This window comes from Nonomuraea sp. NPDC049141 (assembly GCF_040648415.1).
Classification (GTDB): Bacteria; Actinomycetota; Actinomycetes; order Streptosporangiales; family Streptosporangiaceae; genus Nonomuraea.
In genome coordinates this window covers 1-54,887 of record NZ_JBEZDR010000034.1, presented here as the reverse complement: position 1 = coordinate 54,887, position 54,887 = coordinate 1, and the positions used below count along the sequence as shown (strand labels likewise).

The following is a 54,887-nucleotide window of genomic DNA, read 5'->3' as shown; positions in this document are numbered from 1 at the left end:
GCAGTGAAAGACATAGCGGCCGCGATAACCGGTGAACCGGGTGATGATCTCGACGGTCTGGGCGTCGCGCAGCTCAATCGTGTCCTTCCACTCCGGCGGCCCGGCGGGGCGCTCACCGTTGACCGACAGCACCTGGAACTGCGCCAGGTGCAGGTGTACGGGGTGGGCGACGTCGCTGGTCAGCCGCCAGATCTCGATGTCACCGAGCTTGGGCCTGGCCTCGATCCTCTCGGGGTCGAAGGGCTTTCCGTTGATCAGCCATGCGCCGCCGCCGTGCATGGTGCCGCTGTTGAAGTCGAAGTCCCTGGTCACGGCGGCTTTCGACGGGTCGAGGCGGTCCACGTTCGACAGCACTTGCGGGATCGTCGACTCGTCGGCCTCGTCGCGGTCCACGACGAACCGCATCACCTTGGACTGCGGGCCCTGTCCATCCAGGTTCCGCAGCTCGATCTGGTCGCCGATCCGGTAGGCGCCGAAGTCGACGACCACGTCGGCGCGTTCGGCCGGTGCCAGCCGTACCTGCTTGGCGGCTCTGGGGGCGGCGAGCAGGCCGCCGTCGCTCGCGATGCGTACCATCGGGCCGCCCGACGACAGCGCCAGCTCGTACGTCCGCGCGTTGGAGGCGTTGAGCAGCCGCAGCCGGTAGCGGGCCCTGGCCACCCGGAGCTGCGGCCAGGGGGCGCCGTTGACCAGGATGACATCGCCCAGCACCCCGCCCATGTACGCCTCGCGCACGCCCGGCTTGCCCGGCAGGCCCGGGTACGGCATCGAGCCATCCTCGGCGAACGACCTGTCGCAGATCATCAGCGGGAGGTCGCGGTCACCGGCGGGCAACCCCAGAGCCTCCTCCGCCGGGTCCCGTACCAGGAAGAACCCGGCCAGTCCCCGCCACACCTGCGGCCCGGTGTAGTCCATCCGGTGGTCGTGGTACCAGAGCGTGGCCGCCCGCTGCCGCAACGGGAAGGTGTAGTCGCGCCGCGCGCCGGGCTGTACCAGGTCGGTGGGGTAACCGTCGGACTCCGGCGGAGTGTGCCCGCCGTGCAGGTGCAGCACGGTCGGCTGGGTGAGGCCGTTCGACAGGCGCACCACGGTCGTCTCCCCGCTGCGGGCCTCGATGGTCGGGCCGGGGAACTGCCCGCCATACCCCCAGATGGGAGTACGCAGGCCGGGCAGGATCTCCACCTCGGCGGCCTGTTCGACCAGGTCGTAGTGGCCGGGACTCGACGGCTTGGCCGGCGCGGGCACCGGCAGCGGCACCGCGAACGGCTGGGGCAGCGGCGCGCCGCTGGTCAGCAACTGGGGCTGGGGCGTGCGGGACAGCAGCGAACACCCGGGCGCCGCCGCCACCGCCGCCGCGCCCAGCCCGAGCAGCCGCAACGCCTGGCGCCTGGTGACCGTCATGCCGTGGCCGGCGCACGGCGCGGCATCACCCGGCTGATGTGCATGACGCTGCCGCCGAACAGCAGCACGCCGAGCGGCACGTGCAGCGCCTTCACGTGCGCCATGCCCAGGGCCGCCTGGGCGACCGTGATCGCGAGAGTGAACGCGGCCGACCCCACGAAGCGCGCCGAACCGCCACCCGGACGCCACACCAGGATCGCCGCGATCAGGTTGAGCACGCCGGCGGCCAGCGCGGCGATCGCCGTGGCGGCGTGCAGGGCGCGGCCTCCGGGTGAGGACAGCAACTGCCCGGCCGTAATCGCCTGTGTCAGGAACGCGGCGGCCTGCACGATGGCCATGACGCGTAGCAGGGGAAAGAACTTCGGTGTCATGACCGAGATGGTGTCGATTGTCCTCGCCCGGGGCGTCGTGCCTGGGAAGACACCTGTGACTACCACGTGGGGCGCGGGCCGGACGCGACTACCACACAGGGAGTAGCGCCGGTTCCGACCTGGTGCGGAGGAGGACGATCGGGAAACGCCGTACTGTGCAGGAATGAGCACTCGGTGGCGGCCGCTCGCGGCCGATGTGGCCGTCTCAGTGGCGCTGGGCGTCATGCTGCTGGTGGTCGCGCTGTCGACGCCGGGCACGGGCGTGCTGGAATATGTCGTCGTTGTAGCCGGTTCGCTGTCGCTCCTCCTCCTTCGCCGGGCGCCGGTGGTGGCGCTGGTGATTTGTACCGTCTGCATGCTCGTCTTCTCGGTCGAGGCGCATCCGGGCCCACCGGCGGCGTTTCCCGTCATTCTGAGTGTGTTCGCGGCCGTCCATGCCGGACATCGGCTGGTGGCCGCGGGCGCGGGGGCCGTGTTCCTCGGCGGCAGCCTGGTGGCGAGCCTGGCCACCGCCACCGACCAGCCCGCCCTGAACAGCCTCCAGAACACGAGCCTGCTGATCGGCTGGTTCGTCGCCGCGGGCGTGGCCGCCACGGTGAGCAGGCACCGGCAGGCGTACCTCCACCAGGTCGAGGAACGAGCCGCCGAGGCCGAGCGCACCCGCGAGGAGGTCGCCCTGCGGCGGGCGGGAGAAGAGCGGCTGCGCATCGCCAGGGAGCTGCACGATTCGCTCACCCACAGCATCTCGATCATCAAGGTGCAGGCGGGCGTGGCCGTGCATCTCGCGCGCAAGCGCGGCGAGGAGGTGCCCCCGGCGCTGCTGGCCATCCAGGAGGCGAGCGGTGACGCCATGCGCGAGCTGCGGGCGACGCTGGAGGTGCTGCGTGACTCCGATGCCGATGCCGGTGAGGCGCCGGGTAGCGGCTTGGACCGGCTCGACGACCTGCTGGACCGGGCGCGGTCCGCGGGCCTGCCCGCCACGGTGCTGATCACCGGTACGCGCGGGTCGCTGCCCGCCGAGGTCGACAGGGCCGCGTACCGGATCGTGCAGGAGGCGCTGACCAACGTCGCGCGGCACGCGGGCGGCGCGTCGGCGGCGGTACGCATCGACTACGGCCTGGACGAGCTGGTCGTGCAGATCGACGACGACGGCCGGGCCGGCGCGGACACGACCCACGTGCCCGGTGTGGGGCTGCTGGGCATGCGCGAGCGAGTCGCGGCCCTGGGCGGCCGGTTACGGGCCGAGGCCAGGCCGGAAGGCGGATTCACCGTCCGCGCCGAGCTCCCTGTGAACCTCTCCACCACACACCCCACGAGCGTCCCTGTCGGACTCCCTTCGGGAGGACGGTCGTGATCCGCGTACTGCTCGCCGACGACCAGGCGCTCATCCGGGCGGGCTTCCGTGCGCTGCTGAGCGCCGAGGACGACATCGAGGTGGTGGCCGAGGCCGCCAACGGCGAGCAGGCCGTCGCCCTGGCGCTGGAGCACCGGCCGGACGTCGCGCTCATGGACGTGCAGATGCCGGTGATGGACGGCATCGAGGCCACCCGGCGGATCGCCGCCGACGAGCGGCTCCACGGCGTACACGTGGTGATCCTTACCAACTACGGGCTGGACGAGTACGTCTACAACGCGCTGCGGGCGGGCGCGGGCGGCTTCCTGGTGAAGGACACCGAGCCGACCGACCTGCTCCAGGGCGTGCGGGTGGCGGCACGGGGCGACGCGCTGCTCTCGCCCGCGATCACCCGCCGCCTGATCGGCGAGTACGTCGGCCGCCGCCCGAATCCCGCGCCCACCAGGCTGGAGATCCTCACCAACCGGGAGCGTGAGGTGACGGCGCTGGTGGCCAAGGGGCTGTCGAACGACGAGATCGCCACCCAGATGGTGATCAGCCCGACCACCGCCAAGACCCACGTCAGCCGGGCCATGACCAAGCTGCACGCTCGGGATCGGGCCCAGCTCGTCGTCTTCGCGTACGAATCGGGCCTGGTCCTGCCAAGGGGATGACGCCCTACGCGACATACTGGGCATAAGCAGCGCCAGGCAAGTGTGAACGTGATCTGGCGCATCCCTGAAGGGAGTGCCGGTGAGTATCATTTCGCGCGGCTTCCGAGGCCGGCGCAGGGAGGACGACGACCGGTTGCCGCCCGGCCAGTACCTGGTCGACGACTTCCCGGTGCTGTCGGCGGGACCGACGCCGCGGGTCCCGCTGGACCGGTGGGAGTTCGCCATCGACACCGAGGCCGAACAGACCCACCGATGGTCCTGGGCGGAGCTGATGGCGCTGCCGCAGGAGACACCGACGGTCGACCTCCACTGCGTCACCAAGTGGTCCAAACTGGGCACCGGCTGGCAGGGCGTCTCGCTCGACACGCTGTTCGAGAACGTCGAGACCTCCGTCGAGTACGCGCTGGTCTACTCCTACGGCGGCTACACCACGAACCTGCCCCTGGAAGACCTGCTCGACGGCAAGGCCTGGATCGTCCACCGATTCGACGGCGAGGAGCTCGAACCCCGCCACGGCGGTCCGGCCCGGCTGCTGGTCCCGCACCTGTACCTCTGGAAGTCGGCCAAATGGGTACACGGCATCCGACTGCTCGAAGAGGACTGGCCGGGATTCTGGGAGACCGCCGGCTACCACAACTACGGCGACCCGTGGCGCGAGCAGCGCTACGAGGGCGACTAGGTGCGCGGCCGCCTGGCCTGGCGAGCCGCCAGGCTGACCGGGCTGCGCGAGGAGACCGACAGTGCCCGCACGCTGGTCTTCCAGGTGCCGGGCTGGCCGGGACATCTGGCCGGCCAGCACGTGGACGTGCGACTGACCGCCGAGGACGGCTACAGCACCCAGCGCAGCTACTCGGTGGCCGCGCCGGCCGACGGCGACACGATCGAGCTCACCGTCGAACGGGTGCCCGACGGGGAGGTCTCGCCGTACCTCACCGAGATCATCGAACCCGGTGACCAGGTGGAGGTCCGCGGGCCGGTCGGCGGCTGGTTCGTCTGGCGGCCCGAGAGCAAGTCGCCGGTGCTGCTGGTCGGCGGCGGCTCCGGCATCGTCCCGCTGATGGCCATGATCCGCGCGCGCCGCCAGGCGGGTAGCCGGGTGCCGTTCCGGCTGCTGTACTCGCTGCGCGATCCCGGCCGCCGCTACTACGCCGAGGAGCTGCGCCGCCCCGACAACGGGCTCGACGTCGGCTACCTCTACACGCGGGCCGTCCCGGACGGCTGGCCGCGTCCGGCCGGTCGCATCATGCTGGACGACCTGGCCGAAGGCGGCTGGCCCGCCAGTTTCGAGCCGGAGTGCTACGTCTGCGGGCCGACGGGGTTCGTGGAGGCGGCGGCCGACCTGCTGCTCGCACTCGGGCACGCGCCCGAACACATCAGGACCGAACGCTTCGGCCCGACCGGAGGCTGACATGACCACCGAACACCTGGACGGCAACGCCCTGGCCGGCCCGCTCGCCGAGATCTTCGCCGTGGACATCACCGCGGCCGTCGGCCGGTGCGCGAGCTGCGGGCTGACCGGTCCCATCGCCTCGCTCCGCGTCTACGGCCCCGAACCCGGGCTGGTCGCGCGCTGTCCCGGCTGCGACGAGGTCGTGCTGCGCCTGGTCCGCGGGCCCGGCGCGGCCTGGCTCGACCTGCGGGGCGCCGTGTCGCTGCGATTGGGACTGCCCGAATAACGAATCCCACCCGATCCGGCTTAGTACACTCGGCACGCCAACCGGCCGAGATCTGTACGGCGGAGGTCTTGGCCGTGGGCAGCGGCCCGCGGCCCTGTCCCATGGGAGTCACGTGAGCAACGGGCTGCTGGACGCGCCGCCGTCCCCCCATGCGCCACCCCGCGGCCGCAAGCGCTGGCTGCTGTGGGTGATCGCGATCGGGGTGACGGTCGTGCTGCTGATCGCGGGCGTCACGGTAGGCGTCATCGTCAAGCTGACCGGCAACCTGAAGCACGACGACGTGACGGCCGAGGACCTCGGCGCGACCCGCCCGCCCAAGGTCGCGGGCACCGCGATGAACGTGCTGATCGTCGGCTCCGACCAGCGCGACGGCAAGAACGCCAAGTACGGCCACCACGTCGCGGGCGAGCGCACCGACACGATCATGCTCGCGCACGTCTCGTCGAAGCGGGACAACGCGATGGTCGTCAGCTTCCCGCGCGACTCGCTGGTGCAGCTCCCCGCCTGCCGCGCCAAGGCGGGCCTGACCGGCCAGCAGCCGCATCTGGGCATGATCAACGAGTCGTTCAACTCCGGCGGCATCGCCTGCACCTGGAAGACGATCGAGACGCTCACCGGCATCCATATCGACCACTTCGTCAAGGTCGACTTCACCGGCTTCAAGAGCATGGTCGACGCGGTGGGCGGCGTGGAGATCTGCCTGCCCGAGGCGGTCGACGACAAGAAGGCGCTGCTCAAGCTGGCCGCCGGGCGGCAGACGGTCAACGGCGAGCAGGCGCTCGGCTACGTACGTGCCCGTTACAGCCTGGGCGACGGCTCCGACATCGGGCGTATCCAGCGTCAGCAGATGTTCATCGCGTCGATGGTGAAGAAGGTCATGAGCGGAGAGACGCTCACCAACCCAGCCAAGCTCTACGGATTCCTCGACGCCGGCACCAAGGCCGTCACCACCGACCCCGGCCTGACGACCGGCGTCATGAAGGACCTGGCGGTCAGCCTGCAGGGCCTCAACGCGGGACAGATCCGCTTCATCACCACGCCGTGGCACTACTCCCTCACCCAGCCGGGGCGGGTGGAGTGGGTCCAGCCGCAGGCCGGGAAGCTGTTCCAGATCGTGTCCAAGGACGAGAGCGTGCAGGGCGTCAAGGGCGGGCAGACCAAGGTGTCCAGGTCCAAGATGCAGATCGAGCTGCGCAACGGCACCTATCGCACCGGTCTCGGCACGCAGGTGGCCGCCGCGCTGGAGCAGCGTGGCTATCACATCACCAAGATCGGCGACACGCCCCGCAAGCCGCAGGCGAACACGACCGTCTTCTACGGACCGAACGGCGAGACGGGCGTCCCGACCCTGACGAAGGACCTGCTCGTCTCCAAGACGAAGCTGGTCGCGGCGGCGCAGACCAGCCGGTTGGTGCTGGTGCTCGGCAACGACTGGAAGGGCACCAAGCCCCTCGCCACCAACGACACCGAGTCGCTGAAGGGCTTCGACGCGACCCACGACACGTGCGCGGCCTCCTGATCAGGCGATCTCCTGATCAGGCGATGAAGGCCGACAGCGCGGCCAGCGCCTCCACCACCTGGTGGGCGTCCGGGGTGCTCTCCGGGTCCAGCAGCCACTGGATCATCAGGCCGTCCGAGATCGCGATCAGCACCGAGATCAGGGCCTCCGGGGCGAACGGCAGCTGCACCCCCAGCTCCGCCGCCGCCCTGTTGATCATGTCGATGCCGGCCTGCCTGGCCCTGGCGTAGACGGCGGCCAGTTTCTCTCTCAGCAGGTCCTCGCGCAGGGCGGGCGGGTAGGCCTCCACGGCCAGGACCAGTTGCGGGCGCATTTCGGCGAAAACGTCGACCAGGGCCACCATGGCGCGTTCGAGCATCTCCCTCGGGCCGGCCAGCGGGCCGCCGAAGACCGCCTCCTCCACGTGCACGATCCAGGCGTCGTAGGCGCTCACGATCGCCTCGTTGAGCAGCGCGTCCTTGCCGCCGAAGTGGTAGCCGATGGAGGCCAGGTTGGTGCCCGACGCGGCGACCAGGTCGCGGGCGGTCGTCCGGGCGTAGCCCTTCTCCTGCAGGCAGGCGACGGCCGCCGCCAGGAGTCTCTCCCGGTATCCACTGAGCTCTGTTCTCGACACGCGTCTTATGCTACTGATATATACGAGCGTATATGACGTACGTATATATACGGAGGTAGAGAGATGCTCCCCCCTGGACCGAAACTCCCCGCGCTGCTCCAGACCGCCTGGCTTCTGACCGACCCGGTAGGCGCGTTCGAGAAGTGTCGCCGCAGGTACGGGCCGATCTTCACACTGCGCTTCTTCGGCTTCCCGCCCGAGGTCTATGTCACCACCCCCGAGCTGGCCGAAAAGGTCTACCAGCTCGACCAGGGCGGCGGCCGGGCCGGCCGGGTCCGGCGCGACTTCCTCGAGCCGATGGTCGGCGCGCACTCGCTGCTCACCCTGGACGACGATCCGTGGTGGCGGCACCGGCGGCTGCTCACCCCGCCGCTGCGCGCCAAGCAGATCGCCGGGTACGAGGGCGAGATCGCCGCCATCGCCGCCGAGAAGATCGCGACCTGGCCGCTCGGCACGCCGTTCGGGCTGCGCGACCGCATGCAGGAGATCACGCTGGAGGTCATCATCCGGCTGATCTTCGGCATCCGCGACGCCCAGCGGCTCGACCGGCTGCGCGTGCTGCTCCCGAAGCTGATCGAGGTCGGCGGCTCGGCGTCCCTGATGCTGCTGCCGCCACGGCTGCGCGAGGCCACGCGGCGCCTGCCGTTCGCGCCGTACGGGCGGTTCCTGCGGTTACGCGCGGCGGTCGACGAGATCCTGTTCGACGAGATCGGCCGGCGACGCGCCGAACCGGGCGGCACCGACGTGCTGGGCAGGCTGCTGGAGACCGAGCTCGGCGACCAGGAGGTGCGCGACGAGCTGATCACCCTGCTCATCGCCGGCCACGAGACGACGGCCACCGGGCTGGCGTGGGCGTTCGAACGACTGCTCCGCACCCCGGACATCCTCGACCGGCTGCCGCACGACGAGGAGTATCTCGACGCCGTGGTCAAGGAGGCACTGCGCGTCAGGCCGGTCGTCTTCGAGGCGCCCCGGCTGGTCGACGCCCCGCTCCGGCTGGGCGACTATGAGGTGCCCGCCGGATGGTACGCGGCACCGCTCATCGCGCTCATCCACCAGGACCCGTCGGTCTGGCCCTCACCAGAGGAGTTCAGGCCTGAACGCTTCCTGGACGGCGCGGACGCCCACGGCAAGGCGTGGATGCCCTTCGGCGGCGGCCGACGCTTCTGCGTCGGGGCCCAGCTAGCCCTCCTGGAGATGCGTGTCATCCTCCGAGAGGTGCTGAACCGCCTGGAGCTCTCCGCACCAGATCCGGCGCCGGAGGCCAGGCGGCTCAAGCTCGTCACCCTTGCCCCTGCGAAGCTGACACGCGTCAGCGCGCGTGCTCGGACTCCTGCTCGGACGCCGTAGTCGGGTGCATCTCGTCATGCGGCGAGTCGGCGCCCAGCTCCTCGCGGAGCCGGTCGTAGTCGATGTTGTGATTGGTGTACTTAAGCTGGCGAGCGACCTTCGTCTGCTTCGCCTTGGCTCTTCCTCGGCCCATGGCTACTCCCTAGTCCCCGCTGTCATCCTAGCCAACAACGTTACGACTTGAAGAATTATGCAAGTGCGCTGGATTAGTCTGGCAGTATGCACGTGGAGGTCAACCAGGCCAAGGCCGATTTCTTCCGAACACTCGGCCACCCCGCTCGCATCAGAGTGTTGGAGCTACTTCAGGAAGGCCCGCTTCCCGTCCGGGAACTCCTGGCCCAGATCGACATCGAGCCGTCCAGCCTCTCACAGCAGCTGGCGGTGCTGCGAAGAGCCGGGATCGTGAGCGCGATCCGCGAGGGAAGCACCGTCGTCTACACGCTGGCCACTCCCGAGCTGGCCGACCTGCTCGGGGCCGCGCGCCGCATCCTCACCGACATGCTCGCCGACCAGGGCGAACTCCTCGCGGAACTACGCGCCGAGGTCCCCTGACCGAGGGGCGGCCGACCAGGCGTCTGGGAGCTCCGACAATGCCGTCAATCCGACAAAAGTAAGAGCACGAGCTGGTCTTTCGGCAGTGTCGGGCGCCTCAGGGCCCTTCCTACGCTGCTGCTCATGATCCGCACTCGCCGCAGCGCCGCGGCCGTCCTCCTCACTCTGACCCTGCCCCTGTCGGCCGCGACGGCCGCCTCGATGTCGTTCCCGGCCGTCGCGGCCTCCTCTGCGGGCCGTTCCGAGGTGCGCCTCGCGATCCCTCGCCCCACCGGTCAGTACGGCGTCGGGCGCGACACCCTGCATCTCGTCGACGGCGAGCGCCGAGACCCGTGGGTGCCGGCAGCGGGCGCGCGTGAGCTGATGGTGTCCGTGTACTACCCGGCCGGCACCAGCGGGGGTGCTGCTCCGTACATGACCATGGACGAGGCCCGGCTCCTTCTCAAGGGGCAGAAGCTCGACACCCTCGTCAAAGCCGAACTGCTCGCCGGCACGCGCACGAACGCACGCGTCGGCGCCCGCCCCGTCGGCGGCAGGCACCCCTTGGTGGTGCTCTCCCCGGGCTTCACCCTCAACCGCGCCACCCTGACCACGCTCGCCGAGGAGCTCGCCTCCCAGGGCTACGTCGTCGCACTCGTCGATCATGCCTACGAGTCGTACGGCACCACTTTCCCAGGTGGCCGCACCCTGACCTGCGTCGCATGCGAGACGGTGGAGAAGGCCCCCTCCGATGAGGAGGAGAAGAAGCTGCTGGGCAAGGCCGCCGTCGGCCGGGCAGCCGATATCTCCTTCGTCATCGACCAACTGACCCACACCGGCGGACACGCGCCCGTCTGGAAGCACTGGAAGATGATCGATCCGCAGCGGATCGGCGCCGCCGGTCACTCGCTCGGCGGCAATGCCGCGGCGAGCGTCATGGCAACCGACCGCCGGGTGCGCGCCGGGGTGAACATGGACGGTACGTTCTTCGCGCCGATTCCGGACGCCGGCCTCGGCAAACGGCCATTCCTCATGCTCGGCACCAAGGCCCAGCACTCGCCCGACTCCACCGACACGAGCTGGCCGCGAGACTGGCGACGTCTGGACGGCTGGAAGCGGTGGCTGACAGTGGCCGACTCCGGCCACTTCACCTTCATCGACCTGCCCATTCTGGGCGGGCAGGCAGGGATCACCGACCCCACCGCACCGCTCTCCGGAAAGCGGTCGGGCGAGATCACCACGGCGTACGTCGGCGCCTTCTTCGACCAGCACCTCCGTGGCGAACACCAGCAGCTGCTGGACGGCCCGTCCACCACCAACCCCGAAGTCCTTTTCCAGAACCCCTAGGAACCGCGTTGAGGCCATCGCCCGCCAGCGGCTACTTGTCGGAGGAGGCGTTGGCGCCGGCCTCGCGGTGGGCGCGAGCCCTGACGACCTTGGGGTAGCGGGCGGTGAAGACGGCCGGGACGACGAACGAGAGCGCCTTGATGGCGATGACCACGGAGGTCGCGTGCGGCGCGGCGGCCAGCACGAAGGTCAGCGAGACGGCGGCGACGGTGAACGCGATCGCCCAGGCGGTGGTGATCACCACGTTGACCCGGTAGAAGACCGGGGTCTCCCAGACCTCCTTGGGCGCCATGGTCCGCGCGATGCCGAGCGTGAACGGCTTGCGGATGGCCAGGGAGCCCCAGGCGGTGCCCGCGAGCCAGACGTTGACCAGTGCCGGTCCGTACGGGGTGAGGACCGAATGCGGATCGACCAGCGACAGGACCGTGAGGCAGGCGAAGAACACCGCGGCGCTCGACTCGATCACCATCTCGTCCCAGGCCCGCCCCGACCGGCGATCCACGAGGACGAGGACCAGCGCGATGACGAGACCGGTGATGGCGCCCCAGCGCCACTCGTCGCTGGTGGCGATGATCGCATAGAGGATCCAGGGGGAGAATCCCAGCAAGCCGCGCATCTAGAGCTCCTCGTGACGTTCCTATGTAGACATGTCGAAAGTAGAACCTGCGGCGTCGATATGTCAATATAGGAACATGAGTCTTCGACACGCCGTGCTCGGCCTGCTCTCCGAGGGACCGGCGAGCGGCTATGACCTGATGAAGATATTCGACGTCTCCCTCGCGAACGTCTGGCCGGCCACGCAGAGCCAGCTCTACGCCGAGCTCGGCAAGCTGGCCGACGCCGGTTTGGTGAGCGTGTCAGCCGAGGGACCGCGTGGCCGCAAGGAGTATGCGATCACCGACGCGGGCCTGGCCGAGCTACGTCATTGGATCACCGAGGTGGAGCCGGTCAGGGCCGCGCGCAGCGACATGCTCCTGCGGGTGTTCTTCCTGGCCCAGGTGGATCCGCAGCAGGCCAAGGAGTACCTGCGACAGCAGGCCGAGATCATGACCAAGCAACTGGAACATATCGAGAGCATCCGGGGCTTCGTGGAGAGCGGGAAGGACAACTTGTCGGTGTACGGGAGGATCGCGCTGGAGTACGGCCTGCGCCTGGCCACCACGCAGCGCCAGTGGGCCGAATGGGCGGAAGAGCAGATCCGTTAAGCTCGCCCCATGGTCTCCGAACTGTTCGACCCGAAGGCGTGGCAGGTGGTCGAGGGATTCGACTTCACCGACATCACTTATCACCGGGCGGTCGACCAGGGCACCGTGCGGATCGCCTTCAACCGCCCAGAGGTGCGCAACGCGTTCCGGCCGCAGACGGTCGACGAGCTCTATCGCGCGCTCGACCACGCCAGGCAGACCACGGACGTGGGGTGCGTGCTGCTCACCGGCAACGGCCCCTCGCCCAAGGACGGCGGCTGGGCCTTCTGCTCGGGCGGCGACCAGCGGATCAGGGGCAAGGACGGCTACCAGTACGCCGACGGCTCGGCGTCCACCGGCCGGCTGCACATCCTGGAGGTGCAGCGGCTGATCCGCTTCATGCCCAAGATCGTCATCTGCGTGGTGCCGGGCTGGGCCGCGGGCGGTGGGCACAGCCTGCACGTCGTGTCGGACCTCACGCTGGCCAGCGAGGAGCACGCCCGCTTCAAGCAGACGGACGCCGACGTGGCCAGCTTCGACGGCGGCTTCGGGTCGGCGTACCTGGCCCGGCAGGTCGGGCAGAAGTTCGCCCGCGAGATCTTCTTCCTCGGCGACACCTACTCCGCCGCCGACGCGCATCGGATGGGGATGGTGAACGCCGTCGTCCCCCATGCCGCGCTGGAGGAGACGGCGCTGGAGTGGGGCCGCAAGATCAATGGCAAGTCGCCTACGGCTCAGCGGATGTTGAAATATGCCTTCAACATGATCGATGACGGGCTGGTTGGGCAGCAGGTGTTCGCGGGCGAGGCGACGCGGTTGGCGTACATGACGGACGAGGCCGCAGAGGGGCGCGACTCGTTCCTGGAAAAGCGCTCTCCCGACTGGTCGCCGTTCCCCTGGCACTACTGATCCGCTTGCCGCCGCCCTGAGGACGGCGGCACACCACCCGCAACGTGAAACCTTGTCGTTATTCACCGGCCGATGGCGCCGAATTCCGTCCTCCGTTATTTAGAGTTGCGGCGTGAGCGGAGATTTAGTCCCGCAGCCGCCAGAGTCGCGGATGTCCGACGCGGATCGCGAGCGAGTCGCGATCAGGCTGCGTACGGCGGTCAGCGAGGGGCGGCTGACGATGGAGGAGTTCGAGCAGCGGTTGAGCGGGGTGCTCGGCGCCCGGACGTTCGGCGAGGCTGAGCCGTTCGTCGCCGACCTGCCGGGGAGCCGGGTGGCGGCACCGGCACCGGAGAGCGGCGAACTGCGCTCCACAGCGGCTGCTCTCAAACGGCGCGGCCAGTGGGTCGTGCCCCGGCTGCTGCGGGTGTCGGCCAAGGCCGGGGCGGTGAAGCTGGATTTCACCGATGCCGTCATGGCCCATCAGGTCGTGGAGATCGAGCTGGACGTGTGGGCGGGCTCCACCACGCTCATACTCCCGCCCGGCGCCTCCGTGGACATCGACAACGTCGAGCTGATCGCGAGCCCCTCCAAGGTGCGGGGTGTGACGAGCTCGCCGTTCCCCGGGGACGGGCGACATTTCGTGGTCCACGGCAAGCAGCGGGCCGGCCGGCTGCTCGTCCGGCACCAGCACCGCTTCTGGTTCTGGCGGTGGTGAGCCCCGTACAGAGCGCTGGTCGTTTGAGGGACCGTCCTGATTAAAGTAGCTGTCAAGGGTTCCCCCCTATGGTGCTTCCGTGATCACGCCTTCTTACAGCAGGTCGACGCGGCTGTGCGCGGTCGACGACCTTGACGTACGGCTGCGGGTGCTCCTCGACGGCTACGCGGAGCAGCACCACCTCGGGGATCTGCGTGAGTCGGCGCGGATCTGCTGCGAGACCCACAGCGTTCCGCTTCAGCAGTCGCGGCGCGGGCTTTTCCGCAGGCTGGCACCTGCGCCGAAGACGGTGGAGAACCGAGCCGCCGCGGTGGTCACGGACACGTTCGTGGTGATCGCGCTGGTCCGGATGGACGGCGAGTCGGTACGGCTCGGCGCGCGCTTGGCCGATGCTGTCCTGGACGGTCCGAAACCCCAGGTGGCAGGCATGTTCGTGCACGCGCGTTGGCTGGGGCACGGCGAGGCCAGCTCGTACCTGCTGCCTCTGGACTCCGGCTCGGACGGGCAGGCATTCCTCGCCCGTCTCCGTGGCCTCACCGCCGCCGCCCGCACGCGGCCTTGAGCTCGCCCGCGGTCGGCCACCGCTACGAGACCGTGCGACCCCCAGGCGGAGTCGTTCACCTCCTTTACCGCCCGTCTCAACCCAATCGTGACCAAGGACTGCAATTCTGATACGTCCTTTGACTCGGCCTTGGGATGGGGATGAGACAGTTGCCGGCATCGAGGGTGTGGCGCCGCTTCGTCAGGCACGCGTCCGCTCTCTGGCTCGTCGGCGCGGTGATCGCGTTAGCCCTGCCGGCTCCCGCCCAAGCCCTGGCCGACAAGACCCTCACCCTGGCCTACACGTGTACAGGCGGCCCGTTCACCGACACATCGCTCAGCGTGCCGCTCACCATGCCCGATACGGCGACTGGCACGTTCGACGTCAAGTGGCGAATTCCCGCCCTTACTCTGCGCACGCCGCCGACCACCACCACTCAGGTCCACGTCGCCGGGAAACTCACGGTGACTGGCGGGACGCACACGGATCTCGAGAAGACCGGGGCGAGCGTCACCTCCGGATCCACGTCCGTACTGGCCGCACAGGTGACGAGCACGGTGTCTGTAACCGCCACCACGGGTGACGAGGTGACGGTCAATGGAGCCACCGATCAGGGCAGCCTGAAGCTGAGCCTGGCCAGCGCGCCGTCGGACGTGACCACGTGCACCACGACCAGCACGACCAGCGTGGTGGTCACGGTCGGGCAAGCCACCGGGTCCGGGACCGGCGACGTGGTCACCTACTCGTGCAGGACCGGCACGGAAGCCAGCCCCCAGACCGTCAAGATCCGCGTCACGCTCACGATGCCGACGAGCACCCCCAAGGCCGGCGAACAGTTCTCCATCGGCTGGTCGGGCACTTATGAGACAGGTTCCGAACTCGAGGCCCCGTCGACCGGGCTTCCTCCCGGCAGCAAGCTGTACGCGTACGCCTCGATCTCCGGCCTTTCCCAACTGACCTCCGCAGACGGAGTCGGCGAGCTGGGAACCGCCACCGCGAGCGACCCCATCACGCTGCCCACCAGCGTCGATATGAAGACGAAGTCCAAGAATTCCGGCTCGGCGACGGTGAAGCCGGCGGCCATCAAGATCGGCACCTCACCGAGCGTCTCCGTCATCGAGTGCGAGGTCCAGAACGCCTCCGCCCTGAAGACGTACCCCCTCACCATCGGCACCGGCAGCAAAACTTCCTCCACGCCCGATCCCGAAGAGACCCCGACCACAACTCCCAAGTCATCGACCAAGACCTCCTCCAAGACCTCGAAAACCCCGAAGGCAGGAGCCGACACGGGCGCGGGCGGCGACGCCGGCCCGGACGGCCGCATGTTCGTGCTGACGGGCACCGCCCTGATCGCAGCGGCCGGCATCGGCGGCCTGCTCATGCGCCGCCGCTCTGTGGTCAAGCCCTGAGCCAGGGACCGTGATCGCGATTCTGTCGGCCACCGCTGTTATGAATGACGCCATTATCTGATCTTCGTCCGGAGGCAGGGTTTCAATGGCGTTGGTGACGTTTCGCGATGAGACGGCGACAGGACGGGCGTTAGAGGAGTTCTCCTTGCCGGACCTGCCTGAGCGGATCTCGGCCCGGGAGCTGGTACGGCTGCGCGTACGCGAGGAGGTGGCCCGCTACAACGCTGCCCCCTCCCGCCAGTTTCGCGGCCTGGTCAAGCCCAGCGATGCCGAGGCCGAGCTGAACGGCTACCGGATGCCAACCGCGCGCAAGCTGAACTGGGAGCGTCAGGCCGACGCCGCCGAGGCCGCCTTCGCCCGCAACGGCTTCCTGTTGCTGGTCGGCGACCGCCAGATCGAGGACCTGGACACCGAGATCGACCTGATCGCCGACCCCGTCGTCTCCTTCGTCAAGCTCGTCCCGCTGGTCGGCGGCTGACGTGGGCGTTCTCGACGGCCTCCCGCCCACACGGCAGACGAGGTTCGGGCTTGGCGTGACCACCTGATGGCGATCGGTCTGCGCCAGCCGTACAAGCAGGCATTCCGCGAGCTCTACCTGCTCACGCCCGCCGAGGAGGAGACGCGCGACCACTCGCGCCGTTTCTCCAACCACCTGCTCCGGTACGGCCAGGCCAAGGCGCTGCTCACCAGCCGCGGCTGGACCGGCATGACCCTGGGCCACTGGGACGGCGCGGGAGGATCCGGATGGTGCACCGCCACCAAGGAGCTGCCCGGCGGCCTGACCGCCGCCTGGGACTTCCACCTGGACGAGCACTCCTACGAACGAGACGGCTACGGCACCGCCTCCATCTGCGTCAGCGGCGATCTCCGCTTCACCTCCGAGGGCGAGACGGTCCTGCTGGCCGAGGTGCCCCCGCTCATTCTGTCGGAAGCGCTGCGCGACGCCGACCTGGCCGTCGGCGTCACCTCCACCGGGCTGGACCCCAACGGAACCGGCGACTACTGGCAGTCCTACAGCTTCGGCGATCTGACCGAGTCCGCCCAAGTCCGCCGGGACGCCCTGACCCGGCTGCTGCCCCGCCTGACCATCGCCGACCGCTGCACGCTGGACGAGCGGTTCCTGCGTGTCCGCGGCGACCTGCGCACATACCGGATCCACCTCGGCTCGGGCAACATCCTCATGGAACCTAACGACGCCTATCTGTGCATCGTCCCCCGCGGCTCCGGTGACCAGGTCTTCCTGCCCTTCGAGGAAGATGGCGGCATGCTGTCGATCATCCTGTCCAAGGCCTTCCTCCTGGCTGCCGACACCACCGTCACCGACCCATCCATCACCCGCCAGATCCGACCCTGAGGTCGTCCGTGCCGTCGCCGAGCCCCACGCCTCGATCAAGACCTCCTCCAAAACCTCCAAATCTCCGAAGGCAGGAGCCGAACGGGCGCAGGCGGCAAGGCCGGTCCGGACGCCGCGCAGTGGCTGAGGATCTCAAGCCGTACGACGTTTGGGGTCGGTGTCTCGTTTCTCATGCGGGTACAAGTACCATTGGGTACCGGAGGAATATCATGGCTGCATCGAATGTCGCACCGCTCAAAGTCGATTCTGAGACCGACCAACTGATCTCGCATGGAGCGCATTTCCTTCACGTGACCAAGAAGGAGTTCGTCGCGCAGGCTGTACGGGTCTACCTCCAGGTCCGCCAGGCGGAGTTGCACGCGGCCATGCAGGAGGCGATGGCTCAACTGGACGGGACACACGCGGCGCGGGTCGCACTCGTCGCCGGGCTGACCGAGGAGCAGATCGAGGAGCTAGGAGGGGTGTCCGAGGGATGAAGCCGACTCGTCCGACCATCCGCTGCCTGCGCGAAGACCTCGGCTTCACCAAACTCCCGCCCGCACGGGTGGCACTGAACGAACTGGAGCATCCCTTGCTCCGTAAGGCCTCCGCACAGTTCTCCGGAGAGGGGCCGAGGGAACGGATCGCTTCGGTCGACGACAACGTCCTGTTCAAGGTCAAGATTCAACGATGGCGAGGAGCAGTGTGGGCCGACAGCCGCTGTCCTTGGCTGGTAGGGGCAGGCAGGCGGGAAGACGGCAGCCCGGACGACTTCTATGCGGCCCTCGCCGAGCGAGGACGACACGCTCGCAAGCTCTATAACAGCGGCAACTCTCCTGCGCTGACGACCGACACTCACACCGACGGCTTGCTGCCCAGTCCCCTCGACGAGGCGCGCCTACGACTCGAAGACGTCGAGCGCCAAATGCTTCGAATGGAGAGCTGCGTTCGCAGGCTGGTCGTCAACTCGCTGCTCAACGGGCGCGAGGAGCGCGAGGAGCTCAGCGGCTACACACTCGCCGTTCTCGTACGTGCTCGGGAAGACCACGAGACTTATGTAGGCATCCGCATCATCGGTAGCGTCACCATCGCCGAGCAGGCAGCTGTCCTGGACGCCGTACCTGGGTGCGAACGTGACAGCTGGTATCCCGACGTCATGCCGCACCGCGAAATCGATGCAGGTGAGGTGATCTGGTCCAACCTCATGGATCCGCACGCGGCCGCTTCGCTTCTGGCCGATGGCGGACTGGGCTAGGGTTCCCAACCGACCTCACCGCAACAGCTCTCCTGGTCAGAGAATCGGCGCGACGGGTGAGAGGATCAGCCACGAGCCGAATCCCGGCGGCGAACAGCCTCTGAAATCGCAGCTCCCGATACCTCTCGTGGATTTCTGCACGGAAGATACGCACAAGCCCGGCGGAATCACCACAAGCGATAGTTACGATCACGCGGTGGACACAACGAGCGATCTTCCTGACGCGCGTCGTCGGCGCGCTCCCATGGATGTCAGCGACAGGGCATGGGGGACGGTCGCCGTTTTGCTGGGACTCGTGATGCTTTATGCGACGAGCGCTCCCGGGGGGCACTTCACGTGGCTCATGTTCGCCGGCGTCTGCTGGCTGCTCTTCGGCCTCGGCTGGCTGGTCGTGCTTGGTGGCGTCCTTGTCAGGCGGGGGAGACTCGTCACATTACGCCGTCACTGGCCGTTCTGGGCTGTGCCGCCCCTGATCGTGGCACTGGTCGGCTCACTCGTCTACGTCGGTGCGCCGGTCAGGATGCGGTTCGAGTTGTCGCGCCCCGCCCTCGACAACTTCGCGAAGACGGTGTCAGAGGGGACGCCGCCCGGGAAGCGAAACTGGATCGGCCTGTATCCCGTCGAGTACCTTGACGGATCCCGCAACGCCTTTGGTTTCATGATCGACGACACGGGCTTCCTCACCAGCTACGGCTTCGCCTGGAGTCCGAACAGTGAGCCGGATATCGACGGGCCTGGCTACTACTGCCATTTCAACGGACCCTGGTACATCTGGGAGATCAGTGACTAACAGGCGGTCCGGCCATCTCGGGCGCCAGGGCCAGGAGCCGGTCAGAGAGGCTCCCGCCGTAGTACATGATCTCCACCGCCCCGCGATGCCTGATCAGCTTCAATATCTACTTCCTAATCAGTGGACTATGTATATCAATATTGGACGAAAGGAGATCGGTTCTGGTCTGCTAAGCGGTCATTGACGTCCATCGAGGTCGTGATCGCGTTCAGGTCTCTGGCCCGTGAAAGCAGGTGTTAGACCATGTCCTTAGGGCAGTTCAGCCCGTCCCGCCGTGCGTTGCTGGCCGCCGCGGCCCTCCTGCCGCTGGCGGGAGGCGAGGCCAAAGCATCGGCCGCCGCCCCCAAGAGCGCCCAGTCCTACTACGACCGCGCGGCCAGGCTGGCCGGCGACGACCCGGTCCTGCGGGCCCTCGTCAAAGCCCTCACGCCGGGCCTCTCGATGCCGACCGTGAAGCCCCTCCTGCCACTGAGGACCTTCGACGACGTCGCGGTGCTGGGCACCAGCTTCGTCCAGGCCACGGCCCTGCTCACCTCCCAGGGCATCATCCTCATCGACGCACTGGGATCACCGGATGACGCCGAAAAGATCATCGTTCCTGGGCTGCGTTCTGTGGGAGCGGATCCAGCGAAGATCAAGTACGTGGTGGTCGCCCACGGCCACAGCGATCATTTCGGCGGCGCCCAGTTCCTCGCCGACCAGTACGGCGCCCGAGTCATGATGAGCCGAGCCGACTGGAACCTCGTCGCCGCCGAACGCCCGGCCAATGCGCCCAAGCGAGACCTGGAGATCTCCGACGGACAGCGGCTCACCCTTGGCGAAACCACAGTCGCGTTCCACCACACGCCCGGGCACACGCCGGGCACCGTCTCGCCGATCTTCCCGGTGCGCTGGAAGGGGCTACGGCACACCGCGATGCTGTGGGGCGGGACCGCCCCGCCCGCCGCGACCGCGGACAAGCGCACCACTCTCTCCTCCGCGCTCGCCTTCGCCTCCAGGATGAGGCAGGCAGGGGTGGACATCGAGCTGAACAATCACGGGGGCGTCGACAACGGCCTGGCGCGCATCGAGGAGTTGCGCGCCGGGTCGTCGGGAGCGGGGAATCCGTTCGTCATCGGCCGTTCCAGGACGCAGCGCTTCATGAAGGTCATGGAGATCATGCTGCGCGGCCGCATCGTCCAAGGCCAAGAGGCGAACGCCGGCACGCCTTCAGGCGCCGCGGCCGCCTCACCGGGACGATCGACCCCCGTCTGCTGCTGATAGACGCCCGGGAGCCTGGGAACGTCGGCGGCCGGCAGGGCACGCGGATCGGATGGTGGGCCGCCACGTACTGGACGGCAGGCTGCTGCTCCTGGCCAAGCACTCGGGGTCAGAGCCAGTTGACCGGGACGTCCGGGCAGAGTCGCTGGTAGGGGCTGGCGTCGCGGGTGATGATGCGCCAGTCGGTGGCATTGCCCACGTCGGTGCGGCGGTGTGATGCGGCGAGTGCGGTGTGAGCGGCCGGTAGCGAGGCGACGTCGTGCTCCGCCGCCAGGGAGCCGACGGTGACGGCGTCATCCCTGTCGAGGGTGTCGACGTGGTGGGCGATCATGTACAGCAGGCCCTGCAGGCGTTCGCGGGCGGGTTCGGTGCGGACCTGGCGGGCGGCCTCGGCGGCGACGATCGTGGGGATGACGATGGGGTAGCCGCGGCGGACGGCTTCGCCGATGATCACTTCGATCTCGATGTCCTTGGCGAGCCAGTCGGTGAGGGCGGCGTGGTCGAGGACCAGGCCGGTGTCCAGGAAGCGCACGGCTATCGGTGGCTCTCCTCGATGCGGTCGAACATGGCGCGGACGCGGGCGAGCGTGTCGGCGGGGGCGTCGTTGAGGTCATAGCCGACGAGCTCGCGCCAGGCTGCCATTCTGCGATCTCGGTCGAGCTTCTCGGCGACGGCTTCGTCTATGTAGGTGGAGACGGTGACGCCGTGGGCGGCGGCGGCTTGCTTGAGTTGCCTGCCGACGTCCTCGGTGTGGGAGAAGCTGGTCCGCTTGTCCTTCGTCTGCATACGATTGAGGATAACACTGCATACGTTTCGCCTGCGGCAGACTGGGTGGGTGGAGATCGTGGTGCCTGCTGCTTTGACCGAGTTTCACGTGAAGCATGATGGAGAGGCCGGGCGGGCCTGGTCGGCCGGGTTGCCCGCGCTGGCGGAGCGGTATCTCGAGCGATGGGAGCTGCGTCTCGATGGCGAGCCCGCGCACGGGATGGTGTCGCTGGTGCTGCCCGTGGTGCGGGCCGATGGCACGCGGGCGGCGCTCAAGCTGCAACCCGTGAGCCACGAGAACGTCGGCGAGGGGCCGGGCCTGCGGGCCTGGGCGGGTGACGGGTCGGTGCTGCTGCTCGACGAGGACCCCGCCACCGGCACCCTGCTGCTCGAACGGCTCGACGCCGAGCATCCGCTGTCGGCCGAACCCGATGTCATGAAGGCGCTCGGGATCCTCACCGAGTTGCTCCGGCGGCTGGTGGCGCTGCCCGCCCCCGAGGGGATGCGGCGGTTGGGGGATATCGCGGGTGACATGCTCGGCCGTGTCCCCGAGGCGGTGGCGGGGTTGCGCAGGGAGCGGGATCGGGACTGGTTACGGGTCTGCGCGGGGACGGTGCGCGAGCTCGTGGGTGAGCCGGGCGATCGGTTGCTGCACTGGGACCTGCACTACGACAACGTACTGGCCGGGGATCGGGAGCCGTGGCTGGCCATCGATCCCAAGCCGCTCGCCGGGGACCCCGGGTTCGACCTGTTGCCCGCGCTGCACAACCGGTGGGCGGAGGCCGTGGCGACGGGGGATGTACGGCGGGCGGTTCTGCGGCGGTTCGACTTCATGGTGGACGGGCTCGGGCTGGACCGGCAGCGGGCTGCGGGGTGGACGCTCGGCCGGGTGCTGCAGAACTCGCTCTGGGACGTGGCGCGCGGCAAGCGGGAGCTCCACGAGATCCAGCTCGCCGTGGCCGAAGCGGTCCGTCAACGCCTCTAGGACAACAGGCTGCCGATCAACACCGGTGTGCGGTCAGATGAGGAGGGCAAGCTTGCCGCGACCATGGCCCGTCTCGATCTCGCGGTGCGCGTCCGCCGCATCCTCCAGCCGGTACGTCCGCCGGATCAGGAACTTCAGCTCCCCCTTCGCATAAAGCGCGGCATACCGGCCGAGACGCTCAGCCGTACGGACACCCCGTGTGGTCATGACCCCCAACCCGGCCGCCTTGCCATGCTCGACCAGCGTGAGCACGCGACCAGGGTCCTGAACCAGCTCCAGCGAGACGTCCAGCGCCGCGCCACCCGCTCCGTCGAGGGCCAGGTCCACCCCGCCCGGCGCGAGCGCCCGTACGCGGGAGGCGAGGCCCTCCCCGTACACGACCGGGATCGCGCCGAGGTCGCGCAGGTAGGCGTGGTTCTCCTCGCGAGCGGTCCCGATGACGGTGGCGCCCCTGCCGACAGCGATCTGGACTGCGGCCGTGCCGACCGCTCCGGCGGCGCCGTGGATGAGGAGCGTGTCACCGGCGACCGGGTTCAGCTGGTCGATGGCGATCTCGGCGGTCTGCACCGCGGCGGTCAGCGCACCCGCCACCTCCCAGGGCACACCCGGCGGCTTGAGCGTCACGTCGGTGGCGGGGACCACGATGTACTCGGCGTAGCTGTTCAGTAGCGAGAATCCGAGCACCTCCTCCCCCACACCCAGCGTCACATCCGGACCCACCTGGTCGACCACGCCCGCGAACTCGTTGCCGGGGACCCGCGGCAACGGGTCCGTCAAGCCGGGCGGCGTCCACCCGGCACGTACCGCGGCGTCGAAGGGCTGAACCCCGGCGGCCTTGATCCGCACCCGGACCTGTCCCGGCCCCGCCTCCGGCATGGGCCGGGACATCAGGCGAAGCACCTCAGGTCCCCCGAACTCGGCAAACGCCGCAGCTTTCATGAAATTTCCGTTGGTCATAGAGCCGACCCTGCATCCCCAACCACACTTGAGGTCAAGCCATATCGCAGTTCGGGAACTTTCAGCTTTAGTCCGGCTTTATCTGTATATAGTCCGACGGGGGCACAGCAGGGGACGGGGTAACCAGGGTCTGATGACCGAGTTCTTACATGTCGCGCTGAGCTTCCCGACGGTCGTATTCACCTTCCTTCTCGTCGTGGTGGCCGGCTACTGGTTCATTGTCATATCCGGCCTTTTCGACTTCGAAGACGGCGAAGCGCCCTGGCTGGGGCTGGGCGGAGTGCCTGCCGGGATCGCGCTGTCGCTGCTGATCGCACTGGCCTGGCTGCTCACCTTGATCGGCAGCCAGGTGGCGCAGGGGGTCGCGCTGCTGGCCGTACCCATCCTTGCCCTGCTCGGGGCCTGGTTGGGCATGCGGGGCCTGCTCATCCCGCTGCGCCGGCTGTTCCCCGACGCGCGGCGGCCGTCACGCGGTGACTTCGTCGGCCGGATGTGCGTGATCCGGACCGGCCACGCGGGCGCCGACTTCGGCCAGGCCGAAGTCACCGCGCCCGACGGCTCCTCGGCGGTCGTCCAGGTCAGGACGACCGGCCAGGACCGCCTTGCGCGCGGCGACAACGCGCTCATCTTCGAATACGACGCCAACGGCGAATTCTTCTGGGTCATGCCTTACGAAAGCGAGCACTGATGGACGTCATCTCCACCGGATTCGGCATATTCCTCGCCGTCGTGCTGGTCATCGTGATCGGCCTGCTTGCCGCCATCAGCCGCCTTTTCCGGAAGGTCGAGCAGGGCAAGGCGCTGATCATCTCGAAGGTCAACAAGGTCGACGTGACGTTCACCGGAGCCACCGTGCTCCCCGTCTTTCACAAGGCCGAGGTCATGGACATCTCGGTGAAGACCATCGAGATCGAGCGGACCGGCCGCGAGGGGCTGATCTGCCAGGACAACATCAGGGCCGATATCAAGATCACATTCTTCGTACGCGTCAACAAGACAGCCGAGGACGTCATCAAGGTCGCCCAGGCCATCGGCACCGTACGGGCCAGCGACGAGTCGACGTTGCAGGAGCTGTTCAGCGCGAAGTTCTCCGAGGCGCTCAAGACCGCCGGCAAGCAGCTCGACTTCGTGGATCTGTACACCAAGCGTGACGAGTTCCGCGACCAGATCGTCCGGCTCATCGGCACCGACCTCAACGGCTACAGCCTGGAGGACGCGGCCATCGACTACCTGGAGCAGACCTCGCTGAACGCGCTGGACAAGAGCAACATCCTCGACGCCCAGGGCATCCGCAAGATCACCGAACTGACCGCGATCGAGCACGTACGGACCAACGAGTTCCAGCGCAGCGAAGAGAAGGAGATCACCCGCCAGAACGTGGACGCCCGCGAGGCGATCCTGGAGCTGCAGCGCCGGCAGGCCGACGCCGAGATCAAGCAGCATCGGGAGATCGAGACCATGAAGGCCCGCGAGGAGGCGGAGATCGCCCGGGTGGCGGCCGAGGAGCGGCTGAAGTCGCAGTCCGCCAACATCAAAACCGACGAGCAGCTCGGCGTCCAGCACGAGAACCGGGCCCGCGAGGTCGCCGTCGCGGAGAAGAACCGCGAGCGGGTGATCGCGATCGAGACCGAGCGGATCGAGAAGGACCGCATGCTGGAGGTCATCGCCCGCGAGCGGGAGACCGAGCTGTCGCGGATCGCCAAGGACAAAGAGGTCGAGACCGAGAAGCGGTCGATCGCCGAGGTGGTACGCGAGCGGATCGCCGTCGACAAGACGGTGGCCGAGCAGGAGGAGAGCATCAAGCGGCTGCGCGTGGTCGAGGAGGCCGAGCGCACCCGCCAGGTCGTGATCATCGCCGCCGAGGCCGAGGCGCAGGAGAACCTGGTCAAGGACATCAAGGCGGCCGAGGCCGCCGAGACCGCGTCGAAGTTCAAGGCCCGCGAGGAGCTGACGCTCGCCGAGTCCAGGCAGCAGGCCGCCGAGCTGGACACCCGGGCCAAGATCAGGCTGGCCGAGGGTGTACAGGCCGAGTCGGCGGCTGCCGGGCTGGCCCAGGTCCAGGTCAGGGAGCGCGACGCGGAGGCGATCGAGAAGGTCGGCCGCGCGGAGGCGGTGGCCCTGGCCGAGAAGCTACGGGCCGAGGCGGAGGGCGCCAGGTCCATGGCCACGATCGAGGGCGACCGGCTCAAGGCACGGGCCGAAGGCGAGCAGGCGATGGCCCTGGCCGCCGCGACCGCGGTGGGCGAGAAGCTCAAGGCCGAGGCCGAGGGTCTGACCGAGAAGGCGGCCGCGATGGCCGCGCTCGACGACGCGAGCCGGGCGCACGAGGAGTACCGCCTGCGGCTGGAGGCCGACACGGAGGTACGCCTCAAGCAGATCGACGTCACCCGGCAGGTGGCGGAGTCGCAGGCCAGCGTCCTGGCCGCCGGCCTGGCCAAGGCGAACATCGACATCGTCGGCGGCGACACGATGTTCTTCGACAAGGTGGTGGGCTCGATCACCGCGGGCAAGGTGGTGGACGGGTTCGTGGAGCACTCGCAGGTCGCGGGCTCGCTGGCCGCGCCGTACCTCAACGGGTCGGCCAGTCTCGCGGGTGACCTCAGCGCGCTGGTCGGCGGGGTGAGCACCGAGGACCTGAAGAACCTGACCGTGTCGGCGCTGCTGATGCGGCTCATCCAGAACGGCGGGCCCGACTCGGCCCCGCTGGGCGAGCTCCTGGAGACGGCCCGCCGCCTGGGCGTGGCCGACTCCCCGGTGGCCGCGCTCGCCGCCGCGAAGGTCTGATCGCGCGTGACCGACGACGCACAGCGCCAGGGCTCCCGTACGGCGGAGCCCGGCGCGACCGGCCTGGCGGCCGGGACCTACGAGGTGCTCAAGTCCCGGCTGGAAGCGCAGGCCAAGGCCCTGGCCAGAGCGGCCGAGGCGGTCAACGCCGAGCGCCTGACCGTCTTCGGCGGCACGGAGCTCCGCCTGCTCGGCACCGAACGCATCCGTACCGACAACAACTGCGTCCCCCGGGACATCGTCTCGCTGGGCGGGGTCATGCTGTTCGGCTACAACGTGTTCATCGGGCTGAAGCCCGAGACCACGGTCGCCGACGTCTTCTCCGTGCACCGCTTCACCAGGGACGGCGACGCCTTCAGGTTCGACCCCGACCGGCTCGCGGCCCTCGACGATCCGGCGTTCCAGAAGGACTTCGCCGAGCTGTACCGCTACTACAAGGAGTCCAGGCTCCACCATCTGAGGCGCGTCGAGGGCAAGCTGCTGGCCGTCTTCCAGACCGGCCCGGCCGACACCCGGGTCTTCAGATGGACGGTCGACCCCCAAGGAATCACGAAATATCAGGACAACAGGGGGGAGCGGGACCATGCCTTCCCGCCCTCGCACGACTTCGTGTGGACCCCGGCCACCCGAGACGACCACGTGCTCGGCCGTCACCCGCACATCTCCATCCGCGACGAGGTGTTCGTCGAAACGGTCGGCGGCGACCTGACCATCAAGATCGAGAACAACACCGAGACCGGCGAGGGCATCTACGCCGAGCCCGTCACCGAACCCCTCCAGAGTCTCGCCGACGCCGACGTCGAGCACACCGTCATCGGCCCGCTCATCCTGATCAGGATCCGCCCGTACAAGGAGACCGGCTGGCGCCACCTGGTCTTCAACATCCGTACCAAGGCCGTGACCAGGCTCGACGGCATCGGCCAGGCGTGCCAGCGCCTCCCGGAGGACCAGGGGCTGATCTTCCCCGGTGGCTACTACCTGGCCACCGGGGTCAGCAAGACGTTCGACACCGACGTCACGGACCTGGAGTTCGACCGCGTGGTCCGCTCCCCCAACGGCGAGGACGTCCTGTACGTCTTCCACGCCAGGGGCGACGGCCGCTCACTGCTCCTGCCGTACAACGTCATCAGGAAGGAGGTGGCGAACCCCATCGTCTGCCACGGCTACTCCCTGTTCGACGACGGCACGATGGTGGTCTTCCGCGCCACCTCCGAGGAGCCGACGCGGGTCCACCCCATGCAGGTCTGGCAGACGCCGTACGTCTCCGACACCTACGCCGCCGCCCAGCCCACCGGCACCGGCCCGCTGGAGCGCATCGGCAACGCCGAGTTGGTGCGCGGCATCTCCGACTGCCTGTCGGTGGCCCGCATGATCGGCGAGATGGCGCCGTCGGCGGCCACGTTCGAGGCGCTGATCGCCGCCTGCACGCGGGCCTTCGACCACTACCACTGGCTCGGCGAGCAGGGCCTGCGCGGCCCACTCGCCGACGTACGGGCCACCGCCGAGCAGGTGCTCGACGAGTACGAGCACGTGGAGGCGCTCACCCGCCAGGCCGCCCGCACCCTCGCCGAGGCCGCGGAGGAGACCACCCGGCTCGTACGGCAGGCACGCGGCGACACCCCCGCCACCGCCGACGCCTGGGTGACGCTGCTGGCCACGTTGCGCCGGGCCCAGGGCCGCCTGGTGACGCTGCGCGAGGTCCGCTACCTGGACCTCGCCCGGCTCGACACGCTGGCCGGATCGCTGGCCGAGGAGCTGGTCTCCGCAGGACAGCGGGCGGTGGCGTTCCTCCAGGGAGCCGACGCGTTCACCGGCTACCACCAGGCGGTGGAGGGGCTGGCCGCCGAGGCCGCCGCGATCACCACGGTGGCCGAGGCCGAGCCCGTCACGGAACGCCTGGCCACCCAGTCGGAGGGGCTGGAGGTCGTCACCGAGGTCGTGGGCTCGCTCGAGATCGCCGACGCCACCGTACGCACCTCCATCCTGGAGCGCATCGCCGAGGTGCTCGGCGGGGTGAACCGGGCGCGGGCCATGCTGGAAGGTCGCCGGCGCGAGCTGCTGGGGGCCGAGGGGCGGGCGGCGTTCGCGGCCGAGTTCGCGCTGCTCGGGCAGGCCATCACCGGCGCGCTGGCCGTGGCGGACACGCCGGAGCGGTGCGACGAGCAGCTCGGCAGGCTGATGCTGCGGCTGGAGGCGCTGGAGACGCGTTTCGGCGAGTTCGACGACTTCGCCGCCCGGCTCGCGGGCAAGCGGGACGACGTCTACGAGGCGTTCTCGGCCCGCAAGCAGACGCAGCTGGACGAGCTGGCCCGCCGGGCCGACCGGATCTTCGCCTCGGCCGAACGCATCCTGGGCAGCGTCACCCGACGGCTGCCGTCGCTGGGTTCGCTCGACGAGGTCAACACCTTCTTCGCCACCGACCCGATGGTGGCCAAGCTCCGCTCGGTCTCCGTCGAGCTGCGCGGGCTCGGCGACGCCGTACGGGCCGAGGAGCTGGGGGGCAGGGTCAAGGCCGCGCAGCAGGAGGCGGGCCGGGCCCTGCGCGACCGCCTCGACCTGTTCTCGGACGGCGGCGAGACGCTGCGCCTGGGCCGGCACCGGTTCGCGGTCAACACCCAGCCCATCGACCTCACGCTGGTGCCGCACGACGGCGCCATGCACTTCGCCATCACCGGCACCGACTACCGGTCCCCGGCCCCCGCCTCGTTCGCCGATACCCAGCCGTTCTGGGACCAACTGCTCGCCTCCGAGACGCCGGAGGTCTACCGCGCCGAGCACCTGGCCGCCTCGCTGCTCGACGTGGCGGTGCCGGGCGGGCCGCTCCAGGACCTCGTACGGCAGACGGCCGAAGAACGCTACGACGAGGGGTACGAGCGCGGCGTCCACGACCACGACGCGACCGCCATCCTCGACACGCTGCTCCGGCTCCGGGAGGGAGCGGGGCTGCTGCGGTATCCGCCGGATGCGCGGGCAGCGGCGCAGCTGTACTGGGCGTTCGGGACGGACGAGGTTTCACGTAAAACATTCGCCACACGGGCCGTGTCGCTGGTGCGCGCCCGCACGGTCTTCGGCCCGACTCCGGAGCTGGCCGCTCTGGCAACGGAACTGGGCTCGCACATCGCCGCGTTCCACCCGGGGCCCGGCGAGACGGCCGCGCTGGCCGGGGAGTACCTCGTCGAGGAGCTCGCCACCCAGCCCGCCGGCTTCGTGACCAGCGCGGCGGCCCGTAGCCTCCTCCAGGGCTTCCACCAGGCGCTCGGCCCGGCCAGGTCACGCGAGTTCGAGGAGGAGCTCAAGGCCGTGGCGCCGCCCGATCGGCTGGAGCTGGCCCGGGCCTGGATCGGCGCCTTCGGCACGGGCCCCGAGGTGCCCGAGTCCATCGCCGTACAGCTCTGCGACCTGCCCCGGCACGACTCCAGCGCCGCGCTGACCGCCACTGTGGAGGGTCTGCTCGGCACCCACCCGCGCATCGCCGACCGCAAGCTGGAACTGCGGCTGGACGAGACCCTGGCCAGGACCCGCCGCTTCCGTACCGAACGCGTCCCCGCCTACCGCGCCTACCAGAAGCGGCGCACCGAGCTGGTGGCCACCGAGCGGACCCGGCTGCGGCTGGAGGAGTACCGGCCCAAGGTCATGAGCGCGTTCGTCCGCAACAGGCTGCTCGACGAGGTGTACCTGCCGCTGATCGGCGACAACCTGGCCAAGCAGCTCGGCGCCGCCGGAGCGGACAAGCGGACCGACCAGATGGGCCTGCTGCTGCTCATCTCGCCGCCCGGCTACGGCAAGACGACGCTGATGGAGTACGTCGCCAGCCGCCTCGGCCTGGTCTTCGTCAAGGTGAACGGCCCGGCGCTCGGCCACGCCGTCACCTCGCTCGACCCGGCGGAGGCGCCCGACGCGACGGCCAGGCAGGAGGTCGAGAAGATCTCCTTCGCCCTGGAGACCGGCAACAACACGCTGCTGTACCTGGACGACATCCAGCACACCTCGCCCGAGCTGCTGCAGAAGTTCATCTCGCTGTGTGACGCCCAGCGCCGCATCGAGGGCGTCTGGAACGGCCGGACCCGCACGTACGACCTACGTGGCAAGCGGTTCGCGGTGTGCATGGCGGGCAACCCGTACACCGAGTCGGGCCGGCGCTTCCGCATCCCCGACATGCTGGCCAACCGCGCCGACGTGTGGAACCTCGGCGACGTGCTGTCGGGCAAGGAAGAGCTGTTCGCGCTGAGCTACATCGACAACGCGCTCACCTCCAACCCGGTGCTGGCGCCGCTCTCCGCCCGTGACCGGGCCGACGTCGAGCTGCTGGTACGCCTGGCCCGCGGCGACCAGACCGCGCGGCCGGACCAGCTCCGGCACCCGTACGCCAAGACCGAGCTGGACCAGATCCTCAGCGTGCTGCGGAAGCTGGTGCGGGTGCAGGAGGTCGTGCTGGCCAACAACCAGGCCTACATCGCCTCGGCCGGGCAGTCCGACGCCGCCCGCACCGAGCCGCCGTTCCGCCTGCAGGGCTCGTACCGGAACATGAACAAGCTGGCCGAGCGGATCGTGCCCGCCATGAACGACGCCGAGCTGGAGGCGGTCATCGACGACCACTACCTCGGCGAGGCCCAGACCCTGACCAGCGACGCGGAGGCCAACCTGCTCAAGCTCGCCGAGCTCCGCGGCCGCCTCACCCCCGAGCAGGCCGCCCGCTGGCGCGACATCAAGGCGGCCTACCTGCGCGCCGAAGCGCTCGGCGGCGCCGAGGACGACCCGATGACCAGGGCCGTGGGCGCCATCGGCCTGCTCGCGGACCGGGTCGGCGAGGTCGGCACGGCCATCAGGCAGAACGCGGCGGACTGACGCGTCACTGCGACGTGGTCAGCTCCGCCGTGCAGGTGCGCTGGATGGCCGTGGCCCGGTCGAGGAAGTCGAGGATCAACTCCAGCTGCTCGTCCGAGTAGCTGGAGTACAGCTCGGTCAGCCCGGCCACGAACGGAGCGAAGAGCTCGGCGCCCCCGGCCAGCTGCTCGTGGTTGACCTCGACGATCACCCGCCGCCGGTCCTTGGGATCGCGAGTGCGGCGCACCAGCCACTTGCCCTCCAGCCGGTCGATGAGCCCGCTCACCGAGGCGGGCGCGAGACCGGTGTGCTTCGAGAGCTCTCCCGCGGTCAGCGGACCCAGCCGTTGTAGCAGGTCAAGGGCCTTCTCCTCGGTCATCCCCACGCCCAGCCGCTCGCCGATGGCGGTGTGGAACATCACCGCGGCGTTGCTGTTGTCCCGACCGGCCACGAACAGGGCTTCGAGCAATTTCTTTCGGTGTTCCGAAATATCTCTGGACACGGTCCTCCTTCCCGGCATATATTTCGTTCGACCGAACGAAAGGTTATCACCATGAAGGCTCTGATCATAGGTTGCGGCATCGGTGGTCCGGCAACCGCGATGGCCCTGCGCGCGGCCGGCATCGACGCCGCGATCTTCGAGGCGTACCAGGACAAGGCGGAAGGCGTCGGCTCGTTCCTCAACGTCGCCTCGAACGGCTTGGACGCCCTGCGGGTGCTGGGCGCGCACCGCGGGGTGATGGCCGCCGGCATCCCCACCCCGCACATGGTCATGTGGAGCGGCTCCGGCAAGCGCCTCGGCGAGGTGGCCAACGGCCTGCCGCTCGACGACGGCACGGTGAGCCACACGATCCTGCGCTCCGACCTCTACCGCATCGTCCGCGACGAGGCCGTCTCCCGCGGCATCCCGATCTCGTACGGCAAGCGCCTGGTCTCCTTCGACGACACGGGCGACCAGGTGACCGCCCGCTTCGAGGATGGGACGGAGGAGACGGGCGACGTGCTGATCGCCGCCGACGGCGTGCACTCGCGTACCCGCGCCCTGCTCGACCCCGGCGCGCCCGCGCCCCGCTACAGCGGCCTGTACAGCTTTGGCGGGATCGTCCGCGACGGCGACTTCACGGGCGAGCCGGGGGTCTACAACATGGTGTTCGGCAAGCGCGCGTTCTTCGGCTACACCGTGACCGTCTCCGGGGAGACCTGGTGGTTCGCCAACCTGCCGCGCGAACTCGGGGACGTACCGCCGGACTGGAAGCCGCTGCTGGTCGAGGCGTTCAAGGACGACGCGAACTTCTCCGCCGAGCTGGTCAGCCGCTCCAAGGTGGACCTGGCGCTGCCGGTCTACGACCTGCCGCCGCTGCAGACCTGGCACAAGGGGCGGGTGGTGCTCACCGGCGACGCCGCGCACGCCACCTCTCCGAGCGCGGGGCAGGGCGCCTCGCAGGCCATCGAGGACGCCATCGTGCTGGCCAGATGCCTGCGGGACGCGGCGGACCACCGGGAGGCGTTCGAGCGGTTCGAGGCCGAGCGGCGCGAGCGCGCCGAGCGGGTCGTGGCCTACTCGCGGACGATCAGCAACAGCAAGGCCGCGGGACCCGTCGGCCGGGTGTTCCGCGACCTGATGATGCCGTTCTTCCTCAAGAAGACGGCCAGCCAGGAGTCACTGTCCTGGATGTACCGCCACCACGTCAGCCTGTGAGACGGCCTCCGGGCTCGCGGGGAGCAGCGGCAGGCGCACGTCCGGGGTCGGGATGAGGCCCCGGGCGTGCAGGACCCCCTTGATGACGGTCGGGTTCGGCTCGGCGAACAGCGCGGCCGACAGCCGGGCGAGCCGGTGACCCAGCGCCCGGCCCCTGACCACGTCACCCGCGCGCCACGCCGCGACCAGCTCGGCGAACCGGTCGGTGGCCAGATGCGCCGAGGCCAGGATGCCGCCCGCGGCGCCCAGCGCCAGCAGCGGCGAGATGAACAGGTCGTCGCCGCCCAGCACCTCGAACCCCTCAGGCAGGTCCCCGAGCAGGTCCACGGCGTCCTGGTCGATCCCGCCGGCCGCGTACTTCACCCCGGCGATCATCGGGTGCCCGCCCAGGTGACGCAGGGTCGCCGCACTCACGGCCTGCCCGGTCCGGTAGGGAATGTGATAGATCACCAGCGGTACCGGCGTCTCCTCCGCCAGCGCCTCGAAGTGCGCGACGACACCGCGCTCCGAGGGCCGCAGGAAGTACGGCACGGTCACCAGGGCGGCGGAGACCCCTTCGGGCAGCTCCTTCAGCGCCACGGCCGTCGAGCGCGTGTCGTTGCCGGAGATGCCGACGGTCAGCGGCACCTCGCGTTCCGCGCAGACCCGGACGCAGACCTCGATTACCCGCGCCCGCTCGGCGGGCGTCAGCGCCGCGACCTCTCCGGTCGTGCCCAGCGCGACCAGTCCGGCGGCGCCCTGGTCGAGAACGTGGCGGGCGAGCTTGTCGATCGCCTCGACGGCCACCTCGCCCGTCTCGGTGAACGGCGTGACCAGTGGCACATGAAGTCCTGTCAGCATGCTTCAGCCTGACCCGGAACGATACGTTAGGTCCAGCGCGGATTTCTGCTGTTGAGCTTAAGCTTGTCTGATGCTCGACCCTCGCAAGCTCCGCCTCCTGCGCGAACTCGCCCAGCGCGGCACCATCGCCGCGGTCGCCGAGGCGCTCAGCTTCACCCCCTCGGCGATCTCCCAGCAGCTCAGCGCCCTGGAGCGGGAGGCGGGCGTGGCGCTGCTGCGGCGCACGGGCCGTACGGTGACGCTGACGCCCGCCGGCCACCTGCTCGTCGAGCACGCGCAGGACGTACTCGAACAGTTGGAAAGGGCGTCCGCGGCGCTCGCCGCGGTGCGGAGCGGCCCGTCGGGGCCGCTGCGGGTCGGCGCGTTCCCCACGGCGGCGCGCGTGCTGCTGCCGCCCGCGCTCGCCGAGCTGTCCCGCGCGCATCCGGGCCTGCGGCCGATGGTCTCCGAGATCGACCCCGCCGACGTCTCGGCCGCGCTGCGGGCGGGTGAGGTGGACGTCGCGCTCGTGCACGAGTACGACTTCGTGCCACCGGTCACCGACGCGTCGCTGGAGACGGAGCCGCTGTTCGGGGAGCAGATGTACCTGACGAATCGCGCCACGATCGCCGACGCCCGCGACGACGCCTGGATCGTCGGCAAGCCGGGCACCCTGTGCCACGCGATGGCGATCCGGGCCTGCCAGGCGGCCGGTTTCGAGCCGCAGGTCCGTCACCGGATCGAGGACTTCGACACCGTGCTCGCCTTCGCCGCCGCCGGTCAGGGCGTGGCGCTCGTGCCACGCCTGGCCGCGCTCACGCCGCCGCACGGGGTGACGCTGACCGGGCTGCCGCTCAGCCGCCGCACCCTGGCCGCTTTCCGCAGGGGGTACGGCGAGCATCCCGCGATCAAGGCGGCCGTCGCCGCCTTCCACACCGCGATCACCCACCTCCCTCTCTGAGCGGGTCTCCTTCCTCGCCGCGCAGGCCGACCCCCTCGCTGGGCGGGCGCCCGCCCTCGTTGAGCAGGCCCCTGACCAGGTCGCCGAGGGTGGCCGCCACCCTTGCCGACTCGCCGCCGAGCAGCAGGCCGCTGATCGGCTCCGTGTGCAGCGTGCCGAGCAGGACGTGCCCGGCCAGCTCGGCGTCGAGATCCGGCCGCGCCTCGGCGATCAGCGCCGAGACGTGCTCGTGCCACGCCACGTAGATCGGGTTGGCCAGCCGCGACCCGCCCCCGGCCTTCTGGGTCAGTCTCGCGTGCTCGTGCGCGGCCATCAACCCCGCGTTCCCGGCCGCCATCGCGACCACCGCGTTCAGGAAGGCGACCAGCCGTTCCCCCGCCGGAGCGCCCGGCCCCAGCGGCGGCGGCCCGTCCGCGACGTCCTGCTCCAGCGCGCGCGCCCGCTCCGCCATGAGCTCCTGCATGAGCCCGACCCGGCTGCCGAACCGGTGGAACACCGTCCCCTTGCCCACGCCCGCCGCGGCGGCGACCCGCTCGACGGAGACCTCCCCCGGCGGATGCTCGCGTAGCAGCGCCTCGGCGGCCTCCAGGATCGCCCGCCTGTTGCGTGCCGCGTCGGCCCGCTCCCGCCGTTCCATCAGATCATTGTTCCCCATAGACAAGTTGACCGACGGTCCATATATTAACTGGACCAACGGTTCACTTAGAAGGAGTGTCGCATGCGCGCGATCGTTGTCCACGAACTGGGCGGTTCCGAGGTGCTCAAGGTCGAGGACTGGCCGGAGCCGAAGGCGGGAGAAGGGCAGTTGGTCATCCGTACGCAGGCCATCGGGGTCAGCTACGCGGAGACCCAGATGCGGACGGGCGCCTTCCCGCTGCCGGTGCCGCTGCCCGTGGTGTTCGGCGCCGAGGCGGCCGGCGTGGTGACCGAGGTCGGGGCCGGAGTCGACGAGGCCCTGCTGGGCACCACGATCGCCTGCGTGACGGGCGGGGTCGGCTCCTACGCCGAGTACGCGGCGGTGCCCGCGTCGATGATCTGCCCGGTGCCCGAGGGCGTGTCGCCGGTCGACGCCGTCGCCGCCGCCGCGCCGGGCGCCATCGCGCTGGCGCTGCTGCACCGGGCCGGGCTCAAAGGCGGGGAGACCGTGCTGGTGGAGGCCGGGGCGAGCTCCATCGGGACGTACCTGTTGCGGCATGCCAAGGAGTTCGGCGCGGAACGGGTGATCGCCACCGCGGGCGCCCCGGCGAAGCGGGAGCGAGCCCGGCAGATGGGGGCCGACGAGGTCATCGATCACCGCGAACCCGGCTGGCCCGGCGAGTTGCCCGACGTGGACGTGGTCTTCGAGTCGATCGGCGGGGCGTCGGCCAAGGCGGTGCTCGATCACCTCACGCCCGGCTCCGGGCGCATGCTCTGCTACGGCTCGCTGAGCGGCGAACCCGCCGCGGTGGGCGCCGCCGATCTGTGGGCTCGCGGCGTGACCATCGTCGGGTGCGGCGGGCCCGCGTGGGGAGCCGAGGTGTTCGGCGTCCACTACCCGGAGATGCTGGCCAGGGTGGCCGACGGGCGCAGCCAGGCGCATGTCGCGGCCACGCTGCCGCTGGAGTCGGCCGCCGAGGCCCATCGCAGCCTCGAAGACCGCACCGCACTGGGCAGGATCGTGCTGATCCCCTAACGGGGGGAGTGGAGGCCTGAGATGATCATGTGGGTCAGCAGGTCGTAGCTTTCGTCGAGCTTCTCGGGAAGCCCGAACGCGCCTGCCGCCTCCAGCACCGAGAAGCCGTGGGCGGCCGCGCGCAGGGAGCGCGCCGCGTGGATCGCGTCCGAGCCCTCCAGTCCGTACGCCCTGAGGGCCGCGAACAGGATGTCGATCAGCCGCGCCCCCGCCTCGGCCGTCGCCGGGTCCGGGACCTGGATCACCGCGGCGTAGCGTCCGGGATGCCGCGTGACGTATGAGCGCCAGGCCTCCATCAGCGCCCGCAGCGCGTCGTCGCCGGACCGGCCGAGCACGGCCGCGCCCACGTGCTCCGCCATCTCGTTCAGTATCCGCACGGACAGGAGTTCGCGCAGCTCGGCGAGGTTGCGCACGTGCTTGTACAGGGATGGGGTGGCCACACCCGCCCGCGCCGCCACCGCCGACAGGGTCAGCGCGGCGGGGCCCTCCTCATCGACGATGGCCACCGCGAGCGAGACGACCGCGTCAGGGGACAGCGCCGCCCTAGCCACGGACCTTCTCCTTGAGGAAGGACAGCATGGCCCCGGCGACCTCGTCGGGGAACTGCGCGTGCGGGTAGTGCCCGGCGCCCTCGATCATCGCGATCCTGCCGCGCCCCTCCGGCATGGCCGCGACGATGCCCTGGGCCTCAGCCTCGGGGCTCGCCCAGTCGGGGTCGAGGGTGCCCATGACGACCAGGGCGGGAACCTGGAGGTCCGGGAGCATGGAGCCGGCGTCGGTGGGCGCGGATCCGCCCATCTTGCCGACGACCGCCATCCGGCCCGGCCGGCGCAGGTCGGCTTCGAGCGCGGCGATGTACTCGGCGTGGTCGGCCGGCCTGGTGCCGGGGAAGGCGACGTCGAGGTAGCTCTTCCACAGCCCCACGCTGCGCAGGACGGCGGTGCCGAGGAGCCGCATCATGCCCTTGCGGTGGCGGGCGATCCGCATGCCCTTCAGGTCGATCTGCTGCGCCCGGGTGAACGGGCCGACCTCGACGACCGCGCTGACCAGGCTGCGATCCTGGGCCGCCGCGACAGTGGCGGCCCCGCCGGAGAACGAGTGGCCCACGACGACGGCGGGACCCGCATCCAGGTGGCGGATGAGCGCCAGGATGTCACCCGCGACGTCCACGCGGGTGTAGGAGTCCCAGCCGATGCTCGACTCGCCGTGGCCGCGGATGTCCAGGCTCGCCACCTGGTATCCGGCCGCCACGAGCTTCGGGATCAGGAAGCGGTACGCCTTCCTGCCGTCGCCCATGCCGTGCGCCAGCACGACCAGCGGGCCCTCGCCCGTCACGTCGTACGCGAGTTGTCCGCCCTCGTGCTTCAGGAACTCGGTCATGTCGCCCTCCTTGGCTAATTGCTATAGCCAGAAAGCTAATGCCTTTAGCCGGAGGCTGTCAAGCCTCCTGAAGGACCGCGTCGAGCACGGCCGCGGAGGTGGATTGTGCGAAGTTGTCGTAGTTGCCTGCGGTCATGGCCACGACCAGCCCGCGCTCGGGTGCCAGGTGCAGCACCTGGCCGCCGTTGCCGTGCGCGGAGAGCCCGGACTGCTCACCGGTGCCGACGTACCAGTGGTAGCTGTACGCGGACCTGTCGTCGATCCGCACGCGGGGCCGCGACAGCTCCTCGATCCAGCTCCGCGGCACGATCCCGCGCCCGCCGTCGAGCAGGAGCGTGCCGATGGCGGCCAGGTCGCGCGGCGTCAGCCGCAGCCCCGACGCCGCCATCTCGGCTCCGTCGCCGCCCCGCCCCCACTCGAACTCACCGATGCCCAGCGGCTCGAACAGCGCGCTCCTGGCGAACTCGGTCAGTGTCCGGCCGGTCCCCTTGGTGATGAGCCGCCCGATCAGGGCCGTCGCGCCGCCGCAGTACGTCCGCCGGAGCCCCGGCTCCTCGACGACGGGCCGCTCCAGCACGAAGCGGCAGCGGTCGGGCGCGTACTCCATCGCGATCTCGCTGTTGGCGGTGCTGGTGTACGGCACGCTCTCGTCCCACTCCAGCCCGAGTGTCATCGTCAGGGCATGCTCGACGGTGAGTCGGGCCCGCTGGGGGTCTCCGGCCAGGTCCGGATATTCCGGGAATTGAGCAAGCAAGCCCTCCTCCGGCGGCGCCACCAGCTTCTCGGCCAGCGCGATGCCGTACAGGAGCGAGACGACGCTCTTGGTGACGGACCGGACGTCGTGCAGCGTGTCCGGCTCGAACGTGACGTACCCGAGAGGCTCGTTGAGCTTGAAGTCCTCGCCCGCGCCGTACCGTTCGAGGGTGACCTGCCCGTTCTCGACGACCACGAGCCCGTGCAGGTTCGGCGCCTTACCCGCCCGCAGGACACTGTCCACCCGATCCGCCAACGTCATGACGATCTCCTCTTCGCTGGGACTTCCCGGTCTACGACCTGACACCGTGTGAGAGTCAATCGCGCTCACGGTGGCAGACGGCCTCCAGGAGGAATCCAAACGGATCCCGCCAGAAAGTGGCGTAGTAGGGCGGCGGATATTCGGGAAAATTGCGCGGCTCCTCCACGACCACATCCCCCAGCGAGACCACCCGCTCGTGAACCGCACGGACCGCGGACCGGCTCCCGACCATGAACGCCAGGTGCTGCAGGCCCGGGTGGTCGCGGGAGTAGCCGGCCGTTCCGTCGGCCGCCGGATAGAAGAACAGGAAGGTGCCGGGCTTGCCCCCGGCGGGCCGGTAGGCGAACTGGTCGGCGCCATTCAGAAACTCGTCGAAGGCCAGGAGCGGCATCAACTGGTCGTAGTAGGCCTTGGCTCGCGTCAGGTCGGGGACGCTGATCCCGATGTGTCCGATCACCACGCCATCATGCGCTTCCAAGGTAAGCTATGTATCGTTCATAGTATGATTGGATCATAGTTTGGAGCGAGGATGGTCGCCGAATTCTCGGGACGGTCCCACGACCTCAGGACGCTCGACGAACAGTTGCGCCTGGTCCTGGACGGCAAACTGACCACCCGCGGTCGAGCGGTGATCATGACCGGGCGCCGCAGGGTCGGCAAGTCACGCCTCGCGCAAGAGTTCTGCGATCGTTCCGGGCTGCCGTACGTCGTCTTCCAAGCATCTCGTGGGCGAGCCCCCGGCGCGGAGCGAAGCGACTTCATCGGAGAGGTGGCGTCCGCGGGGCTCCCGATGTCGGAGTTGGTCCAGGACACTCAGCCGCAGGACTGGAACCAGGCGCTGAAGTCGCTGGTGACAGCCGCAGCCGATGCCCCGTGCATCGTGGTGCTCGACGAAGTGCCGTGGCTGGTCGAGCAGGACGGCGAGTTCGAGGGGGCGCTGCAAACAGTCTGGGACAGGTTCCTCTCCGCCCAACCCATCCTGCTTCTCCTCGTGGGCAGCGATCTGACGATGATGGAGGCGCTCCAGCAATACGGCCGGCCTTTCTTCGGACGAGCCGCCCGGATGACCGTTCAGCCGTTGAATCTCGCCGACGTCGCGGAGATGACGCGACTGCCGGCGGCCGACGCCATCGACGCGCTCCTGATCACGGGCGGATTCCCGGAAATAGTCCGCTCCTGGGAGCCGGGGCTGTCACGTGTCGACTTCCTGCGCGCGAGCCTCGACTCGCCGTTGTCTCCGCTGCTCGCCGCCGGAGAGCTTTCGATGCTGGGCGAGTTTCCCGTGGGCTCGCACGTTCGCGCCGTCCTGGAAGCGGTAGGTACGGGCGAGCGTACGTTTTCCAACATCGCCACCAAGACGGGCGGCGGAACCCCGCTCCTGCCCGGCACACTCGCGCCGATCCTGACGAGTCTGGCGGCCAAGCGAGTGATCGCCACCGACCTGCCCCTGTCCACCAAGCCGGACACCAAGAACAAGCGATATCGGATATCCGATCACTATCTGCGCTTCTGGCTGGCGTTCCTGCAGCGCGCCATCGCCGACAGCGAGCGAGGTCGCCCGGATCTGGCCTTGCGGCGCATCGAACGATCCTGGACGGCCTGGCGAGGACGCGCCGTGGAGCCGATCATCCGCGAGACCCTGGCCAGAACGCTGCCGGATGACCGGTGGCCGGACACCGAGGAGATCGGCGGCTGGTGGAATCGCCAGCACAATCCGGAGATCGACCTGGTGGGCAGCGACAGAGGTCCGGTCGCGAGAGACGTGCACTTCGTCGGATCGATCAAGTGGTACGACAACCGGCTGTTCGATCAGCGCGATCATGAGGAACTGGTCCGCGGCGCCGCCTTCGTACCGGGCGTCTCGATCGACACGCCGATCATCGCCGTCTCCAGAGCCGGGTTCGAGCCCGGCCCTCCGCTGGACCAGTCGTGGGGGCCTGAGGAACTACTGGCCGCCTGGCGTTCTCACTGACCGCCGGAGGTCTCGATGCCGGTTCTGATCAGGCCGAGCAGGCGGCTGGTCAGGCCCTCTCCGTCACGGGCGTGCTGGCCCGCCCAGGCGACCCCGACCACCAGCGCCAGCAGATCGTCGACGGCGAGGTCGGACCGTACCTGGCCGGCCTGCTGGGCCCGCTGAAGCAGCCGGGTGGCGGCGGCGCGCATGGCGTGGCAGGAGCGGTACAGCTCGGAGGTCTCGTCGCCGAGAGCGTCCAGGATCGACGCGGGCAGGCCCTGATATCGGGTCGAGCCGGTGGCGAAGGCGAGCAGCCACGCGGCCAGCGCCTCGCCGGCCGGCTCGGTGTCGATGAGCTCGTCGGCCCGCGCGCAGAGAGCGTCGAGGCCGTGACGCATGGCGGCCTCGATGAGCGCCTCGCGGGTGGGGAAGTGGCGGTACAGCGTGCCGATGCCGACCCCCGCGCGGCGGGCGACGTCGCGCAGGGAGACGTCGGTGCCGTGCTCGGCGAACGCAGCGCGGGCCTCGTCGAGCAGCCGGTCGTAGTTGCGGCGGCCGTCCGCGCGCATCGTGTCCGCCATTCGGCTCGCCTCCAGGCTGGCATTCGGAGCAGTGCACCGGATAGCAGGATAGCCGGATGGCCGGGTCGAACGCCGTCGAGCCGTCCGCCCGCATGGCGGCGAGCGGACGGCTTCAAGCTTCAGGCTTCAGGCTTCAGGCTTCAGGCGGATGACGGGGCCGAACCCGTTGTTACCTCCCGTACGTCATCCGTGTGCGTAGGCGGGGACGGATCCGCGCTGCCACCAGACGTTCCAGGCGCCGCGCGCGTGGACGGACCCTCGTCGGCCGCTGCCCCAGGTGTAGGTCTGAGACGGCGTGCGCTGTTCGAGGCTGCCGACCTTGGCGGTCGTGGGGTCGATGCAGTCAATCTTCGGCTCGGCCGGGCGGACAACGGTCGACTCGACCGGACAGGCCGCAGCCGGAGCCGCCGCCACCGGAGCCGCCGCCATCGAAGCGGACGGGCAGGCAGCGGCCGGGGCCACCGGCCGGACGGCGGTCGATGCGGCCAGAGCCGGGCAAGCCGCGGTCGGGGCCGACGCCATCGAAGCGGACGGGCAGGCAGCGGTCGCGACCGCCGGGCGGACAGCCGTCACCCTCGGACGGACGGCCACCGTGGTTGTCGGGTGGACAGCAACCGTGGCTGTCGGACGGACGGCCACCGTGGCCGTCGGATTGACAGCCGCCGTCACCGTCGGACGCACAGCCGCCGTCACCGTCGGACGGACATCCACCATTGCCGAGGGACGGACAGCCGCTGTCACCGTGGGGCTGATGACCGCCGTGAGCGTCGGATGGACAAACGCCGAAATCGTCGAGTGGACCATCACCGTGGTCGCAGGACGGACAAGCACTGTGGCCGAGGGACGGACAACCGCCGTGGCCGAGGGACGGACAGCGGCCGTGGCCGCCGGGCAGGCGGAGACCTGGGCGATCGGGCGGACGATCGTCGGGCCGGCGGCGGAGCAGGGAGAAGCCGGGGCTTCTGGGCGGACGGCCGTCAGGGCCTCCGGGCGGGCAGCGGTCCAGGCGTCAGGACAGACGGTGGCCGGACGGACAGCGGCCGTCGCCGCCTGGCAGGCAGAGGGCGCGGCGAGGGTGCCGGCCGAGCGGACGCTGCTCACGCTGGATCGGCTGATGCTGCTCACACTGGAGCGGCTGATGCTGAAACTGCCGGAGCGGACGCTGTTCGCGTCGGCGAAGAAGAAGTGGCCCGTTGCCTTGAAGTCTTCCGTCCCGACCGCACTGATCGGGAAGAAGGTGAAGCCGCTGCTGTCGAACTCGTCGTCGGCAACCGCGGGCCCTGCGCCCAGCAGCAGGCCGGAGGCGGTCAGCGCTAGAGCGGTGATGGCGTGCTTGTACAAGGTCTATCCCCCAGAGGTGATGACACCGTTGTTTCGCCCGCTGGCTTACCCGGCCCTTTGGATCAGCTGCCTCCCCAAATGATCTAGTTCGCTTAAAGATCAGCAGACTGCCCATACCGATTTGTTGGAATGATTGGTAGAAATCCTGTCAAATCCGGGAACGGTGTGCTCATACTTGGGGAAGCTGGTCCCACAGGAGCACGATCATGCGGAAGACACCCCCACGCATGGCTCCGGAGTCAAGGCTGGAGTCAAACCACTTCCTCCAACTCGCCGCGATCGACTTCAGCGGCGTATACGCGGTCCACCTGGCCGCCAAGGAAGAACGTCTGAAGATGACGAGGCTCGCGATGAGCCTCTTGTCCGGACCGTTCCTGGCCGCGATCGCGCTCACCAGCGCGAAGGTCGTCGACCCGCAGGACCTGACGGAGTGGCACCGGGTGCCGTGGTACCTGTTCGCCCTGGTGGCGGCGTTCGGCCTGCTCAGCGTGCTGCCGTTCCTGCGGCTCATCGAGGCGGTCAACGCGCACGCCAGGACGGCCAGAGCGATCAACAACTTCCGGCTGCTGTACGCGGGCCGGCTCAAGGACGAGCTCAACTGGTCGCCGAACCTGCCGGTCGATCCGCGCTTTCCCGAGACGTACGCGCCTCTGGCCTGGCCGGGGATCAACGTGATGATGCTGGCGATCGTCAATTCGACGTACCTGACCGTGGGTGTCAGCGGCCTCGGCGGGCAGGATCCGAACCTGCTCATGCTGCTGAGCAGTATCACGCTGGTGGCTCTCGTCCATTACTCCGTTTACTACGTGCGCTGCAACGTCAGCAGGCGGCGCCGGCTCCCGCACAATCCCTACGAATTCCCGAATCAGGAGACCTGAATGCCCGGCCCGACACTTTGGGCGTCGTGTGGGGAGGCGTGGATATGGCTGATGCGCCATGTCTGGACGGCGGGGGCGCTCGCCGACGATGACCGAGGTCCCGTCATCGAGGCGCCGTCCGTACTGTTCGAGATCGCGGTCACGAGTGGGAACGACCCCATCATCGAGAGGTACGGCGACACGGACCGGCTGGCGCTGTACCGCAGGAAGTTCAGCCAGGACACGATCGTGCCGCCGTTCAAGTACAGCTATGGCGCCAGGATCAAGGGCCAGCTCCAATGGGCGGCCGACCTGCTGCGGGCCAAGCCGTACAGCAAGAGCGCCTGGATCTCGCTGACCACCCCGGGCGAGCCGTACGACTCGGTCCCCTGCCTGATCGGGCTGGCCTTCAGGATCAGGGAGGACGCGCTGGTCATGACCGCGACGTTCCGGTCACAGAACGCCTTCACCAGCTACCTGAACTACCTGCCGCTCGCGGACGTCCAGGCCGGGATGGCGGGACGGCTGGGGCTGGGCACCGGTCCGATGCGGGTGTTCGTGGACGTGCCGCACCTGTATCTCGCCGACAGCACGCAGGTGCTGCGCGTCATGCGGCCCGCGCCGTCTCCGCATCGCCTATAGGCATCTCGATGAACGGCTGGCAAACGTTCTGCAAGGGCGACCCGCTAGGTTTCGGCAGATGAAGGCCCGCATCACCAGGATTTCCACGTACCTCCCCGCAGGCACGCTGACCAGCGACGAGGTCGAGCGACGCATCCGGGGCTACCGCCCCCCGCGCGGCATCGTCGAGCGGATGACCGGCATCAGGCGCCGCCATGTCGCCTCCGACGATCAGCAGGCCTCGGACCTGGCCGTCGAGGCCGCCAAGGAGCTGGCGACCGACGTCGATCTGCTGATCTTCGCCTCGGCCTCGCAGGACCTGGTCGAGCCCGCGACCGCGCACATCGTGGCCGCCAAGCTCGGTCTGTCGTGCCCGGTGTTCGACGTCAAGAACGCCTGCAACAGCCTGCTCAACGGGATCCAGGTGGCCGAGGGGCTGATCGTCTCCGGGTCGTACCGCAGGGTGCTGGTGTGCTCGGGCGAGACGCCCTCGCGGGCGATCCGCTGGCGGATCAGGAATCGGGCGCAGTTCGTGGACGCGTTCGCGGGGTACACGCTGTCGGACGCGGGCGCGGCGGTGCTCGTGGAGGCCGACCCCACGCGCGGCATCTTTTATCGCGATTTTTCGGCTGATAGTAGGGCGTGGGCTATCGGCACCCTTCCTGGCGGCGGCTCCATGCATCCGCGCGACCCCGAATACTCCTACTTCCGTGGCGACGGCCGCAGGCTGAAGGAGGCGTTCGAGCTCATCGGCCCCGACCTCTTCCTCAACGCCCTGAAACGCACCGGCCTGACCTGGGACGACTTCGCCGTGATCGCGGTGCACCAGGTGGCGTTGCCGTACCTGAAGGTCCTGTCGCAGGCGCTGGACCTCCCCGAGGACCGGCTGGTGATCACGCTGCCCGACCACGGCAACTGCGCATCGGCCACACTCCCGCTCCAACTCGCGCACGCCCGCGCGGGCGACCGCGTGGCACTGCTCGGCCTCGGCGGCGGCATCAGCCTTGGTGTCATGCTGGCGGACCTGTGAACGACACCCGCCTCTACCTCGCCGCCCACCCCTTCGCCTACCCGCTGATGCGCCTGCTGGCCCGGCTGGGCGCGGTGGTGCGGGTGCCGGGCCTTGGTGTGGTGGTCAACGACGCGGCACTGGCCCGGCGTGTGCTCATGGACGGCCGCTTCCGGAAGGATGGCCCCGGCTCCCCCGGCGACCTGTGGACGCCCGTGCTCGGCCCGTCGGTGCTGCTCAACATGGAGGGCGAGCCGCACGCGGCACTCCGCGCCAAGCTGGCCCCGCTGTTCACGCCGTCGTCCGTCGCCACGCTGGTCGCCGACGTGCTCGCCGGCCCACTGGACGACCTCCGCGTACGACTGGCGAACGGCGACACGGTAGACCTGGTGGACGAGATGCGCCTGCTGGCCGGAGCGGTGATCTGCCGGGTCGTCGGCCTCGGCGACGTGCCGGCGGCCAGGGCCAGGCGGCTGTTCGCCGACGGGGAGCGGGTGGTGTCGATGGTCTCGCTGCGCACCAGGGGCCTGAACGCCCGCCAGCTCAGGGTGGCCCGCGAGGTGCTCGACGGGATCGGCGACATCGCGCAGGCCGCCTACGACGCGGGGGATCCCGCCACAGTGATGGGCCGGATGCGCGAGCTCGGGCTGTCGGCGGCGGAGGCCCGTGGGGCGGCCGGGGCGTTCTTCCTCACCGGCACGGAGACGGTCGCCACGTTCGTGCCCCGGCTGGTCGCGTTGCTGCACGACCACGACGCCTTCGGCGCCGACCTGGATCTGGCGATCGAGGAGGCGATGCGGGTCACCACGCCGACCCCGGTGATGCTGCGTTCCGTCGCCGAGCCCGTACGCGTGGGCGGGGTCCTGGCCAGGCCCGGCGACCGCGTGGTGATCGTCACGCACAACTGCGCCCGCGCGTACGGACCGTTCGATCCGTCCCGGCCGCATCCGCCCGAGCTGCGCCGCCTGTGGTTCGGCGCCGGGCCGCACTTCTGCATCGGCTACCCGCTGGCGCTGGCCGAGATCCGCGCGGTGGCCCGGGTCGTGCTCGCCCGCCCGGTCAGGGTGGTGGCGCGACGGGCCGCCAGGGGCGTGCTCATCCCGACCTACGAGCGGCTGCTGATCAGGGCCGCATGAGAGTCGGGGTCACCGGGGCGTCCGGTTTCGTGGGTGGCGCGGTCTGCCGGGCGGCCGTGGCCAGGGGCTGGCAGGTGTACGGCTTCGGGCGCCGGCCCACGGAGATCCCCGGCGTGCCGTACCTCATCTGGGACCTGACCGGCCGCGACCGCCCGGACCTCGACCTCGACGCGCTGATCCACTGCGCGGGGAGCGTCACCGACTGGGGCCCGCCGGCCGGGATCTGGCGGGCCAACCTCGACGGGACCCAGAACGCCCTGACCGCCTTCCCCCGCGCCCGGTTCGTGCACGTCAGCACGGCCAGCGTGTACGACCCGCGACGGCCGACGGTCATGGCCCGCGAGCACGAGGCCCCGGTGAGCCGGTACGTCAACGCGTACGGCGCGTCCAAGGCGGCCGCCGAGCGGCTGGTCGAGGGGCGTGCGGTGATCCTGCGCCCGCACGCCGTCTACGGTCCCGGCGATACCACACTGCTCCCCCGGGTGCTGCGGGCGGTCAGGGGCCGCAGGCTGGTCGCGGTCGGCGACGGGCGGCAGCGCGTCAGCCTGACCTCGGTAGCCAACCTCGCCCAGGCCTGCCTGCTGGCTGTCACGGGCCCTCTCGGCACCTACAACGTCACCGACGCCGAGCCGGTGGTCCTGGACGACGCGCTCCGTGCCGTACTGCGGGAGAAAGGCATCGACGCGACCCCGCTCTATCTGCCCCGACGGCTCGCCCACGGCCTGGCGGCGATCTCCGAGACGCTCACCCGCGAGCCGCGCCTGACCCGCTACGCCGTCGGCCACCTGGCCGTCGAGCGCACCCTGGACATCAGCGCGGCCCGCGACCGACTCGGTTACGCACCCTCGCCGACATCCTTCGCAGGCGCCGCGTCCTGGTGAGGCCCACGAGGCCGCCCGCCATCTGGGAGCGCCTCGTCACCGGCCGGAGGCGCCTCGCCGGCGGCGACCGCCTTGGCGCCGACCGTGCGTGCCTCGCCGCCGTTCGGGCTCGGCTTGCGCGCCTCCACCATCTCCGACTTGAACCACGGCCCGCCGTACCAGAACCGCCACCCCAGGTCGCGCCTGCGCACGTCGACCACGCCGAGCTCACGCAGCACGGTCTCGTACTGGGGCGTGTGCTGGAAATCGGCGATCAGCATCAGCCCGCCCGGACGCAGCACCCGATGCGCCTCCTTGACGGCCTGCTCGCGTCCTTCCACGGTCGGGATGTTGTGGATGGCCAGGCTGGACACGATCACGTCGAACCGGCCGTCGTCGAACGGCAGCTCACGCATGTCACCCGTGACCAGCTCGACCCGATCCGACACCCCTTCGGCCTCGGCGTTGGCCCTGGTGACGCCCTCGGCGTTGCCCGACTGATCTACGCCGCGCCACAGGTCGATGCCGGTGGCCCGGCCCTCGCGCAGCCGCTGGGCCGCGAGCAGCAGCACCATCCCGCGCCCGCAGCCGAGGTCGAGAACCTGCTCGTCGCCCTCGATCCGGCCGAGCTCCTCGCCCCAGACGGCGAACTTCCCCCGGCGGGTCGTGTAGAGGTAGCTGGCCGCGCTGGCCAGCGTGTAGACCGCGCCGAGCAGGAACGCGATCGCCGCCGCCGGAACATCGGAGACGAACGAGACCGCTGCCAGCACCAGCAGCACCACTGCCCCGAAGAAGAGTCCGGCAAGGGCCCATGGCGCGTCGAATCCATAGCTACCGCGCTTCACACTCACGTTATATCGCAAGATGGACTTCACCGAAACTTGCCGTGACACTGCCTTTTCCGCAAATACCCCGCGTGCAACTCGTTACTAGCCTTGAGAGCAATTCGTAGAACAGGGGGGGCTTACCAGGGATGACAGTGAGAACACGGGGTTTTGGGCTTGGCTTCAGCATCATCCTCACCCTCGCGTCGACCCTGCTGTGGGGGGTGGCCCACCTGGCCGCCGACCGCCGGAAGACCGGCCTCGCCCTCATGGCGGCGCACGTGCTGATGCTCGCCATGATCCTCACCGTGATCACCGTGTTCGGCAGCAAGCTGCTCCCGCTGGCCGTCCAGCCCGCCTGGCTCACCGCCTTCTCGATCATGATCGCCACGATCGCGATCATCTGGACCGGGGTGGTCATCTGGTCGTACATGCTGGTCCGGCCCGCGCCCGTGAACCGCGTGGGCCGCGCGGTGACCAGCGCGCTGACCATCGCCCTGTGCGCGCTCATCCTGACCCCGGCCGTCTACGCGGCCCGCGTGACCTACGTGTCGCGTGATGTGGTCAACAGCCTGTTCACCGCGAACGTCTCCCCTGTCGTGTCCCAGGATCCATGGGACGGCGCGAAGCGGATCAACCTCCTGCTCCTCGGCGCCGACGCCGCCCCCGGCCGGCCCGGGGTGCGTACCGACAGCATGACCGTGGCCAGCGTCGACATCGCCACCGGCGCGACGATCCTGCTCGGCCTGCCGCGCAACCTGCAGCGGGTGCGCCTGCCGGAAGGTCCGCCCAGAGAGCGCTTCCCGGACGGCTTCACCGGCGCGGGCCCGGAGACTCCCGGCCTGCTCAACGAGGTGTTCCAGTACGCCGAGGACTATCCCGAGATGGAGCCAGGCATACGCAAGGGGCAGCGCGGCCCGACCCTGCTCAAGAAGACGATCAGCGGCATCCTCGGCATCCCGATCACCTACTACACCATGGTCGACATGAAGGGCTTCGCGCAGATCATCGATGCGATGGGCGGCGTGACGGTCACCATCAAGCAGCCGATCGTCTACGGCAAGTACCGCGAGGGCCTGTTGCGCCCCGGCACCCGCAAGCTCTCCGGCGCGGACGCCCTCTGGTTCGGCCGCTCGCGTACCGACAGCGACGACTACGTACGCATGGGCCGCCAGAAGTGCCTGCTCAACGCCGTCGCCAAGCAGGCCGACCCGGTCACCGTGCTGAACAGCTTCGAGAAGCTGGCCGTGGCGACGAAGCGCGCCATCTCCACCGACATCCCGCAGAACGTGCTGCCCGACCTGGTCGAGCTGGCGCAGCGGGTGAAGGCCAACAAGATCAAGAGCCTGAGCTTCGTACCGCCGTTGATCAACACGGTCTACCCCGACTGGAGCCTGATCCGGCGCGAGGTCACCAAGGCCCTGGCCGACCACGGCCCGAGCACCACGCCCCCGCAGGCCACCCCGGGGACGCCGAGCCCCGAGACCCCGATCGCCCTCGACTCCGCCTGCCGTTAACCGCGCCTGAGCAGCAGCGTCACGAACCCGAGCAGGTCACGGTACCCGTCGAGCCACATCTTCCGGTGCTCCAGCGCCGCGGCCATCGCGGCGTCGCCGTCGTCGCCGGGGTGCCGCAGCGCCCAATCAATGAGCGACCCGGTCCACGACCACTCGTAGTCGTACCACTCCCCCCGCTCGCTGACGTGGGCGTACACGGTGCGGTAGCCGCCCGACTCGGCCTGCGCCACGGTGCCCGGCAGGTCCGCGTACTCGCCGATCTCCGCCTCGACCTCCCTGCTCGGCGGCCGCTCCCAGAACCCCTCGCCCACCAGAGCCAGCCCACCGGGAGCGAGCAGTCCGCCGATCGCCTCCATCGACGGCGTAAGCCCGCCGAACGCGTGCGTGGCACCGACGCAGAGCACCAGATCGTACGGCTCGGCCGAGGTGAAGCCCGTCGCGGAGCCGTGATGCAGGGTCAGCCGGTCTGCCACCCCGGCCTCGGCCGCCGTCCGGCGGGCGTTGGCAAAGCCCGCGTCGGACAGGTCCACACCGTCGGCCGTGGCGTCGCCGTACAGCTCCAGAAGCCGGACGCTCCAGAACGCCTCACCGCAGCCCAGGTCCAGGATCCGCGCGCCGCTCGGCAGCTTGGCCCGGCGCAGCAGCCGGGTCAGGTTCGCCTCGCTGATCGGGGAGGCGATCGGGTGGTCGGCGTGCGCGAGGTGGCTGATCAGCTGTCTCTCCATATGGACAGATCCTAGTTATCCCCCTATACCAACTTGACGTGTAGGGATTCGGAGGGTTTCATATGCACATAGCCGACTTATTAAGTAGGAAATAGGGAGTAGAGCATGAACGCTCGCAGGGTGCTAGCCGCTCTGGCCGCAACCGCACTCACCGCGCTCGCGGCGGCCTGCGGGAGCAGCGCGTCTCCCACTGGCGCGGCGAAGGAACTGCGCCTCGGCTACTTCCCGAACATCACCCACGCCACCGCCCTCGTCGGCGTCGAGAAGGGCTTCTTCGCCAAGCACCTCGGCGTACCGGTGAAGACCAGCACGTTCAACGCCGGCCCAGCCGCGATCGAGGCGGTCTTCTCCGGCGCCATCGACGCCACCTATATCGGCCCGAACCCAGCGATCAACGCCTGGGAGAAGTCCAAGGGCAAGGCCATCAACATCGTCGCGGGCGCCGCGTCCGGCGGCGTCTACCTGGTCGTCAAGCCCGGGATCAACTCCCCCGCCGACCTCAAGGGCAAGAAGATCGCCACGCCGCAGCTCGGCAACACCCAGGACGTGGCACTGCGCTACTGGCTGGAGAGCAAGGGGCTCAAGACCGACACCAAGGGCGGCGGCGACGTCCACATCGTGCCCCAGGAGAACGCGCAGACGCTGCAGACCTTCGCGACCGGCGACATCGACGGCGCCTGGGTGCCCGAGCCGTTCGCCAGCCGCCTGGTCATCGAGAGCAAGGGCAAGATCCTGCAGGACGAGCGTGACCTGTGGCCGAACAAGCAGTTCGTGATCACCCACCTGATCGTCCGGCAGGACTGGGCCAAGGCCAACCCCGACCTGCTCAAGAAGCTGCTCGAAGGGCACGTCGAGGCCACCAAGTACCTCAACGACGACCCCGCCGCGGCCGCGCAGACCGTCAACACCGCGATCCAGAAGCTCACCCAGAAGCCGCTCAAGCCCGAGGTGCTGGCGAGCGCGTTCAAGAACATCACGTTCACGAACGACCCCATCGCCTCCTCACTCACCGGCAGCGCGGACCACGCCGTCAAGGTCGGGTTGCTCAAGCCGGTGGACCTGAACGGCATCTACAACCTGAAGCCCCTCAACGAGGTGCTGGCCGCGGAGGGCCAGCAGTCGATTTCGGACAGGTGACGCACATGACGACGCAGGTGGTCGATCGCACGACGGCGGTCCGGCTGGAGGCCGTCTCCAAGGTCTACGGTCACGGCGGCAACGGGCTGCTCGCCCTCGACAAGGTCTCGCTGTCGGTACGGCCCGGCGAGTTCGTCTGCCTCCTGGGCGCCTCCGGCTGCGGCAAGAGCACGCTGCTCTCGCTGGTCGCCGGGCTCGACAAACCGACGCAGGGGGAGATCTCCACGGTCGGGCGGCAGGTCGCGATGATGTTCCAGGAGCCGGCGCTGTTCCCGTGGCTCACGGTCTCGGCCAACGTCGAGATGGCCTTCCGCGCTGAGGGTCTGTCCAAGCACGACCGTCGGAGCAGGGCGGCGGAGTTCCTCGACCTCGTGCACCTGGGCGGATTCGGGAAGAAGCGCCCGCACGAGCTGTCCGGCGGCATGCGCCAGCGCGTCGCCCTGGCCCGCGCGCTCGCCCAGTCCTCCGCGTCCTCGTCCTCTTTGGAGGACGGCGCGGTGCTGCTGATGGACGAGCCGTTCGGGGCGCTCGACGCGATGACCCGCGACCTGCTGCACGACGAGCTCGAACGCATCTGGCGGGAGCGGGCGCTGTCCGTCCTGTTCGTCACGCACAACGTCCGTGAGGCCGTACGGCTCGGCGACAAGGTCGTGCTGCTCAGCAGCCGACCCGGCAAGGTGGTCGAGGAGTTCCCCGTCGAGCTCGCCCGGCCCCGCCGCACCGACTCCGCCGAGGTCGCCGGGCTGGCCGCGAAGATCACCGACCGGCTGAAGGAAGAGGTCATGCGCCATGGCCACTGAAAGCTCAGCTTTTCGACGCAGAGAGGCGAACGATGGCCGTTGACACGCACGCGCGGCAGATCGCCGGGCTGGACGCGCTGGAGCTGGCCAGTGACCAGCGGGCCGGGATAGCGTCCCGGGTCTGGGCGCGGGTCTGGCCGATGCTGACCGCGATCGCGCTGGTGCTGGTCGCCTGGCAGCTGGTCGTGCTGAGCGGTCGCTGGCCCGAGTACGTCTTCGCCGGGCCGATCACCACGTTCCAGGACCTCGGGCACCGCCTCGGCGACCCCGAGTTCTACCAGGCCGTGGGGACCACCATGCGCCGGGCCGTCACCGGCTTCGCGCTGGCCGTGCTCGTCGGACTGGTCGTCGGTGCGGCCGTGTCGCGGGTGAAGGTGCTGCGGGCCGCCTTCGGCGCGCTGATCACCGGCCTGCAGACCATGCCGTCGATCGCCTGGTTCCCGTTCGCGATCCTGCTGTTCGGGCTGACCGAGAGCGCCATCACGTTCGTGGTGATCCTGGGCGCCGCGCCGTCGATCGCCAACGGCCTGATCACCGGCGTCGACTACACGCCGCCGCTGCTCCTGCGGGCCGGGCACGTGCTCGGGTTCCGGCGGTTGCAGCTCTACCGGCATGTGATCCTGCCCGCGTCGCTGCCGTCGTTCCTGGCGGGGTTGAAGCAGGGCTGGGCGTTCGCCTGGCGCTCGCTGATGGCCGGTGAGCTGCTGGTGATCATCGCCTATCAGTCGTCACTCGGGGAGCAGCTGGCGATCTCGCGGGAACTGTCCGACTCGCCGGGACTGATCGGCACGATGATCGTAATCCTGGTGATCGGTATAGTGATCGACATGTTGTTCGAGGCGGCCGACAGCGCCTTGCGGCGGCGCTGGGGTCTCAATCCGGTGTGATGCGGGTCTCCGCGCGAACCGATTACGCGCTGCGGGCGGTCAGCGAATTAGCGGCGGCACCGCCGGGGCCGGTGCCGGCCGAACGCATCGCCGTGGCCCAGAACATCCCGCGCCGCTTCCTCGACAACATCCTGCTGCAGCTCAGACGGGCCGGGCTCATCCACAGCCTGCGCGGCCCCGACGGCGGCTACTGGCTGGCGCGCCCGGCGGAGGACATCACGCTCGCCGACGTGATCGCGGTCATCGAGGGTAAACCCGAATATCCCGCGCACGGTGGCTATCCCGGTGTCGCGGGGCCCTTGGCCGACGTCTGGAGCGCACTGCGCGAGCACGAGGAGCGGCTGCTGACCGAAGTCACCTTCGCTCAGATCGTCTCGTCCAAGTTCTCGGCGTAGTAGGAGATGGCCCTGGCATAGCCACCCGCCCGGTCTGACTCGGCGACGACCGCGAGCAACGAGCTGACGGCCTCGCGCGCCCGGCCCGCGTTGTAGAGCGCCATGGCGTTGAACGTCCGCAGCCCCGCGTCGCCGGGGAACTCCGCCAGCCCGCGCTCGAACGTCTCCAGCGACTCCGCGACCCGCCCCAGCACCCGGTAGGTGCTGCCCAGCCCGAGGAAGGCGCCCAGCCGGTCCTCGGCGCTCAGCCCGTCACCCGCCAGCGCGCGTACGTAGAACGGCACCGCCTCCGCCTCCAGGCCAAGCGCGTCGTGCACCCACGCGGCCTGATAGGCCACCTCGGCGTCCTCGGGATGCCGCGCCGCCAGCGCGACCAGAAGCTCGCGGGCCTCGTCCCGCTCCCCCGCCTCACGCAGCCCCACGGCCCGTGCCAACTCCTCGCGCAGCCCCACTGCCAGCGCCAATTCCTCGCGCAGCCCCACGGCCGGCGCCAATTCCTCGTCACGCACGCGCTCAGTGTGCCATGATGAGCGTGACCTGAAACGGTAACGGTTTTCATAATCATCGGGAGGGTGCTCGTGAGGGTGGCGTTCGTCGGGAAAGGCGGCAGCGGCAAGACGACGATGTCGGCGCTGTTCGCGAGATACGTGGCGAGCCAGGGCGGTCCGGTGGTGGCCGTGGACGCCGACATCAACCAGCACCTGGCCCTGGTGCTCGGCGTCGAGGAGCCACCGGAGCCGCTGGGCTCCCGGCTCACCGAGATCAAGGAGCTGCTGCGCGGCGACAACCCGCGCATCCCGTCGGCCCAGGCCATGGTCAAGACGACCCCGCCGGGCCGCGGCTCCCGGCTGCTGAGCTTCAAGGATCTGACGACCAGCGAGTTCGCGGTCACCACGAGCGAGGGCATGCGGCTGATGGCGACCGGCCCCTTCAGCGCGGACGACCTGGGCGTGGCCTGCTACCACTCCAAGGTCGGAGCCGTCGAGCTGCTGCTCAACCACCTGGTGGACGGTCCGGGCGAATACGTGGTGGTCGACATGACGGCCGGGGCCGACTCGTTCGCCTCGGGCCTGTTCACCCGCTTCGACCTGACGTTCCTCGTCGCGGAGCCGACCAGGCAGGGCGTCAGCGTCTACCGGCAATACCGCGACTACGCCGCCGACCACGACGTGCCGCTCGCCGTGATCGGCAACAAGGTGCACGGCCAGTCCGACGTCGACTTCCTGCACGACCAGGTGGGCGACGACCTGCTCACCTGGATGGACCACTCCTCCGCCGTCCGCGCCATGGAGCAGGGCCAGCGCTTCGCCCTCGACGACCTGGAGCCCGCCAACACCGACGCGCTGGCCATGCTGCTCAAGCACCTGGACGCGCAGACCAAGGACTGGGCCCGCTTCGGCCGCCAGGCCGAGGAGTTCCACCTGCGCAACGCCCGCTCCTGGGCCAACGCCAAGACCGGCCTCGACCTGGCGGACCAGATCGACCCGGAGTTCGTCTATGGCGGCTGCCCGACCACATGACTGTCCCCTCCGGTCGTCTGGAAGCCTCCGCCGAGCCCACCTAGCGTTCGAATCAATCCCCGTTGAGAGGAGACAGCATGTCGCTGACCGTTCCGAACGATCTACTCGATCAGGCCAGAACGGGCGAGGTCGACGACGCGGCGTTCATCGCCTGCGTCCGCGACTCTCTGCCGTACGCCTGGTCGGTGATCAGCGAGCTGGTCCAGCACCGCGACAGGACCGGCGCCGACTTCGCCGACAACCAGGTGCCCCCACCGGACGAGGAGGCCCGCGGCCAGCTCCTGCGCTGCCTGGCCAGCGACTCGATGCGGGGCGCCTTGGAGCGCCACTTCGGCGTCCGCCTGGCCTTCCAGAACTGCCATCGGGTGGCGGTGTTCGCTCCGACGGCCTCCGCCGCGTTGCGCGAGTTCGTCACTCCACGCGCACAGATCCTCAACCAGAAACCCGAGCTGGTGGACTGCTGATTCCCCTTGTGGCGGGCCGGTTCCTCCCGGCCCGCCACGCCCATCTGTGCCCGCCGCAGTTTGGATTGGCGCTCTGTTATGCGCCGGCATCCTCCAGGCTTAGCCTCGGGCTTTCGTGCGCCCAGCAGAACGGAGGTGAAGCCGTGACGTAGCGGCTGATCTTGTTGTTCGTAAGCTCGTCGTCGCTTGCCGGTGGGAGTCCGGT

The 54,887-nt window shown here is 69.4% G+C and carries 59 protein-coding genes and 1 pseudogene (1 of these 60 running past the window's edge); 41 read left to right on the top strand and 19 right to left on the bottom strand.

The window, feature by feature from the left end; all coding sequences use genetic code 11:
* On the bottom strand, window positions 1–1,401 hold the 5' portion of the coding sequence (locus tag AB0B91_RS59180) for a multicopper oxidase family protein (protein ID WP_358341003.1). 54 nt of this gene lie to the left of the window's left edge; 1,401 of the gene's 1,455 nt are visible here — the first part of the coding sequence; its start codon is at window positions 1,399–1,401; its stop codon lies off the left edge, out of view.
* A complete protein-coding gene (locus AB0B91_RS59175) occupies window positions 1,398–1,772 on the bottom strand; it encodes a hypothetical protein (protein WP_358341001.1) in 375 nt (124 codons plus the stop codon). Before AB0B91_RS59175 ends, AB0B91_RS59180 begins: the two co-directional genes overlap by 4 nt.
* 163 nt (window positions 1,773–1,935) lie before the next feature.
* Between AB0B91_RS59175 and AB0B91_RS59170 the strand changes: the two genes are divergently transcribed.
* From AB0B91_RS59170 to AB0B91_RS59145, 6 genes are all read left to right on the top strand, one after another.
* Entirely contained in the window at window positions 1,936–3,126 is a 1,191-nt protein-coding gene (locus AB0B91_RS59170; protein ID WP_358340999.1) for a sensor histidine kinase, read from the top strand.
* The gene (locus tag AB0B91_RS59165) at window positions 3,123–3,779 is read left to right on the top strand and encodes a response regulator transcription factor (RefSeq protein ID WP_358340997.1); all 657 of its coding nucleotides are present in this window, start codon (window positions 3,123–3,125) and stop codon (window positions 3,777–3,779) included. The genes AB0B91_RS59170 and AB0B91_RS59165 overlap by 4 nt, the downstream gene beginning before the upstream one ends.
* A gap of 79 nt (window positions 3,780–3,858) precedes the next feature.
* Window positions 3,859–4,458: a molybdopterin-dependent oxidoreductase gene (locus AB0B91_RS59160; RefSeq protein WP_358340995.1), complete on the top strand. Its 600-nt coding sequence runs from the start codon at window positions 3,859–3,861 to the stop codon at window positions 4,456–4,458.
* Window positions 4,459–5,187, top strand: a complete 729-nt coding sequence (locus AB0B91_RS59155) for a ferredoxin reductase (protein ID WP_358340993.1) — start codon at window positions 4,459–4,461, stop codon at window positions 5,185–5,187.
* Window position 5,188: 1 nt separating this feature from the next.
* Window positions 5,189–5,455 carry a DUF6510 family protein gene (locus AB0B91_RS59150; protein ID WP_358340991.1) on the top strand — a complete coding sequence of 89 codons (267 nt, stop codon included), beginning with the start codon at window positions 5,189–5,191 and terminating at the stop codon, window positions 5,453–5,455.
* Between the two features lie 112 nt (window positions 5,456–5,567).
* Complete coding sequence (locus AB0B91_RS59145) at window positions 5,568–6,974, top strand: LCP family protein (protein WP_358340989.1); 1,407 nt, start codon at window positions 5,568–5,570, stop codon at window positions 6,972–6,974.
* A 16-nt stretch (window positions 6,975–6,990) separates the two neighbouring features.
* On the opposite strand, the gene AB0B91_RS59140 is transcribed toward AB0B91_RS59145, so the two are convergent.
* Entirely contained in the window at window positions 6,991–7,587 is a 597-nt protein-coding gene (locus AB0B91_RS59140; RefSeq protein ID WP_358340987.1) for a TetR family transcriptional regulator, read from the bottom strand.
* 63 nt (window positions 7,588–7,650) lie between these two features.
* On the opposite strand from AB0B91_RS59140, the gene AB0B91_RS59135 reads away from it, so the two are divergent.
* Window positions 7,651–8,937, top strand: a complete 1,287-nt coding sequence (locus AB0B91_RS59135) for a cytochrome P450 (protein ID WP_358340985.1) — start codon at window positions 7,651–7,653, stop codon at window positions 8,935–8,937.
* On the opposite strand, the gene AB0B91_RS59130 is transcribed toward AB0B91_RS59135, so the two are convergent.
* Window positions 8,900–9,070, bottom strand: a complete 171-nt coding sequence (locus tag AB0B91_RS59130; RefSeq protein WP_219534937.1) for a DUF3073 domain-containing protein — start codon at window positions 9,068–9,070, stop codon at window positions 8,900–8,902. The genes AB0B91_RS59135 and AB0B91_RS59130 overlap by 38 nt on opposite strands.
* Before the next feature lie 86 nt (window positions 9,071–9,156).
* Between AB0B91_RS59130 and AB0B91_RS59125 the strand changes: the two genes are divergently transcribed.
* Together AB0B91_RS59125 and AB0B91_RS59120 are read left to right on the top strand one after the other, a co-directional pair.
* Window positions 9,157–9,489 carry a metalloregulator ArsR/SmtB family transcription factor gene (locus AB0B91_RS59125; RefSeq protein WP_214635030.1) on the top strand — a complete coding sequence of 111 codons (333 nt, stop codon included), beginning with the start codon at window positions 9,157–9,159 and terminating at the stop codon, window positions 9,487–9,489.
* Window positions 9,490–9,612: 123 nt separating this feature from the next.
* A complete protein-coding gene (locus tag AB0B91_RS59120) occupies window positions 9,613–10,815 on the top strand; it encodes an alpha/beta hydrolase (RefSeq protein ID WP_358340983.1) in 1,203 nt (400 codons plus the stop codon).
* A gap of 31 nt (window positions 10,816–10,846) precedes the next feature.
* Here AB0B91_RS59120 and AB0B91_RS59115 read toward each other — a convergent pair whose 3' ends face one another.
* Window positions 10,847–11,431, bottom strand: coding sequence for a hypothetical protein (locus tag AB0B91_RS59115; protein WP_358340981.1), 585 nt, complete (start codon window positions 11,429–11,431; stop codon window positions 10,847–10,849).
* 76 nt (window positions 11,432–11,507) lie between these two features.
* On the opposite strand from AB0B91_RS59115, the gene AB0B91_RS59110 reads away from it, so the two are divergent.
* From AB0B91_RS59110 to AB0B91_RS59060, 11 genes and pseudogenes are all read left to right on the top strand, one after another.
* Window positions 11,508–12,020 carry a PadR family transcriptional regulator gene (locus tag AB0B91_RS59110; RefSeq protein WP_358340980.1) on the top strand — a complete coding sequence of 171 codons (513 nt, stop codon included), beginning with the start codon at window positions 11,508–11,510 and terminating at the stop codon, window positions 12,018–12,020.
* A 9-nt stretch (window positions 12,021–12,029) separates the two neighbouring features.
* Window positions 12,030–12,908, top strand: a complete 879-nt coding sequence (locus AB0B91_RS59105) for a 1,4-dihydroxy-2-naphthoyl-CoA synthase (RefSeq protein WP_358037222.1) — start codon at window positions 12,030–12,032, stop codon at window positions 12,906–12,908.
* A gap of 112 nt (window positions 12,909–13,020) precedes the next feature.
* A complete protein-coding gene (locus tag AB0B91_RS59100) occupies window positions 13,021–13,605 on the top strand; it encodes a DUF1707 domain-containing protein (RefSeq protein WP_358340978.1) in 585 nt (194 codons plus the stop codon).
* A gap of 79 nt (window positions 13,606–13,684) precedes the next feature.
* Window positions 13,685–14,167, top strand: coding sequence for a hypothetical protein (locus AB0B91_RS59095; protein ID WP_358340976.1), 483 nt, complete (start codon window positions 13,685–13,687; stop codon window positions 14,165–14,167).
* A gap of 140 nt (window positions 14,168–14,307) precedes the next feature.
* Window positions 14,308–15,555, top strand: coding sequence for a hypothetical protein (locus AB0B91_RS59090; RefSeq protein WP_358340975.1), 1,248 nt, complete (start codon window positions 14,308–14,310; stop codon window positions 15,553–15,555).
* A gap of 85 nt (window positions 15,556–15,640) precedes the next feature.
* A complete protein-coding gene (locus AB0B91_RS59085) occupies window positions 15,641–16,033 on the top strand; it encodes a hypothetical protein (protein ID WP_358340973.1) in 393 nt (130 codons plus the stop codon).
* A gap of 36 nt (window positions 16,034–16,069) precedes the next feature.
* Window positions 16,070–16,909 (top strand): annotated as a pseudogene (locus AB0B91_RS59080) (DUF4132 domain-containing protein); the annotation flags it as partial.
* Window positions 16,910–17,199: 290 nt separating this feature from the next.
* Complete coding sequence (locus AB0B91_RS59075; RefSeq protein ID WP_358340971.1) at window positions 17,200–17,385, top strand: hypothetical protein; 186 nt, start codon at window positions 17,200–17,202, stop codon at window positions 17,383–17,385.
* Window positions 17,382–18,143: a hypothetical protein gene (locus AB0B91_RS59070; protein ID WP_358340969.1), complete on the top strand. Its 762-nt coding sequence runs from the start codon at window positions 17,382–17,384 to the stop codon at window positions 18,141–18,143. Before AB0B91_RS59075 ends, AB0B91_RS59070 begins: the two co-directional genes overlap by 4 nt.
* 196 nt (window positions 18,144–18,339) lie before the next feature.
* The gene (locus AB0B91_RS59065) at window positions 18,340–18,933 is read left to right on the top strand and encodes a hypothetical protein (RefSeq protein WP_358340967.1); all 594 of its coding nucleotides are present in this window, start codon (window positions 18,340–18,342) and stop codon (window positions 18,931–18,933) included.
* Window positions 18,934–19,176: 243 nt separating this feature from the next.
* Window positions 19,177–20,193 carry an MBL fold metallo-hydrolase gene (locus tag AB0B91_RS59060; RefSeq protein WP_358340965.1) on the top strand — a complete coding sequence of 339 codons (1,017 nt, stop codon included), beginning with the start codon at window positions 19,177–19,179 and terminating at the stop codon, window positions 20,191–20,193.
* A gap of 109 nt (window positions 20,194–20,302) precedes the next feature.
* Here the strand turns inward: AB0B91_RS59060 and AB0B91_RS59055 are convergent, their stop codons facing one another.
* Window positions 20,303–20,725 (bottom strand): hypothetical protein, encoded by a 423-nt coding sequence (locus tag AB0B91_RS59055; RefSeq protein ID WP_358340963.1) that lies wholly within the window; start codon window positions 20,723–20,725, stop codon window positions 20,303–20,305.
* Between the two features lie 2 nt (window positions 20,726–20,727).
* A complete protein-coding gene (locus tag AB0B91_RS59050) occupies window positions 20,728–20,979 on the bottom strand; it encodes a hypothetical protein (protein ID WP_358340961.1) in 252 nt (83 codons plus the stop codon).
* Between the two features lie 88 nt (window positions 20,980–21,067).
* On the opposite strand from AB0B91_RS59050, the gene AB0B91_RS59045 reads away from it, so the two are divergent.
* Complete coding sequence (locus tag AB0B91_RS59045; RefSeq protein WP_358340959.1) at window positions 21,068–21,943, top strand: aminoglycoside phosphotransferase family protein; 876 nt, start codon at window positions 21,068–21,070, stop codon at window positions 21,941–21,943.
* Window positions 21,944–21,976: 33 nt separating this feature from the next.
* Here the strand turns inward: AB0B91_RS59045 and AB0B91_RS59040 are convergent, their stop codons facing one another.
* On the bottom strand, window positions 21,977–22,831 hold the full coding sequence (locus AB0B91_RS59040; RefSeq protein WP_358340957.1) for an NADP-dependent oxidoreductase: 855 nt from the start codon (window positions 22,829–22,831) through the stop codon (window positions 21,977–21,979).
* 202 nt (window positions 22,832–23,033) lie between these two features.
* Between AB0B91_RS59040 and AB0B91_RS59035 the strand changes: the two genes are divergently transcribed.
* Genes AB0B91_RS59035 through AB0B91_RS59025 form a run of 3 tightly spaced genes read left to right on the top strand, consistent with a single transcriptional unit; the run spans window position 23,034 to window position 30,529 of the window.
* The gene (locus tag AB0B91_RS59035) at window positions 23,034–23,588 is read left to right on the top strand and encodes a hypothetical protein (RefSeq protein ID WP_358340955.1); all 555 of its coding nucleotides are present in this window, start codon (window positions 23,034–23,036) and stop codon (window positions 23,586–23,588) included.
* Window positions 23,588–25,684 (top strand): SPFH domain-containing protein, encoded by a 2,097-nt coding sequence (locus AB0B91_RS59030; protein WP_358340953.1) that lies wholly within the window; start codon window positions 23,588–23,590, stop codon window positions 25,682–25,684. The genes AB0B91_RS59035 and AB0B91_RS59030 overlap by 1 nt, the downstream gene beginning before the upstream one ends.
* A gap of 6 nt (window positions 25,685–25,690) precedes the next feature.
* Entirely contained in the window at window positions 25,691–30,529 is a 4,839-nt protein-coding gene (locus AB0B91_RS59025) for a DNA repair ATPase (RefSeq protein ID WP_358340951.1), read from the top strand.
* A 4-nt stretch (window positions 30,530–30,533) separates the two neighbouring features.
* Here the strand turns inward: AB0B91_RS59025 and AB0B91_RS59020 are convergent, their stop codons facing one another.
* On the bottom strand, window positions 30,534–31,010 hold the full coding sequence (locus AB0B91_RS59020; RefSeq protein ID WP_358340950.1) for a MarR family transcriptional regulator: 477 nt from the start codon (window positions 31,008–31,010) through the stop codon (window positions 30,534–30,536).
* 51 nt (window positions 31,011–31,061) lie between these two features.
* Between AB0B91_RS59020 and AB0B91_RS59015 the strand changes: the two genes are divergently transcribed.
* Window positions 31,062–32,207, top strand: coding sequence for an FAD-dependent monooxygenase (locus AB0B91_RS59015; protein ID WP_358340948.1), 1,146 nt, complete (start codon window positions 31,062–31,064; stop codon window positions 32,205–32,207).
* Here AB0B91_RS59015 and dapA read toward each other — a convergent pair.
* Window positions 32,169–33,029 carry a 4-hydroxy-tetrahydrodipicolinate synthase gene (gene dapA / locus AB0B91_RS59010; RefSeq protein WP_358340946.1) on the bottom strand — a complete coding sequence of 287 codons (861 nt, stop codon included), beginning with the start codon at window positions 33,027–33,029 and terminating at the stop codon, window positions 32,169–32,171. The two genes, AB0B91_RS59015 and dapA, sit on opposite strands and share 39 nt — an antisense overlap.
* An 88-nt stretch (window positions 33,030–33,117) precedes the next feature.
* Here dapA and AB0B91_RS59005 point away from each other — a divergent pair, with 88 nt between their 5' ends.
* Window positions 33,118–33,987, top strand: coding sequence for a LysR substrate-binding domain-containing protein (locus tag AB0B91_RS59005; RefSeq protein ID WP_358340944.1), 870 nt, complete (start codon window positions 33,118–33,120; stop codon window positions 33,985–33,987).
* On the opposite strand, the gene AB0B91_RS59000 is transcribed toward AB0B91_RS59005, so the two are convergent.
* The gene (locus AB0B91_RS59000) at window positions 33,968–34,624 is read right to left on the bottom strand and encodes a TetR/AcrR family transcriptional regulator (RefSeq protein WP_358340942.1); all 657 of its coding nucleotides are present in this window, start codon (window positions 34,622–34,624) and stop codon (window positions 33,968–33,970) included. The two genes, AB0B91_RS59005 and AB0B91_RS59000, sit on opposite strands and share 20 nt — an antisense overlap.
* A gap of 81 nt (window positions 34,625–34,705) precedes the next feature.
* On the opposite strand from AB0B91_RS59000, the gene AB0B91_RS58995 reads away from it, so the two are divergent.
* A complete protein-coding gene (locus AB0B91_RS58995; protein ID WP_358340941.1) occupies window positions 34,706–35,659 on the top strand; it encodes a zinc-binding dehydrogenase in 954 nt (317 codons plus the stop codon).
* On the opposite strand, the gene AB0B91_RS58990 is transcribed toward AB0B91_RS58995, so the two are convergent.
* Genes AB0B91_RS58990 through AB0B91_RS58975 form a run of 4 tightly spaced genes read right to left on the bottom strand, consistent with a single transcriptional unit; the run spans window position 35,656 to window position 38,511 of the window.
* A complete protein-coding gene (locus tag AB0B91_RS58990; protein ID WP_358340939.1) occupies window positions 35,656–36,210 on the bottom strand; it encodes a WHG domain-containing protein in 555 nt (184 codons plus the stop codon). The two genes, AB0B91_RS58995 and AB0B91_RS58990, sit on opposite strands and share 4 nt — an antisense overlap.
* Window positions 36,203–37,039: an alpha/beta hydrolase gene (locus tag AB0B91_RS58985; RefSeq protein WP_358340937.1), complete on the bottom strand. Its 837-nt coding sequence runs from the start codon at window positions 37,037–37,039 to the stop codon at window positions 36,203–36,205. The genes AB0B91_RS58990 and AB0B91_RS58985 overlap by 8 nt, the downstream gene beginning before the upstream one ends.
* Before the next feature lie 58 nt (window positions 37,040–37,097).
* Window positions 37,098–38,054, bottom strand: a complete 957-nt coding sequence (locus tag AB0B91_RS58980; protein ID WP_358340935.1) for a serine hydrolase domain-containing protein — start codon at window positions 38,052–38,054, stop codon at window positions 37,098–37,100.
* A 55-nt stretch (window positions 38,055–38,109) separates the two neighbouring features.
* Entirely contained in the window at window positions 38,110–38,511 is a 402-nt protein-coding gene (locus AB0B91_RS58975) for a VOC family protein (RefSeq protein ID WP_358340933.1), read from the bottom strand.
* Between the two features lie 72 nt (window positions 38,512–38,583).
* Between AB0B91_RS58975 and AB0B91_RS58970 the strand changes: the two genes are divergently transcribed.
* On the top strand, window positions 38,584–40,026 hold the full coding sequence (locus tag AB0B91_RS58970; RefSeq protein WP_358340931.1) for a DUF234 domain-containing protein: 1,443 nt from the start codon (window positions 38,584–38,586) through the stop codon (window positions 40,024–40,026).
* On the opposite strand, the gene AB0B91_RS58965 is transcribed toward AB0B91_RS58970, so the two are convergent.
* Window positions 40,020–40,589: a helix-turn-helix domain-containing protein gene (locus AB0B91_RS58965; protein WP_358340930.1), complete on the bottom strand. Its 570-nt coding sequence runs from the start codon at window positions 40,587–40,589 to the stop codon at window positions 40,020–40,022. The two genes, AB0B91_RS58970 and AB0B91_RS58965, sit on opposite strands and share 7 nt — an antisense overlap.
* A 337-nt stretch (window positions 40,590–40,926) precedes the next feature.
* Between AB0B91_RS58965 and AB0B91_RS58960 the strand changes: the two genes are divergently transcribed.
* The 6 genes from AB0B91_RS58960 (at window position 40,927) to AB0B91_RS58935 (ending at window position 46,434) form a co-directional block, all read left to right on the top strand.
* Complete coding sequence (locus tag AB0B91_RS58960; RefSeq protein ID WP_358340928.1) at window positions 40,927–42,012, top strand: hypothetical protein; 1,086 nt, start codon at window positions 40,927–40,929, stop codon at window positions 42,010–42,012.
* Between the two features lie 124 nt (window positions 42,013–42,136).
* A complete protein-coding gene (locus tag AB0B91_RS58955) occupies window positions 42,137–42,808 on the top strand; it encodes a hypothetical protein (protein ID WP_358340927.1) in 672 nt (223 codons plus the stop codon).
* A 51-nt stretch (window positions 42,809–42,859) separates the two neighbouring features.
* Complete coding sequence (locus AB0B91_RS58950; RefSeq protein WP_214635054.1) at window positions 42,860–43,429, top strand: hypothetical protein; 570 nt, start codon at window positions 42,860–42,862, stop codon at window positions 43,427–43,429.
* 58 nt (window positions 43,430–43,487) lie between these two features.
* Window positions 43,488–44,438, top strand: a complete 951-nt coding sequence (locus AB0B91_RS58945) for a ketoacyl-ACP synthase III (RefSeq protein ID WP_358340925.1) — start codon at window positions 43,488–43,490, stop codon at window positions 44,436–44,438.
* Window positions 44,435–45,553, top strand: a complete 1,119-nt coding sequence (locus AB0B91_RS58940; RefSeq protein WP_358340923.1) for a cytochrome P450 — start codon at window positions 44,435–44,437, stop codon at window positions 45,551–45,553. Before AB0B91_RS58945 ends, AB0B91_RS58940 begins: the two co-directional genes overlap by 4 nt.
* Window positions 45,550–46,434 (top strand): NAD-dependent epimerase/dehydratase family protein, encoded by an 885-nt coding sequence (locus tag AB0B91_RS58935; RefSeq protein WP_358340922.1) that lies wholly within the window; start codon window positions 45,550–45,552, stop codon window positions 46,432–46,434. Before AB0B91_RS58940 ends, AB0B91_RS58935 begins: the two co-directional genes overlap by 4 nt.
* Here the strand turns inward: AB0B91_RS58935 and AB0B91_RS58930 are convergent.
* Window positions 46,389–47,258, bottom strand: a complete 870-nt coding sequence (locus AB0B91_RS58930; protein ID WP_358340920.1) for a class I SAM-dependent methyltransferase — start codon at window positions 47,256–47,258, stop codon at window positions 46,389–46,391. The two genes, AB0B91_RS58935 and AB0B91_RS58930, sit on opposite strands and share 46 nt — an antisense overlap.
* 134 nt (window positions 47,259–47,392) lie before the next feature.
* Here AB0B91_RS58930 and AB0B91_RS58925 point away from each other — a divergent pair, with 134 nt between their 5' ends.
* Window positions 47,393–48,754 (top strand): LCP family protein, encoded by a 1,362-nt coding sequence (locus tag AB0B91_RS58925; RefSeq protein ID WP_358340918.1) that lies wholly within the window; start codon window positions 47,393–47,395, stop codon window positions 48,752–48,754.
* On the opposite strand, the gene AB0B91_RS58920 is transcribed toward AB0B91_RS58925, so the two are convergent.
* Entirely contained in the window at window positions 48,751–49,479 is a 729-nt protein-coding gene (locus tag AB0B91_RS58920) for a class I SAM-dependent methyltransferase (RefSeq protein ID WP_358340916.1), read from the bottom strand. The genes AB0B91_RS58925 and AB0B91_RS58920 overlap by 4 nt on opposite strands.
* A gap of 105 nt (window positions 49,480–49,584) precedes the next feature.
* Between AB0B91_RS58920 and AB0B91_RS58915 the strand changes: the two genes are divergently transcribed.
* Genes AB0B91_RS58915 through AB0B91_RS58900 form a run of 4 tightly spaced genes read left to right on the top strand, consistent with a single transcriptional unit; the run spans window position 49,585 to window position 52,698 of the window.
* Complete coding sequence (locus AB0B91_RS58915; protein ID WP_358340914.1) at window positions 49,585–50,616, top strand: ABC transporter substrate-binding protein; 1,032 nt, start codon at window positions 49,585–49,587, stop codon at window positions 50,614–50,616.
* Between the two features lie 5 nt (window positions 50,617–50,621).
* On the top strand, window positions 50,622–51,416 hold the full coding sequence (locus tag AB0B91_RS58910; protein ID WP_358340912.1) for an ABC transporter ATP-binding protein: 795 nt from the start codon (window positions 50,622–50,624) through the stop codon (window positions 51,414–51,416).
* Between the two features lie 32 nt (window positions 51,417–51,448).
* Window positions 51,449–52,303: an ABC transporter permease gene (locus AB0B91_RS58905; RefSeq protein ID WP_358340910.1), complete on the top strand. Its 855-nt coding sequence runs from the start codon at window positions 51,449–51,451 to the stop codon at window positions 52,301–52,303.
* A complete protein-coding gene (locus AB0B91_RS58900) occupies window positions 52,303–52,698 on the top strand; it encodes an Rrf2 family transcriptional regulator (protein ID WP_358340908.1) in 396 nt (131 codons plus the stop codon). Before AB0B91_RS58905 ends, AB0B91_RS58900 begins: the two co-directional genes overlap by 1 nt.
* Here AB0B91_RS58900 and AB0B91_RS58895 read toward each other — a convergent pair.
* Window positions 52,668–53,207, bottom strand: coding sequence for a tetratricopeptide repeat protein (locus AB0B91_RS58895; protein ID WP_358340906.1), 540 nt, complete (start codon window positions 53,205–53,207; stop codon window positions 52,668–52,670). The two genes, AB0B91_RS58900 and AB0B91_RS58895, sit on opposite strands and share 31 nt — an antisense overlap.
* Before the next feature lie 69 nt (window positions 53,208–53,276).
* Here AB0B91_RS58895 and AB0B91_RS58890 point away from each other — a divergent pair, with 69 nt between their 5' ends.
* Together AB0B91_RS58890 and AB0B91_RS58885 are read left to right on the top strand one after the other, a co-directional pair.
* Window positions 53,277–54,218, top strand: coding sequence for an ATP-binding protein (locus AB0B91_RS58890; protein WP_358341093.1), 942 nt, complete (start codon window positions 53,277–53,279; stop codon window positions 54,216–54,218).
* A gap of 77 nt (window positions 54,219–54,295) precedes the next feature.
* Window positions 54,296–54,682, top strand: coding sequence for an SCO5389 family protein (locus AB0B91_RS58885; protein WP_358340904.1), 387 nt, complete (start codon window positions 54,296–54,298; stop codon window positions 54,680–54,682).
* Window positions 54,683–54,887 lie beyond the last annotated feature (205 nt).

Bases quoted from the DNA above. Each gene is read 5' to 3' on its own strand.
- AB0B91_RS59175 (WP_358341001.1), bottom strand. From the start codon at position 1,772: ATGACACCGAAGTTCTTTCCCCTGCTACGCGTCATGGCCATCGTGCAG.
- AB0B91_RS59170 (WP_358340999.1), top strand. From the start codon at position 1,936: ATGAGCACTCGGTGGCGGCCGCTCGCGGCCGATGTGGCCGTCTCAGTG.
- AB0B91_RS59150 (WP_358340991.1), top strand. From the start codon at position 5,189: ATGACCACCGAACACCTGGACGGCAACGCCCTGGCCGGCCCGCTCGCC.
- AB0B91_RS59135 (WP_358340985.1), top strand. From the start codon at position 7,651: ATGCTCCCCCCTGGACCGAAACTCCCCGCGCTGCTCCAGACCGCCTGG.
- AB0B91_RS59130 (WP_219534937.1), bottom strand. From the start codon at position 9,070: ATGGGCCGAGGAAGAGCCAAGGCGAAGCAGACGAAGGTCGCTCGCCAG.
- AB0B91_RS59125 (WP_214635030.1), top strand. From the start codon at position 9,157: ATGCACGTGGAGGTCAACCAGGCCAAGGCCGATTTCTTCCGAACACTC.
- AB0B91_RS59120 (WP_358340983.1), top strand. From the start codon at position 9,613: ATGATCCGCACTCGCCGCAGCGCCGCGGCCGTCCTCCTCACTCTGACC.
- AB0B91_RS59115 (WP_358340981.1), bottom strand. From the start codon at position 11,431: ATGCGCGGCTTGCTGGGATTCTCCCCCTGGATCCTCTATGCGATCATC.
- AB0B91_RS59110 (WP_358340980.1), top strand. From the start codon at position 11,508: ATGAGTCTTCGACACGCCGTGCTCGGCCTGCTCTCCGAGGGACCGGCG.
- AB0B91_RS59105 (WP_358037222.1), top strand. From the start codon at position 12,030: ATGGTCTCCGAACTGTTCGACCCGAAGGCGTGGCAGGTGGTCGAGGGA.
- AB0B91_RS59090 (WP_358340975.1), top strand. From the start codon at position 14,308: ATGAGACAGTTGCCGGCATCGAGGGTGTGGCGCCGCTTCGTCAGGCAC.
- AB0B91_RS59085 (WP_358340973.1), top strand. From the start codon at position 15,641: ATGGCGTTGGTGACGTTTCGCGATGAGACGGCGACAGGACGGGCGTTA.
- AB0B91_RS59070 (WP_358340969.1), top strand. From the start codon at position 17,382: ATGAAGCCGACTCGTCCGACCATCCGCTGCCTGCGCGAAGACCTCGGC.
- AB0B91_RS59060 (WP_358340965.1), top strand. From the start codon at position 19,177: ATGTCCTTAGGGCAGTTCAGCCCGTCCCGCCGTGCGTTGCTGGCCGCC.
- AB0B91_RS59050 (WP_358340961.1), bottom strand. From the start codon at position 20,979: ATGCAGACGAAGGACAAGCGGACCAGCTTCTCCCACACCGAGGACGTC.
- AB0B91_RS59040 (WP_358340957.1), bottom strand. From the start codon at position 22,831: ATGTCCCGGCCCATGCCGGAGGCGGGGCCGGGACAGGTCCGGGTGCGG.
- AB0B91_RS59035 (WP_358340955.1), top strand. From the start codon at position 23,034: ATGACCGAGTTCTTACATGTCGCGCTGAGCTTCCCGACGGTCGTATTC.
- AB0B91_RS59030 (WP_358340953.1), top strand. From the start codon at position 23,588: ATGGACGTCATCTCCACCGGATTCGGCATATTCCTCGCCGTCGTGCTG.
- AB0B91_RS59015 (WP_358340948.1), top strand. From the start codon at position 31,062: ATGAAGGCTCTGATCATAGGTTGCGGCATCGGTGGTCCGGCAACCGCG.
- AB0B91_RS59005 (WP_358340944.1), top strand. From the start codon at position 33,118: ATGCTCGACCCTCGCAAGCTCCGCCTCCTGCGCGAACTCGCCCAGCGC.
- AB0B91_RS59000 (WP_358340942.1), bottom strand. From the start codon at position 34,624: ATGGAACGGCGGGAGCGGGCCGACGCGGCACGCAACAGGCGGGCGATC.
- AB0B91_RS58995 (WP_358340941.1), top strand. From the start codon at position 34,706: ATGCGCGCGATCGTTGTCCACGAACTGGGCGGTTCCGAGGTGCTCAAG.
- AB0B91_RS58985 (WP_358340937.1), bottom strand. From the start codon at position 37,039: ATGACCGAGTTCCTGAAGCACGAGGGCGGACAACTCGCGTACGACGTG.
- AB0B91_RS58980 (WP_358340935.1), bottom strand. From the start codon at position 38,054: ATGACGTTGGCGGATCGGGTGGACAGTGTCCTGCGGGCGGGTAAGGCG.
- AB0B91_RS58970 (WP_358340931.1), top strand. From the start codon at position 38,584: ATGGTCGCCGAATTCTCGGGACGGTCCCACGACCTCAGGACGCTCGAC.
- AB0B91_RS58965 (WP_358340930.1), bottom strand. From the start codon at position 40,589: ATGGCGGACACGATGCGCGCGGACGGCCGCCGCAACTACGACCGGCTG.
- AB0B91_RS58960 (WP_358340928.1), top strand. From the start codon at position 40,927: ATGCAGTCAATCTTCGGCTCGGCCGGGCGGACAACGGTCGACTCGACC.
- AB0B91_RS58955 (WP_358340927.1), top strand. From the start codon at position 42,137: ATGCGGAAGACACCCCCACGCATGGCTCCGGAGTCAAGGCTGGAGTCA.
- AB0B91_RS58950 (WP_214635054.1), top strand. From the start codon at position 42,860: ATGCGCCATGTCTGGACGGCGGGGGCGCTCGCCGACGATGACCGAGGT.
- AB0B91_RS58945 (WP_358340925.1), top strand. From the start codon at position 43,488: ATGAAGGCCCGCATCACCAGGATTTCCACGTACCTCCCCGCAGGCACG.
- AB0B91_RS58935 (WP_358340922.1), top strand. From the start codon at position 45,550: ATGAGAGTCGGGGTCACCGGGGCGTCCGGTTTCGTGGGTGGCGCGGTC.
- AB0B91_RS58920 (WP_358340916.1), bottom strand. From the start codon at position 49,479: ATGGAGAGACAGCTGATCAGCCACCTCGCGCACGCCGACCACCCGATC.
- AB0B91_RS58915 (WP_358340914.1), top strand. From the start codon at position 49,585: ATGAACGCTCGCAGGGTGCTAGCCGCTCTGGCCGCAACCGCACTCACC.
- AB0B91_RS58910 (WP_358340912.1), top strand. From the start codon at position 50,622: ATGACGACGCAGGTGGTCGATCGCACGACGGCGGTCCGGCTGGAGGCC.
- AB0B91_RS58905 (WP_358340910.1), top strand. From the start codon at position 51,449: ATGGCCGTTGACACGCACGCGCGGCAGATCGCCGGGCTGGACGCGCTG.
- AB0B91_RS58900 (WP_358340908.1), top strand. From the start codon at position 52,303: ATGCGGGTCTCCGCGCGAACCGATTACGCGCTGCGGGCGGTCAGCGAA.
- AB0B91_RS58885 (WP_358340904.1), top strand. From the start codon at position 54,296: ATGTCGCTGACCGTTCCGAACGATCTACTCGATCAGGCCAGAACGGGC.